We start from the raw sequence: 57,671 nt of genomic DNA, 5'->3' as shown, positions 1-57,671 counted from the left end.
TAACTAAAGCTGCAGCAAGTTTGACCAGTTGCAGTTGGCCTCTAGAGAGCAGTTTTATCTCTTTATCCAGGTCAATACCTTCTTTTCTAATAATGTTTAATGCTTTATCTGGATCAATATCTGTATTATATAAACTAGCTGCCAGCTCAATCGTCTCCCTGACAGTTAAATTAGGATAAAGATTATAATCTCCACTTAAATATGATATTTTTTCTTTTACTGCCGGGTGCTTTGTTGGGTTCTGGCCAAATAACTTGATATTGCCTGAAGTTGGCTGATAGAGGCCTATCAGCAGTTTTATTAATGTTGTCTTACCGGAACCATTTTTACCTAGAATAGCCACTGTTTCATTCAGGGACTGACTAAAGCTTATGTTATCAATCACAGTCTGCCCATCAAACTTTTTGCTTAAGTTTTTCATTAGAACAGCTGGTTTGCGATTAACTAAATCCATTACTATCACCTGATTCCTTTTATTTTCTCGTTATTAATACATTATTCAATATAAAAAGAAATATCCCTGCCTGAAAACGGCAGGGAGAGGCAGACAGTTAACCAGACTGATGTCTGATTAAGGTTGACAGCTATTTATTAAATTTATTTGGTGGATAATTATATGATTATATATATTAGACCATGTGTTGATAGGCATCTTCTTTAAATTTCTGCTCAAAGGTGTCGAGATGGTCAAAACTATAACTTAGACCCAGCTTTTTAGCCAGCAGATTGGCAGTGATTCTGCCTGATTCATAGATCGTTGGCAGGCCGCTGCCTGGATTTGTTCCGCCACCAACAAGCCAGATATTCTCAAATTCTTCAAAGTCATTATGGGGCCTAAAGATGAGCATCTGCCTGAGATTATGGCCCAGGTTAAAGGTTGCTCCATAACCGACATTCATCTGGGTTTCCCAGTCCTTTGGAGTTATCATCTTTTCGACTTTGATATGATTTCTAATGTCAGTGATCCCTGCTCTTTTTTCCAGGAGATCCAGCATCTGTTCTTTAAAGGATTCTGCTTGATTATTCCAGTCAATTTTACCCTTTAAATTTGCTGTTGGAACCAGCAGATACATGGCTGAATGACCTGGAGGTGCCAGGGTATCATCTGTAGCTGTCGGGTTCTGGAGATAAAATGATGGATCTTTAGAGAGCACTTTATCTGACTCGATCTCAAGGAAGTTTTTCTTGTAATCTTCAGCTATAAAGACGTTATGGTGATTTAAGTGATCATAGCTTTCATCCAGCCCTAGATATAGCATAAAGGTGGAGCAGGAATAATTCTTTTTATCGAGTCTGCTATCTGAATACTTGTTGCGCTTTTCATTTGGGATGAGGTTCTGCATGGCCCAGGAGAAATCTGCATTTAGCACGATCTCATCGTATTTATGGGTCTTACCATCTATTATAAGACCGGTTGCTTTCTGGCCATTTATTTTTATTTCATCCACTTCTGACTCTAAAGCTATCTCACCGCCGAGTTCTTTAAAGAGTTCGGCCATGGCTGTTGCCAGCTGGTTTAGGCCACCTGTAACATGATAGACACCCCATTTGTATTCGGTATAGGGTAAAATACTGAACATTGAAGGACAGTTAAATGGCGACATTCCAAGGTATTTAGACTGGAATGTAAAGCCGACCTTCACCCTATCATCGTCAAAATATTTTCCTAAATCATCCCAGAGGCTCCGCTGGGGATTTAAGACTTTTAGCAATCTAAAGATATCTTTATTTAAGAGATCGGTAAAGGAATTATAGGGACGCTGCAATACTGGCAGGGTATAGCGCATCTTTTTTTCGTTATCTTCCATATAGCGGTCATAGCCAGCGGCATCTTCAGGATTTATGCTGGCGATAGATTCCCTGACTTTATCTCTGTGGAATGATGGTGTCATTGTTTTGCCATCTGCAAACCAGAGTTTATAGTATGGGTCCATCATCTTTAATTCTACATAATCATGGAGGTTTCTGCCTGTAGCTGCAAAGATCTCTTCCAGAATAAAGGGCATCATGAAAAAGGTTGGGCCAATATCAAATTTATAACCACCTTTTTCCAGGTAGCTATTTCTGCCGCCAACTCTATCCATTCTTTCATGGATCGTTACGTTAACTCCTTTATCTGCTAATAGTATTCCTGCTGCCAGACCTCCTGGCCCGGCTCCTACTATTCCAACTTCTGTCATCAAATATCACTCCTTATCCTTGATCATATCTCTTACCTGCTGGCCAGATAGAACTACCATTGGCATTCCTCCGCCTGGGTTGACTGAACCGCCGGTAAAGTAAAGGTTTTTATATTTATGGCTTTTTTTAGGGGCTTTAAAGCCTTTATTCTTTGATTTATCAGAAACTACACCGTATATAGCTCCATAATTTGAATAATAATTGAGCTGAATATCCTCTGGTAGCCATTCATCTTCAACTATAATATGTTCTCTGAGATTATCAAGCCCATTCCGCTCCAGCTTATCAAGGACCCTCTCTTTTAAGCTGTCATACTCCTCTCTGCTAAAGCTGCCTCTGCCTAGATGGGGAATATGAGGCAGAATCTTTATATTCTCGCAACCTTCAGGGGCCTGAGCTGTGTCAGTCTGGCTTGATGCTACCAGATAAATTGTTGGGTCTTCTGGCAGTTTATATTCCTGAAAGACTGAGGCAAAGTGCTCTTTAGGGTCTTTAGAGAAAAAGAAATTATGATGGGCAAGATTATTATAACGGCGATCAACTCCTAAATGGAGAACATAGCCGGAACAGGCCGGCTCAAATTTCTGATATTTATTTTCTATCTCTGGTTCGACCAGCAGATCCCTGTAAAAAGGAATAACTTCCATATTAGAAACTATATAATCGCTTTTAATTAGCTGGCCATTTTCAAGAATAACTCCATCTATTTTATCTCCAGTTTTTTCAATGCCAACGACCTCGCTGCCGGTGTTAAGTTCAAGGTTGTCAATACCGGCAGCTAACTGCTGGAGGGCTTCTGAAATTCTAAAGAGGCCGCCAGGCACATACCAGAGTCCGTATTTGTATTGGATATAGGGCAGCATATTTAAAACTGCCGGAGCTTGATAGGGCGATGAACCAACATATTTTATAAAAAAATTATAGATATGCTGCAGATAAGGATTATTAATTCTTTTTGCAACGCCATCTGCCATTGTTGAAAAATAATCAAGACCACGAAAGGCTTTTATCGGTCCATAATATTTTAGAACCTGGCCCAGGGTATCAAGGCCTTCAGCAAAATAGCCTTCTTCTACTAAATCACTGATGCCACCTGCATAATCGAGATAATTTTTGATTTCTTCAATATCTTTAGAGTCTAAATCTTTGTTTTCTTCAAGCATCTCTCCAAGATCTGAATAAAGGTCAATAACTGTTCCATCTTCAAAAAATGAGCGCCATTCTAAATCTAATCTCTGGATTTCTAAAAAATCACCCATATCCTGGTTGTGGAGCTCAAATAATTTCTTGAAGATATGGGGCATTGTCAGGATTGAGGGGCCCAGGTCAAATGTGAAACCATCAATAGTATCCTGGTTGAGCTTGCCTCCTAAATGCTGGTTTTTCTCAAATAATCTGACCTGATGCCCATCTGCAGCCAGGGATATGGCTGCTGAAAGGCCTCCAAGTCCACCACCTACAACTGTGATAGTTTTTGCCATAAAGGTTACCCCTTCCTGAAATTTAAATAGCTACTATTATATAATCTTTACCATAATGGTGTATTAATTGTATAAATATATACGTTATAATAATATATTCTTTATATATTGATAAACTCCTGCATAAATAGAAGATTAATATTAGTAATTTTTATGATTAGCACTAAAATGCTGCCACAGTACCGTCTGTCCTTGGTTCTGTTGCACCTGCCAGTACTCCAGTATCTTCATCTTTCCAGATGATCTGGCCTCTGCCAAAGCTGCCTGATGATAATGAGACCTGGATTTCATGGCCTTTATCTGCCAGCAAAGTTGCTTCTCTGGTTGGAAAGTTGCTTTCAACTTTTATTTTTTTGCCTTCTGTCCATTGCCAGCGGGGGGCGTCCAGGGCTGCCTGGGGATTAAAGCCTCTATCTATGGTATTCATGATAACCTGAAGGTGACCCTGGGGCTGCATGAAGCCACCCATAACTCCAAATGGGCCGATAGGTTTATTATCTTTAGTCATAAAGCCAGGAATAATTGTGTGATAGGTCCGTTTGCCAGGCTCCAGGCTATTGTCATGTTCTGGATCAAGGCTAAAGGTATGGCCACGGTTCTGCAATGCTATTCCTGTGCCAGGTACAACTATTCCTGAGCCGAAGCCCATATAGTTGCTCTGGATGAATGATACCATCTGGCCATCTCTATCTGCCGCGGCGAGATAGACAGTTCCTCCCTTTGGTGGCTGGCCTGGTTCTGGTGTTAGAGCTTCCTGGCCGATTAATTGACTTCTCTTTTCTGCATATTCCTGGCTGAGGAGCTCTTCTGGTTTTAGTGACATCTTGTCTGGATCAGTTATATATTTATGGCCATCTGCAAAGGCAAGCTTTAGGGCTTCAATTGATTTATGATATTTTTCTAACTGGCTTAATCCTTCCAATTTGAATTCCTTTAGGATATTTAAAGCTATTAAAGCTATGATACCCTGGCCATTAGGGGGGAGTTCCCAGATGTCATAACCTCGATAATTTACAGATAGAGGTTCTACCCATTCTGGCTTGAAACTGGCCATGTCATCTCCTCGTATAAATCCATTATGCTGCTGGGAAAATTCATCAATCTTCTCTGCAATTTCTCCATTATAAAAGCTTTCTGCACCTGTGTGGGCTATTGATTTTAGAGTCGCTGCATGATCAAAGGAGCGCCAGGTTTCTCCAGCCCCGGGGGCATTGCCATTTTTATCAGTAAATGTTTTAAACCAGCTCTCAAATTCATCCCCATCAAGCTTCTTTTTATAAACTTTGGCTGCCCGCTGCCAGGCTGCTGCTGTTACTGGTGATACCGGGAATCCGTTTTCTGCGTATCTGATAGCTTCACTTAGAACTTCTATTAATGGCAATTTGCCGAATCGATAGCTTAAAGCTGCCCAGGCTGCTGGAGCCCCTGGGACTGTTACCGGAGTTAGGCCATATTTAGGCATCTTATCATGGCCGAGTTCTTTGACCTTTTCTCTGGAAATAGCTGCCGGGGCCTGTCCGCTACTATTTAAGCCATGGAGCTTGCCATCTACCCAGACTATTGCAAAGGCATCAGAACCAATACCATTTGAGGTTGGCTCTAAAACTGTCAGAGCCGCTGCTGTGGCTACTGCTGCATCAACTGCATTCCCGCCACGACGAAGAACTGACAAGCCGGCCTGGGCTGCCAGCGGCTGAGAAGTTGCCACCATACCGTTAGTGCCAAAAACTGTCATTCTCTGTGATTTATAAGGGTTATCAAGATAATTAAATTCATCTAATTTCATTTTATCTGCCTCCTGTGGCTGATATTTTTTCCTGTATTATATTAATTCAGTAAATCAATGGATTCTCCTGCTTTTTGGTAACCACTTAATTATATATTTTTATTGCTTTCTTTATTTCAAGCAAAAAATCCAGCAGGTATTTCACAACTGGATTTTTTAATTAACCTATATTTTATTATATTAATTATTAAGGGACAAGAACTAAATCAATTACATGGATTACACCATTTAATGTCTGGATATCTGTTCTTGTTACTTTAGGTTGTCCTAGAAATACCTCGCCACCATCTATTGTTATTTCAATTGTTTCACCTAAAAGGGTTTCAACTTCCTGGCCATCTAAACCAACAACAGTTTCTGCCATAACCTGGCCTGAAACCACATGGAATAATAAAACATCGGCTAAGTCTTCTGGATTATCTAAAAGTTCTTCTAATACTCCTGATGGTAATGCCTCAAAGGCTTCATCAATTGGAGCAAAAACTGTAAAGAGACCTGGACCTTTTAGGGCTTCAACTAAACCTGCTCTTTCTACAGCTGTAACAAGAGTATCAAATCCGGCAGCCACTGCTGTCTCAACAATATCAGCTGGCCATAAAACTCCATCAATTACATGAATTACTCCATTACTTGCTTCAATGTCCGGGGCTATAACCTGAATATTATCATTTAAAAATACTCCATCATTAATGGAGATATCTATTTCCTGTGGGCTTAAAAGTGTCTCAGCTGATATACCATCTTCAAGGTCTGTAGACATTACTTTGCCTGGAACAACATGGAACTTAAGGATATTACCTAATCTTGGATCACCAAGAAGCTCTTCAGCTGTTAAACCAGCTTCTTCTAAAAACTGATTAAATGCTTCATCATTAGGTGCAAAAACAGTTAAAGGACCTTCACCTTTTAATGCATCAACTAATCCTGCCTCCTCTGCAGCTGCAAGAAGTGTTGTGAAACCACCAGCATCTTGAGCAGTCTCTACTATATCCATCTGATGAGAATGGGCATCTACAGTTAAATTTAAAGCTGGACTAAATAAAAATAATACAAGAGCAAAAACTAAACCTATTTGACCGATTTTGTTTAACCTACTTAATTTTTTCATTTTAAATACCCCCTGTTTATTATCTTGATTTTTTTATTATATACTTTAATAATTAACAATAAAAGTTACTAGTTAACAATTTTATCTATTTAAATAAATATTTTTTCAAAAATAAAACCACCCTGTTTAAGGGTGGTGGGAAAATATTAATCAATTTTATCTCCTGCACTTGATTGATATCGATGTTTTTCAAAGTCATCCTTTGAGTAATAAAGTTCTAAGATTGCCTTGCACTCAGCACATGATTCTTCTTCACTGGAGTTAATCGTTGCTGCGGTATAATATTCTGCACCACATTCAGGGCACCTAAACCAGGTAGGCATTATCATCAACTCCTTACTTTATGGAATAAATTCTATAAAATAATGATTAAATTAGATCATACTGCCAGGATCAACATTTTTTTCGAACTCTTCTTCAGTCAGATAACCATCCCCAACAGCTACCTCTTTTAAAGTTTTACTTTCTCTGTGTGCCTTGTTTGCAATCTCTGCAGCTTTCTCATAACCAATTAATGGAGTTAGAGCTGTCACCAGCATTAATGAGCGGTTGAGATATTTACTTAAATTTTTTGAAAGAGGTTTAACTCCTTTAAGACATCTTTTCTCAAAGGATTTTACGGCATCTGCCAGGAGATTAATGCTCTGCAATAAATTATAAATCATAACTGGTTTGGCAACATTAAGCTCAAAATTGCCACTGGAACCTGCCAGATTTATTACTGTATCATTTCCAACTACCTGATAAGAAACCTGGAGCAGGGCTTCTGCCTGGGTTGGATTTATCTTACCTGGCATAATTGAACTCCCTGGTTCATTAGCCGGGATTTCTATTTCTGCCAGACCACAACGGGGACCAGATGCCAGCCAGCGAATATCATTGGCAATTTTAATAAGGCTGGTTGCAATTGTTTTTAAAGCCCCGCTACAATTAACAATGCTATCATGGGCAGCGATGGCTTCAAATTTATTTGGGGCTGCTTTAAAGTTAAATCCTGTCAGTTGATTAAGATTGGATACAACTTCATTGTCAAAACCTTCCGGAGTATTTAACCCGGTGCCGACTGCTGTACCTCCAATAGCCAATTCCTTTAGATGAGCAAGACTATCTTCAAGATGACCAAGTCCGTGTTGTACCTGGCTGGCATAACCTGAAAATTCCTGGCCCAGGCTGACCGGGGTTGCATCCATTAGATGGGTTCTACCAGTTTTAATCTGGTCTGAAAATTCTTCAGACTTCTCTTCTAAGGTTTCATGAAAATTTTCTAAGGCCGGTTTTAATTTTTTTCCAATAGCTAGGGTAGCGGCGACAGACATTGCTGTCGGGAAAGTATCATTGGATGATTGAGACATGTTCACATCATCATTAGGATGAAGGGGATCATGAGATCCTTGTTCATTGCCTGCAATCTCTGAAGCCCGATTACTGATAACTTCATTGACATTCATATTGGTCTGGGTTCCAGAACCTGTCTGCCAGACAACTAATGGAAAATGGTCATCCAGCCTGCCAGTAATTATTTCTTCTGTAACTCTTTCAATAAGTTCTAATTTCTCCTCTGAAAGTTTACCTAATTGATGGTTGGCCCTGGCTGCAGCCAGTTTGACCATGCCATAAGCTTTTATTACCTCCTCTGGTATCTTTTCTTTACCAATTGGAAAATTATTTCTTGAGCGTTCTGTCTGAGCACCATAATAAACTTTTTTGGGAACCTTAACTTCTCCTAGTGAATCCTGTTCTAAACGAAACTCTGAATCCATGAATTTATTTCCCCCTGTAATTATGACTAACTGAATATAAGCATTATTAACTCTTATACTTTAATTATATACTAATTTTTAGTAATTTAGCAAGTTAAAAATTTAAAAATAACTTTATTTTATTCCTCTAGCTGTATATTTTGTATGAAGTAAATCATGTGCTTTATGACTTCCAGGCTCTCCTAAATAATCAGCATATAATTTTTTGATCATTGGATTATCATGGGAACGGCGAATCTTTTTAGTATGATCTATTTGGTATAAAGCTTTCTGCCTCTTTTCTCGGACTTCCTGTCTGGTAGTATTTCCAGTCGGCAGCGGCTGGCCACCTCCACCAATACAGCCACCTGGGCAGGCCATGAATTCTATAAAATGATATTCTTTACCCTCTTTAAGCATCTCCATAACTCTATGGGCATTAGCCAGTCCATTAGCAACAGCTACATTCACTGTAAGATCATCAGTAATCTTAATACTGGCCTCTTTAATCCCCTCTAAACCTCTAACAGCATTGATTTCAATATCTTCAAGTTCTTCACCTGTTATAATATGATAGGCTGTTCTTAAAGCAGCTTCCATTACTCCACCGGTATTTCCAAAAATATCTGCAGCGCCGCTGGAAAAGCCCAGTAGTTCGTCATAGTCTGATTCATCCTGCTCACAGAGGTTAAGTCCTGCTGACTTAAACATCATTGCTGCCTCTCTGGTTGTCAGAACATAATCTACATCATCACCCATTTCAGGCCGCTGAGCCTCAAATTTCTTGGCAGTACAGGGCATTATTGAAACAGAAACAATATCTTCCCTCGGTATCCCTGATTCTTCAGCATAATAGCTTTTTGCAATTGCTCCAAACATCTGTTGTGGAGATTTAGCTGTTGAAAGATGCCCTAAATATTCAGGATAAAAATGTTCTATAAATTTAATCCAGCCCGGGCTACAGGATGTAAAAACTGGTAGATCTTGATTTTCAGTTATTCTTTTAACGACTTCAGTTGCTTCTTCCATAATTGTCAGATCAGCTGTAAAATTAGTATCAAAAACTCTGTCAAAACCGAGTCTTCTTAAACCTGCAACCAGTTGACCTGTTGCAACTGTACCAGGCTCTGCCCCAAAGGATTCAGCAATAGCTACCCTGACTGAAGGGGCAGTCTGGACAATAACATGTTTGCTCTCATCATATAGAGCTTCCCAGACCTTATCATAATGATAAACTTCATGAAGCGCACCCGTCGGGCAGGAGATAATGCACTGGCCACAGTTTGTACATTCCACATTTCCAATGCCTCTATCTTCAAAGGTTGTAACTATTGTCTCAGGACCCCGGCCTGCATTTGCAAAGATCCCGATCCCCTGAATCTCCTGACATTTTCTGATGCATCGGTCACAGGTTATACATTTATTAGGTTCTCTGGCAATAGCATAGCTGGAAAAATCTTTGCTATGACCTCTAATAATTGGATCCAGTCTCATCCTTGTAACTCCAATGTCTTCAGCTACCTCTCTCAATTCACAACTAGAAGCTCTGGAACAGGTCAAACAGTTGAGCTCACAGCTAATATCATGTGAAGCTATAATCATCTCAAAAATGGTTTGTCTAATATCTCTGACTTTAGGAGTGTGGGTTCTAATAACCATGCCATCCTCAGCTTCAGTGGCACAGGCAGGCATTAAGCTATCTTTATTATCGACTTCAACGATGCAGAGACGGCAGCCACCAAAGACAGAAAGTTCTTCCTCATAACAGAGTGTTGGAATCTTAACTTTAGCTGCTCTAGCAGCTTCCAAAATAGTTGTTCCAGGTTCAACGCTGATTTCTTGATTATCAATAATCAACTTGATCATCTCTGACCACCTCCAATAATCAACTCTTCAGGAAATTTATAAAATAATGATCTAGCCAGAGATAATGAAGTCTGTCCCAGGCCACAGCGGGCAGCCCCTGAAATTGCCTTGCCAATATCAGCTAAAATATCTACATCTTCCTGATAAAATTTGCCATTATGATGCTTTTTGAAAATATAATCTATATGGCGATTCCCCTCCCGGCAGGGAAAACAGGTTCCACAGGTTTCATCCATATAAAAACGCCCAACTCTCTGCAGGATTTCTAATAGCTGGTGCTTCTGACCGATTGCTATAATTGCCCCTGAACCAAGACTGGAACCGGCAGCTTCAATGCCCTCATAACTATACTGACAATCTAATTCTTCAATAGTTAAGGCTGCAGTTGAAAGTCCTCCAGGAATAATGAATTTAAAGCTATCATCCTTTAACGGTCCTCCTCCAAGTTCATATAGAATATCTCTGAGAGTTGTTGAACCAAACTCAACTTCATAAACTCCAGGTTTTTCAATATCTCCACTGAGGCAGATTAATTTAGTTCCCCGACTATTTTTTGTTCCAAGCCCAGTATAATAATCTGCACCCTGATTAATTATTTCAGCTGCAGCTGCCAGACTCTCAACATTATTAACAACTGTTGGCCTGTCAAATAAGCCTGCTTGAATAGGATATGGTGGTTTTATTCTGGAAATACCTCGCTTACCCTCAATCGAATTAATCAAGGAAGTTTCATCACCACAGACATATGCTCCACCGCCCCGAACTAAAGTTAATTTAAAATTAAAATCTGAGCCAAAGATGTTATCTCCTAAAACTCCTTGCTTCTCTGCTTCTTCTATAGTTTTTTTAAAAATTTTTATTGGCTCAGTATACTCTCCTCTAATATAAATAAAACCCTCATTTGCTCCAATCGCTCTGGCAGCAATTAAAATACCCTCTAAAACCTTGAGTGGTCTTTCTTCTAAAAGATACCTGTCCTTAAATGTGCCTGGTTCACCTTCATCTGCATTACAGATAATATATTTTTTCTCTCCAGTTTCTGCTAATGCCAGCTCCCATTTTACTCCAGTTGGAAATCCTGCTCCACCCCGGCCCTTTAAACCTGACTTCTTAATCTCATCAATAATCCCTTCAGGCCTCAGCTTTAAAGCTTTTTGTAAACCTTTAAAATCATATTCTTCTGCTTTTAATAGCGGAGGGCCCATTAATAATTTATGCTCAGTAACCAATGAAATCCCCTCCTGAATTTAATTGACTTTCTTTAAAATCTTTAATGCCTGACCAGGTGTAAGATGGGTATAGATTTCATCATTAACCATCATCACCGGGCCTTCACCACAATAGCCGAGACATTCAACAATCTCCAGGGTAAATAGTCTATCTTCACTTGTCTCTCCATTCTCCAGGCCAAGGTACTCTGAGACCGATTCTACAAGTTGATGAGAATCGTGCAAATAACAGGATAAGCTATCACAGATTCTAACAATATATTTGCCTGTCGGTTCAGTATGAAATAGAGAGTAAAACTTTATCACGCCATACAGTTCAGCTCGGGGACGATTGTATTTCTCTGCCAGTTTGTCAATCTCCACTTCTGGAATATAACCATAGGTCTCCTGGATATTATGCAGAAGTTCTAAAAGAATCTCCTGGGTTTTCATCTTTTCACCTCCTCAAGTTAATTATACCACAAAAGAATTTAGTATTATATACACTTTTTCATGTATATTTATACTTTGTGTGGATTAAAATTGCCCCTGCAAGATCTCTACAGGGGCAAAGTTTTTTAGATATAAAATTATTATTTTTACTCAGGAACCTCATGACCATAGCGATTATAATGGATTTTATTATATGGTAGATCGTCAAGATCATACTTTTCTTTTTCTTCATCCGGGTAACCCAGGGCAATAATCGAATCAACTCTTAATTTATTTGGTAAATTCAATACATCCTTAACATACTCTTCTGAATCACTGCCGTCCTGCCGCTGCCTTTTTCTAATCTGAATCCAGCAGGAGCCAAGATCTAAATCAACAGCTTCCATCTGAATATTGGTAGCTGCAATCGAACAGTCTTCAACCCAGACATCGCTAATTTCAGGGTCTGCAGCTATTACAATTGCTAGCGTTGCCCCGGCTAAAAATGATGAACCTCCTGCTTTAGCTTCAGATAACTCCTGGAGGAGGTCTTTATCATCAACCTGAACAAACTGCCAGGGCTGACTTCCCCGGGATGTAGGCGAAAGCAAGGCTGCCTGGAGCAGAGATTGAATCTTTTCACCTTCAATCTCCTGATTCTTATATTTACGAATACTTCTCCGCTCTTCTAATAATTTCATATACATAATTATTCCCTCCTTGACAGATAGTATTGAATTTCCGCTACTGTTGGCATCTGTAAAACTTTCTGAATTAATTCTGTTTTGTCTCGATTGAGCCACTTATTTATTGTCTCTTTGGCTGGAAGAATAGAGACCGGGCTCATACTTAATTGATCTATACCAATTCCAAGCCAGAATGGAATTAGTAACTTATCACCAGCTGCCTCTCCACACATGGCCACAGGTATATCAAACTCTCTACCAGCAGCAGCTACTCTGGTAATCATTCTTAGAATCGCCGGATGATAAGGAGTAAACTGATCTTTAATCTTCTCATTAGTTCTATCTACCGCCAGAGTATACTGGACTAAATCATTGGTACCTATACTTAAAAAATCAACTTCTTCAGCCAGTTCTCTGACCATTGCAACAGCAGAGGGCACTTCAATCATGATCCCTATTTCTGGATCTCCAATCTCAACATCCTCTTCTAATAATTCCAGCCTGGATTGACGGAGTACACTATTGGCATTGCGGACCTCTTCAATAGCTGAAATCATCGGATACATTATCTTAACATTTCCAAATTTAGATGCCCTTAAAATTGCTCTAAGCTGAGTTTTAAAGAAATCTTTATTATTAAGAGAAATTCTAATCCCCCGATAACCCATCGCTGGATTTATCTCTTCTGGAAATTCAAGGTATTCAGGTTTTTTATCTGAACCGATATCCACTGTCCTGATTACAACTGGACGATCTCCCACTTTTTCAACTACTTCTTTATAAATCTGAAACTGCTCTTCTTCACCTGGGAGGTCATCTCTATCTAAAAAGAGAAACTCAGTGCGAAAAAGTCCTATTCCATCAGCACCTCTGGCCAGCATCGGCCCGAGATCGACTGTACCGCCTATATTGGCATTTACATAAACTCTCCTGCCATCTTTTCTCTCCAGTTTCATATCTTTATATTTCTCTAACTCTTTTTCCCGGAGTTCCAGTTCCTGATATCTTTTTTTATAGTTAGAAATTGTCTTTTCATCTGGGGAGATAAAAATCAAACCATCATCGCCATCAACGATTAATTCATCTCCCTGGCCTATCTGGCTGATAACCTCAGCTCCAAGGCCCACAACCGTTGGGATCTCGAGAGATCTGGCAAGAATTGCTGTATGGGAGGTTCTTGAACCCTCAGCCAGAACAATCCCCATAACACGATTTGTATCTAACCTGGCGATCTCTGAGGGAGTAAGTTCATAGGAAACTAAAATGACTTCATCTTCAATCAAGCTCTGATCAAGTTCCATTCCCTGGAGCAATCTTAAAATTCTATCTCCAATATCCTTTATATCTGTCTCCCTGGCATTAATATAACTTTCTTCCATTTCAGCAAATTGAGCAGCAAAATTTCTAATAACCCTTTGAACGGCAACTTCAGCAGTTACCTGTTCCTCTCTAATAATTTTTTCAACTAAATTATGAAATTCTGGGTCATTCATTATCTGAATATGGGTTGTAAATATCTCTGACTCCTGGGCGCCCACTTCTTTTTTAACCTTATGCCTCAAATCCTTTACATCCTCTTTACCTTCAGCAATTGCCTGATAAAATCTTTTAATCTCAAGTTCAGATTCTGCCTCTTCTATATCTTTTTGAACAAACTGAAATTCATGTCTTTCCTGGATAAGAGCCTGGCCAATGGCAATTCCAGGAGAAGCAGCAGTTCCCTGATTTCCTTCCATGATATCTCTCCTTTTATATACTTAATCAAACTTTTTACCTAAGATTAGATTAATTATAACATATATCTAGATGATAAAAAGCATCTATTCAAAGTCAGCGGTATCACCAGGTGTCAGATCTCCTGTAATCACAGGGTTTTTTGCCCCGGTAACAGAAGGAAGATTTCCCTGTCTTTTCATGATAGATTCCCGGGCTAAAAGTGCAAAGGCCACAGCCTCTTTCTGATCGGCATCTATTGCCGGAATATCATATTGACTATAATCTTTATCTGCAAGAGAAATCAAGTCAGTTCGGTAATTATGGAATCTTTCAGATATCTCTTTTTCAATTAACTCAAGGAGAGTTGTATTATGACTCCCACCGCCACTTATAATAACCTCAAGACAGTCAGACTTTTTTAAAGTTATCATTTCTTCTGAAGCAAGTTCCTCCTGAAAACTTTCTACCAGAGAACTGGCAGTAAACTCTGTTAAAGTCCTTATAATATCAATATCTTTTACACCTCTAGCATAAGCCTCTTTTACCATTTTCTCAGTATATTGTCTGCCAAAATCATACCGTCCTGTTGATCGTGGGTATGCTCTATCAAAAAATTCATGCTTAAAAAGACGGTCATATAAAATCTGATCGAGCTCACCCTGGCTGGCTATAGCTCCATCTTTATCGTAATTCGACTTACCATCAGTTAGTAACTGAACTCCAGCATCTATCATCATATTACCTGGACCAGTATCACTCCCTCTAACATCCCTGCGATTGCAATCAGCTGGCAGCCAGGTATAGTTGGCAATTCCGCCTATATTTACTAAAAAGCGATGGCTGTGGCTGCTTCGATATAATAAAAAATCAATTAATGGCACAAGGGGAGCTCCTTCCCCACCGGCAGCGATGTCTTTAAGCCTAAAATTAGTAATTGTATCAACACCGGTCCGCTCAGCTATAACAGATCCAGAACCAAGCTGGAGGCTTACAGTCTTGCTGCCACCAGGTTTATGAAAAACAGTCTGGCCATGACAGCCAATTAAATCAAGTTCTGATAATTGAAGTCCAGCCTTAGAACTGGCTGTCCTGACTGCCTCAGCATAGAGTTCTCCAAGCTTCAGGTTCAAACTGGCTACTTCTTCTAAAACCATCCCTGCATCCAGGTGACGATTATTTATCATCTTATCAATTCTTTCTCTTATTTCTGCAGGATATTCTTTTTGAAAATAATCTATAATTTCTACTTTAGAGCTCTCGAACCTATCAGTTTCAATTATTGCCACATCAATCCCATCTAAAGATGTACCTGACATTATTCCAGCAATCTTTAACATCTTATCTCTCCTTTAATCCTGAAGAAAAATCATTATTGTCATTATCTCTAGCTATCTGGAATCCAATCGGCTCAGTATTATGGTTGTCCTCACTCAGTAAGCTATAAATCAAATTGTGCAATCTAGGCCTTAGTTTAATAATCTCCTGGTTCTCTCTGCCACCATTAACTCTGTTTGAAAGCAGAATCACAGTCAATCCACTCTCTGGCAATGTCCAGATTGATGTTCCAGTAAAGCCAGTATGACCAGAGGCTTTACTGCCAAAGTATATTCCAGATGAAGACCTAATATTGCCTCCTTTATCCCAGCCTAACCCTCGTCTTTCACCATTCTTTCTGGTATAAGTCCTGGCCAGGATTCTACTGCTGGCCGGTGATAAAAGATTAATTTCCTTTTCATCCTGGTTAAAGATCATTGCCACCAGTTTAACTAAATCATTAACATTTGAAAATAAACCGGCCTGGCCACTAACACCGTCAAGAAAAGCACAATTCTCATCATGAACCTCACCGTGAATCTGTTTCTCCCGCCAGTCACAATATTCAGTTGGAGCAATATTTTCCTTTGTCAGATCTTCAATATTATCTAATGGATTAAAGCCAGTCTTTTTAAGGCCAGCAGGACCAATTATATATTCTCTGGCATATTCATCAAGGCTTAAACCTAAAATTTTCTCTATAATAAAACCTAAAAGTAAGAAATTAGGATCACTATAAACAATCTGTTGACCTGGCTCAGCTTCTGGTTCTAAATTCAATAGATATTCCAGAACTGCTTCTTTATCTCCAGGCTCTTTCCATAACTGAACTATTGCTGGCAGACCAGAGGTATGGGTCATTAACTGATCAACCCTTATATCTTCAAGCTCTTTACTTATCTCAGGAAAAAAGTCTTTTAAATAATCATGGAGATTTAGCCTCCCTGTTTCATTTAATTGCATAATCCCGGTTGTAGTTATTAAAACCTTTGTCAACGAGGCTAGATCATACACTGTATCAAGTTTAACCCTGGAATCGTCATCATATGATTTCCTGCCAAATGCCTGACTATAAATCAATTTATCTCCCTGGGCAATACCTAAAACAGCACCAGGAAAAACACCTGACTCGACTGCAGTTTCCATAAATTGATTAATTTCATTACAGGCAACTTTATCTAGTTTTAAATTATAATCCCTGGCTTTTTTGGAGCTGGAAATCTTTGAAGCTTTGCCCTTACGAGAAACCTGCTTTTTAAAGTAATTTCTCATTTTTAATTCAACTCCTTCTGGAGAGGAATATATTGATGAACAACTTCATAACCAAATCTTTTATAATATTCTACAAGAGTAGTCCAGTCGATTGTTATCTCTTTATATCCATCATTATACAATTGTTTTAAAATCTGCTGTAAAAAAGGAGTGCTTAAACCCTGACCTCGCCAGTTTTCAGCAATACCTAGAGGGCCTAATCCTGCAAATGTCTCTCCAGAAACACCTCCAAAATTAACATTAGGGCCTCTATAAAACCCATCCTGGCGATTAGTTCTGGCAAAACCTATAATGGCCTTTTTCTTTAATAGTAAATAATAATCCTGAATACCCCCAGGCCAGCAACTAATATTTTCAGCTTCATACTGCCAGCGGCCTGGAAACTCTTCTTTTAAAAATTCTAATAAATTTCTCCTGTCAGTCACTTCTGACTGACGAACCAGATAACTATCATCGGAAAAGTCTCTAGCATCAGGCTCTGATTTATAAACTCTTCTTAGATCAGATTCCAGACCAGCATCCTGAAAACCTGCTTCTAACCAGGCAGTCTTTTCAGATTCATAATCTACTGGCAATCCAGGCAGGAAGTTCTGGGGATCCTGGCCATAACTAATAAATCTAGCTCCAAAATTTTTAAGTTCTTTAGTGACATAAGCTAGCAGTTCTTTCCAGTCAGTAGAACCAGCTCCACTTTCAGCAACAAGCAGAGAAATCCAGCCTCTTTCTGGGCCAACATAATTAGTTAGCTCCTCAACTGGCTGCTTGATAGCTGCAAAAGCTATTAGCCTGTTATTCTCAAAACCTCCAAATAATCTAATCTGAAGGCCTGAATATGGAGCCAGCAAATTCTGACGATATAAATCTCTTTCAAGGCTGTATTTAGTATAATTCTTGTTCCATAGTTTAATTCCTGCATCTAAATCTTCAACTTTTTTTAGTTCTTTTATTATCATTTTATGTTATATCCTCCAGTCTCTACTCTTTGCTGATCTGCATTGCTTCTCTAGTCTTTTGCAAAGCTGCAGTTGTTTCATCATGATTTGCAAGTGCTGTCGCCAGAAATAAAATATCGATCACTGCAAGCTGGGCTATTCTTGAGGCTATTGCGCTCCCTCTATAAGGAGTCTCCCTTGAAGAAGTCAGCAGGGTTATCTCAGACCTTTCACTGACAGGTGAACCAACCTGGGAGGTGATTGCAACCCGCTGACAATCAATTTCATCTAGAATATCGAGAACCTCAATTAATTCCCTTGTCCGTCCAGAGTCAGAGATAGCCACTACTAAATCATCTGGTTTTAATAGTGAAGCCACTGTTTTTTGATTGTGACTGTCAGTCATAGCAATGGCTGGCAGGCCAATTCTAACAAACTTTAATTCAGCATCCCTTGCAACTATTCCAGATGCCCCATAACCAAAGAAATAAAGTCTTCTAGCCGATAAAATCTTTTCCACTACTTTCTGATATAAACCATCATCAATTAACTTATGTGTACTCTCGAGCGATTCATCATAGATCTGAAATAGTTTATCTTTAAGCTGACCAATTGAATCTCCAGGCTCAATTGCCCCATAAATTATCTCCTGGTCATCAGATTCTCGATCAGATCTGGCCAGCATAATTTTTAGTTCCTGATAACCAGAATACCCCACTCGCTGACAGAATTTAACTATCGTCGCTTCTGAGACGCCAATTTCATTTGCCAGATTTGTAATCGAAGAATAAACTACCTCATCAGCATGTTCCATTACATACTCAGCAACTCGCTTTTCTGCTGGTTTCAATGAGTCCATATGTGATTTTATCTGTAATATCTCTCTTGATAACCGATTTGAGTTTCCCAAAAATAAAAACCTCCTTTGTATATTAGAAACCTTTTAATCATTAACCAACTAATATAATCCATATTAATAGTATTCTCTTTAAAATATAAAATACCTTCATAAAATCTTATTTATTAATAAAAAAATATTATTGCTCTATAATAAAAACGTGCAATAAAAAATCCCGACTGTCAGCTTACTCCCAGTCGAGATCTCTAAATCATATATATCTTAGAAAATATTAGCCTGGTCAATCTAATAAACAAAAACTTGAAAACTATTCCCGCATCTTTGGATCAAGTATATCCCTGAGTCCATCACCAAGCAGATTAAAACCTAGAACAACTGTCATAAGGGATAAACCTGGAAATGTTACCCCCCACCAGGCAGTTCTCATATATTGACGCTCAAGTGACATTTGGAAACCCCAGGTTGCCTGTTGTGGTGTTGCTCCCAGGCCTAAAAAGCTTAAGCCGGCCTCTGCTATTATTGGATAAGCTATACCTAGAGTTGCATAAACAATAATAGTAGAAAGACAATTTGGCAGAATATGATTCATCATTATCTTTATGTCATTTAAGCCTATCCCTTTAGCTGCCCAGACATATTCTCTTTCCTTTAATGAAATGACCTCACTTCTAACAAGTCTGGCAAAGGTTGGCCAACCGACAACTGTTAGAGCAATAATTACATTTTCTATCCCCTGACCTCTAATTGCCATTATAGCCATAGCCAGAATTATTCCAGGAAATGCTATAAAGGCGTCAACTATTCTCATTAAGATATTCTCAATCCAGCCACCATAATAACCGGCAATCAAGCCAACAATAATTCCTATGGCTGCCCGAAGCATTACAACGCTTAAACCTACCATCAAAGAAATTCTTGCCCCATAAATAATTCTACTTAAAATATCTCTACCAAAAAAATCAGTGCCTAACCAGAATTCAGCAGAGGGTCCCTGATGGGCATTAATTATATTCTGTTCAAAGGGATTATGAGGGGTTATATATGGTCCTAAAACAGCAATACCAATAAATATAATAACAATTATTAGACCTACAATAGCTGTTGGACTCTTTTTAAATCTTCTAAAAGCATCTTTACGAAAACTCATGCTCCTTTTCTCATTTTTATCTTTTCCTGATTTATTATCTTTTAATTTTTCAGTCGATTGCATTAGCTATTCCTCCAATCATCAAATTATTCATAGCGAATCCTGGGTTCAATAAAACCATAAAGAATATCAGTTAAAAGATTAATTAGTATGAAAATAAAAGCAAAAATAAGTAAATTACCCATAATCATGGGATAATCTCTAGCCAATAATCTGAGGTAAGCAAATCGACCAATTCCAGGATAAGCAAAAACACTTTCAATTATAACAGAACCTCCAAGCCGGGAGCCTAGCTGTATGCCTATTACAGTAATTACTGGCAGCATAGCATTTTTGAGAGCATGTTTATAAATAACAGTCTGATTTTTTAATCCCTTTGACTGGGCAGTTCTGATATAATCTTCTTTGAGAACTTCTAACATGCTGGACCTGGTTAACCTTGTAATAACTCCTGCCGCAGGTAAACCCAAAGCTATTGCTGGCATTATCAAATGGAGCATTGAACCTGAACCACTGGCAGGCAAAAGCCTTAACCTGTATGATAATAAAAGCATTAACATTAAACCTATCCAAAAATTAGGCATAGATAAACCTAAAAGCGCAAATATCCTGGCAAATGAATCAGCAAAGGTATTCTGTTTAACTGCAGAAAGAATACCTATTGGTATCCCAATTCCAATAGAGACAATAAAAGATGCTATAACTAGCTGGATGGTAGCAGGCAATCTTCTAATCAGGGTAATAAAAACCGGTCTACCATCCTGGAGAGAATATCCTAAATCTCCACGAAAAAGCCCTCCAATCCAGTTTAAATACTGCATATGTACTGGCCGGTTTAAACCCATTGATTCTCTTATGGACTCCACCTGTTCAGCTGTAGCATCCTCACCTGCTCTCATAATAGCAGGATCTCCAGGAGTTAAATGTACCAATGAAAAAGTAATCAATGTGACTAACAGAAGTACAGGAATCACCTGAATTATCCTTTTTAAAATATAAATATGCATCCAGCAACATCTCCTCAAAAAATCTTTATTGATTGTAAAAAGAGCAGACAGATCATACTGCCTGCCCTTTATTATATTAACAAATTATCTATTTCAGTTATTCTGACCAGTAGGCATCGATAAGATTTCGACTTCTCTCAACATAGTTATAATCAAAATTGAAATCACTGTCCCAGGCCATCCACATCTGGCTATTTCTTAAAGGAACATTATATGCGTCTTCAGTCATAATCCTCTGTGCTTCTGAATACAATTCTCTTCTGGCGTCCTGATCATCGATTATCCTAACTGCCTGATCAACTAATTCATTGAACTCAGGATTATTATAACCAGTAACACCTTCACCATGTGTAAATCTATTCATGAAATCATGGGGATCATACATGCCAGTTGAGCCCATATGATATAACTCAAAATCACCATCGAGAATTTTTGATAAGGCTGCACTAAATTCCATAGTATCAGCTACAAGCTCTATACCTACGGCCTCATAATAACTTCTGGCAATTTCTCCAAACTGAACATTCTCAGTGCTATTGGACATTGTGATTGTTATTTCCAGACCATCTTCATATCCAGCTTCTGCTAACAATTCTTTAGCTTTTTCAGGATTATATTCATATTTATAAGTTGCCTCTTCATCATAGGCCCAGGTTCCAGCAATAATAGGGTTATGCATAACTGAAGCTGTTGGCCAGACATGACTAACTATAGCCTCTTTATCAAGTGCATAATTCAATGCTTTTCTAACTCTAACATCATTTAAAATATCATGATCTGGATGGGCATGATTTATAGCCACAGGGAAATAATTTAAAGTCCCTGACATCTGCAGAGTAAAATCTGGATCTTCATCAATCATATCTATATCTCTTTCTGGAGGCTGTGTAAAATCAATGCTCCCTGCTAATAATTCTGCAAGTCTGGTTTCTCCCTCTGGGATATCACGGCGAATAATTGTCTCTAAATTAGCAGGTCCATCAAAATAATCATCATATCTTTCCAGTCTTATAAAATCATTAGGATTCCATTCAGCTAATGTATATGGTCCTGTTCCAACTGGATTAAAAGCAAAGGTGCCTTCACCCTCATCATAAGGGTCAGCAGGGGCTAAATGTTCTGGAACAATAAAGCGGCGGAAACCAGTCCAGGCTGCTGCATTTGGCTCAGCAGTTGTTATTTTAACTGTATAATCATCTAAAGCCTCAATAGTATCCATATCGATTCTAGTTCTATGAGGTGAACCAAAATCTTCATTCATCATAGTCTCATAGGTAAAGACAACATCATGGGCGGTAAAAGGCTCACCATCATGCCAGGTTACATCTTCTCTTAATGAAAAAATATAGGTAGTATCGTCAGGAGTTTCTAAATCAGTTGCCAGGTCAAATTCCATTTCCAAATCAGCATTAGGATAGATTAATGAATTAAAGACTAATTCCAATACCTCTTCTGAATAAGCAGAAGTTGTCAGTCTCGGGTCCAGTGAATCTGGATCCTGAGGACCACCCCAGATTAGATCTGTTCTGGCCTCAGCTGCTGCAGGTGCAGGAGCCATAAAACCTAGAACCAATAAAAATGTCATAACTACTATAATACTCTTTTTTAACACATCAATTCCTCCTCATGTTTGTTTTAATTCCATTACCTTCTCAATCTACTCTCCAATATTGACCTTCCCCAATTAAAGCTTTGTATTTATAATATTCACCATCACGGTGTAAATACCTTTTTCCTCAACTAATTTTTTAATAGTTTTCCAGGTCTTTTTTTAGATAGCTTACCATCTTTTAGAACAGAACTTCCTGCTACCCAGACTTCTTTTATGCCATCTGGATAATGGAAGGGATCTATAAACTCTGCCCTATCAATAATCTCATCTTCATCAAAGAGTACCAGATCAGCCTTTAAACCAGGTTTTATAAGTCCTCGATCATTAAAGCCGAACCTTGCAGCCGACTTTCCTGTCATCTTATGAATTGCAGTTTCAAGATCAATCAGGCCTTTTTCGCGGACATATTTTCCAAGAACCCGGGGAAAAGTCCCAAAATTACGGGGATGAGGCTTGCCCTTAGCCAGTTTGCCCTCAATGGCCAGAGAACTGCCATCAGAGCCGATCATACTTAACCTGCTGGTCAACACAGTCTCCATATCATTTTCACACATGGCAAAGCCAATCATTCCAGCTCTTAATTCCTGTTCCTTTAAGATCCTCAATAAAGCCTCAGCTTCTGGCATCTGCCAGCTCTCGCCTAATTCTTTTAGAGTGGCACCCTCGAATTCAGGATATCTACCGCCTGGGAGATCAGAAATCATAACATTCTTCCACCCTCTTCTGGCAACTTTGTCATTAAGAAAATCCAGAATTTGTTTCCTATCATCTCCGGATTCAAGTCGTTTAAGAAGCTTATCCCGGCCACCTTCATGGGCCCAATCAGGCAATAATGATGAAAGACTGGTGCTGGTTGCCAGATAAGGATATAGCTCACAGGTAACATCTATCCCTTCTCTTCTAGCCGATTCCATTATCTCCAGAGTCCCGGAAACAAGCCCCCAGCACTCTTTATCTACAACTTTATGATGGGATATATGAACAGGAATCCTGGCCTGCCTGCCTATCTCAATTGCTTCCTTTACTGCTGAAACCATGTCACAGCCTTCATCCCTTAAATGGGTCGTATAAATGCCTCCATAACTGGCTGCAACTTTTGCCAGTTCAATTAATTCTTCAGTTGTACCATAAGAAGATGGCGGATAAATTAAGCCAGATGAAAAGCCAACTGCCCCGGCTTCCATAGCTTCGGCCAGTATATCTTTAGCTTCATCAATTTCTACTGATGTTAGCGCCCTATCATCATAACCAGCCACTGCTTTTCTGATTGCGCCATGGCCAATCAATGATGCGACATTAATAGTTTTCTCTTTATTTGATAGTCTCTCTAAAAACTCAGGATAGCTGCTCCAATCCAGCTCCATTCCATAATCAGCCAGCTCATCCTCAAGCATTGAGCGGCCAGCTTCTCTAATTGGAGCAGGAGAAGAACCGCAATTACCAATAACTTCAGTAGTTACACCCTGCTGTAATTTGCTCTCAGCCAGTCCAGAAATTAAAAAATTAAGATCTGAATGGGTATGAATATCTATAAAACCTGGAGCCAGCACATAGCCTCCACCATCAACAATCTTTTCAGCCTGATTTTCCTCTAAAAATTTCTCATGATCTCCTCTAGAGATATTTTCAATTTTGCCATCATTTACAACCAGGCTACCTTTATAGGCTGTAGCCCCTGTGCCATCAACAATCTTTGCATCTTTAATTAAAAGATCTATCTGGTTCATCTATTTATCACACCTATATCCAGACCTGGGCCTTCCGGCAATACCAGTCTATTATTATTATAATTTAATCCGCCTTCAACACCATCATCGCCTATTAAAATCGGTGCATCTAAATCAAGTCTTGTGATATTCTCAGCGGCAGCGGCAACAACGGCAGCTGCAGTTACAGAGATTCTGCTTTCTAGCATACTTCCTAACATACACTCTATGCCGTAACTTTGAGCAAGATTTGCAATCGCAAGAGCAGTCGAGATTCCTCCAGTTTTCATTAGCTTTATATTTAGATAATCGCAGGCCTGCATCTCCAGTAACTTAACTGCATCTTTTAGAGAAAATAGACTCTCATCAGCCATAATCGGTATTAAAACATTCTCTTTAACTTCCTTTAAACCTTTAAAATCATAGGCAGGGACTGGCTGTTCTACTAGCTCAATATCAAGTTCAGCAGCCTCAAGTTTTTTAATTGTATTTATTGCTTGATTTGCTGTCCAGCCCTGATTGGCATCCAGTCTGAGCTTAATCTCCTCGCCAACAGCTTCTCTGACAGCTTTAACCCTGGCCAGATCAACATCTGGGCCAACTCCTACTTTCAACTTGAGCGTTGCAAAACCTTTAGCAACAGCCTTTTTAGCATCTTCGGCCATTATCTCAGGCCTGTCAACACTGATAGTCATATCTGTCACTAAATCTCTCTTTCTTCCGCCTAAAAACTTCCAGAGAGGAGTCTGATTAAGCCTGGCAACCAGATCAAATAATGCAATCTCAGCTGCCGCTTTAGCACTGGTGTTATTAACTGCAGAAGAAGAAATTTTATTTAATAAGTAATTTAAATCTTCAGCTTCCTGTCCCTTTAAGACTGGCCAGACCTGATTTTCTAAAGTTGCCTGAATTCCAGGGAGATTGTCACCGGTAATAACTTCTGTCGGGGGAGCAGCTCCGATCCCAACAGCAGCTTCTGTCTTCAGTTCAAAGACCAGCTCCTTTGCTCTATCTACCGACCTTAAGGCCGTCTTAAAAGGACGATCAAGTTTTATTACTCTCTGATAAATATCATAATCAATTATCTTCAAAGGATTAACCACCTTTCATTTTTAAGTATTGATAAATTTTCTTGCCGATCTTTGCCTGAAGCAGCTTGCCAGCAGCCTGACTTTCAAGCTCTGATGACATTATAACTGCCACAAAGGGCTCAGGTTCTAAAAAAAGACTGGCATCATGTTCAATCCCCTTTAACATACCTGTCTTACTGGCCACAGAGCTCCACAAATTCTCAGGTATTAAATACGATATCTTATCTCTAAGTTGCTGCCTGCAGAGAGTTGCCCTAGCTCCAGATAAACTCTCATTAAGATATGCCAGCTCCATCATCTGTCCCATCTCTCTGGCAGTTGTAATATTCTCCCTGCCAGCTCTTCTGGCTTCAGTATCCATCATCTTTCTTTCCAGGCAGGTCAACTTCAATTCATTCTCCTTAAGATAATTATTGACTGGCTCAAAGCCAATCTTATCAATTAAAATATTAGTAGCTGTATTATCACTTATAACTATCATTAATTCTGCCAGATCCATTAAAGTAAGTTCAGGTCTCGATTTAAACCAGCTTAAAACCCCGGCACCACCAACAATATTATCACCTTCTGGCCTTAGAGTCTCATCCAGATCTATTTCTCCTCTGGCTGCCAGGTCATACAGGACATACAAAATAGGCACTTTGATTAAACTGGCTGCTGCCATCTTTTCATCTGCTGCCATGGCCAGGACCTCCCCAGTCTCAACATCCTTTAAATATACTGAGTGCTTGCCTGGAACATCAGTAATTAGCTGGTCTACCTCCTGTTTAAGTCTATCCATCTAAATCAGCCCTGAATTTCCTGCCTACTGTTAAGGCCTCAAGAAAGGTCTTATCCTTATTTTTTAAATAAGTTTCAATTTCCATCACAAAGGTACTATGCACCGTTACCGGTTCAATTTCTCCAGCAACTAACCTGCCATACCCGGCCCCTGAGTGAATTACATAGTGACCGGCCTGATCTGTGCCAGGCTTTTTAGCTTTACCTAGATAAATCATAACATGACCAGGTAGATAAACCGGATCACCAGCTTCTAATTTTTCTAACTGGTTCAGCCTAGCTTCTCTATCACCTTCAAAATAGATAGTTTCACCAAAAGCCCCTTCTTCCTGGGGTTCACCGGCATCTCTTGGCAGGATTAAGCCTGCCTGCCTGTAAATATCGAAGACAAGTCTAGAACAGTCACGGCGTTTGAATAAACCACCCCAGCCATACCTTTCTCCCAGGCATTTAAAGGCGGCTTCTATTAAATTAGCCTTAGTTAAATCCCTGTAACCAGTCTCCACTGGCTGGGAATACGGTATCAGGGCAGGTGCAAATTTTAAGTCTCCAGGCCTATCGACTCTTGCCCCATGGGCCAGGGGAACTTTAACAACATGGCAACCTGCAGGAGACTGCCCATTCCTGGCCCCTGCAGGAATCTCTTCAGGAACTAAATCTTCATCATAAATAGGCAGGCTATCTCCTAGTTGAAGAAAGATATTGCTTATTCCATAGAAAAAAGGATTTGGCTCTGTCTCAGTTCTGCTTCCAGTAACTACCATCTTCTCTTCCTGATTATGATAGTCTAGAATAGTCTCTAAATCTGCTGCAACTGCCAGATATTGAGTCGGAACCCAGCCAGAATAAATCTGACTCTGAATAAATGACCATTCCCCTGAAAGACTCTGATGCCAGATCATAACAGGACTGGCAGCCTGAATTGCTGTTAACTGAAAGCGATCAACATCAATGGCTTCTGGATCTTTAACAGCAGTTTCTCCAGTCGGGAATGCTCTAATCGATAAGCGCCTGACAGTTAAAGCAGGTTTCCCCTGGATTATTTTATTATCATCTGCTAAAAGCTCTAAATTAATCTCTTCGATTAACTTATCCTGCCAGATCTGATCATACCTGCTGCCATCGGCAGAATACAGATCATAATCTGGTAAAGAATCTGGTAGAGAATATGACTTCATCAAATCCCTGACACCGCCCACTGACATTTCTTCCTGGAAATCATCTGGCAGGGTATATTCACCGGCCAGGCCTAATTCAGCCATCTTTTCAGCAGTCCTTGCCTCAATATAATTAATTTCATCAGCGTTTGCTAAAACCCTATCACCATCAGCTAGCTTTTCAAGCCAGAAGTCAGCTTCCAGCATCTCCTCACTTACATTTGGTGGCAAAAATGACATATAAATTAAACACCCTCTCTAGATTTCTAGCTTACAATCGTTTTTATAGAGGTCCTCTTCCTGTTCTCTTTCAATCAGCACCTGAACATTCTCCTGATATACCAGCAAAACAGCCGGCCTCAATAAACCATTATAATTACTGGATAGTGAATAGGTATAAGCACCGGTTGCAGGGATAGCAAGAATATCTCCTGGTTCAGGGTCTGCCAGCAGTTCATCCTCAATTAGAACATCCCCTGATTCGCAGCATTTACCCACTATTGTAACCTCTGTATCCTCTTCATCCAGGCAACGATTGGCTATAAAGGCCTCATATTCAGCACCATAGAGGGCAGGCCTGATATTATCAGCCATCCCACCATCAACAGCTAAATAGGTCTTTAACTCCCCAATCTCCTTGATTGAGCCCACAGTATAAAGACTGGTCCCGGCAGACCCAACAATAGATCTCCCTGGCTCTAATAATAGGGCTGGCAGTGGATAATCCTCCCGGTCACAGCTTTCAACAAGCTCCTGGGCAATTTCTCCAACCAGTTTAACCACATCAACTTCAGGATCTTCAGATTTTTCCGGGACGCCAAACCCACCGCCTAAATTCAATTTTTCAACCAGGATATTATCTTCCCTTCTAAGTTCTATCATAAACTTTATTAAGACCCAGATCAACTCTTTAAATGCAGTCACATCATATATCTGGGACCCAATATGGGCATGAATACCTTTAAAATTAAGGTTATCCCTCCCAACAAGCCATTTTATAAGTTCTCTGGCCTGGCCTGTCTTAATACTGACACCAAATTTTGAATCTGCCTGGCCAGTTCTAATAAATTCATGGGTATGGGCTGAAATCCCTGGTATTAAGCGAACTATACAATCTACAACAGAATTTTCTTCTCTGGCCAGCCTATTTATAAGCTCCGCCTCATAAAAATTATCCACTATTATAGTATTAACACCTTCAGTAATAGCAGTCCTTAACTCAGCCTCACTCTTATTATTTCCATGCATATATATTCTATCTGCAGTCAGCTCTCCAGATAGAGCCCTGGCCATTTCACCTCCAGAGACAACGTCTATATAAATATCATTTTTAGCAATAATATCTGCAATCCCTCTACATAAAAAGGCCTTACTGGCATAAATAATCTCTGCCTCACCTGGATAACTGGCAACAGCCTCTTTAAATTTATTTATATTATTTATAATCTCTTGATAATCATATACTAATAAAGGGCTCCCAAAACTATCCCTTAACTCTTTAACAGAAACTCCACCTATTTCCAGTACTCCCTGCTCATTAACCTCTGTCGTTCCTTGCATTAACACAATTTTCAGCTCCTTTATAAATCAAATAGACCTCATAAACAAAACATCTATACCAGCATAGTTGCTCATCAGTGATGAGCCAGTGTTGCTATTATACTGAATCATTAATGAAATGTCAACCAGACTACTCAAAATCAGTCTCCCAGTAAACCTTTATATCATTGATAATATTCTCAATATGCTCAACCATGGCTTCTTCAGCCCTATCAGGGTCACCTGATTCAATAGCCTTTAAAATCTGATTATGGTCCCAGACTATCTTGCTCCCTACAATTGTCCGCATCTGCTCAAGGGCAGGAGAATAATCTTCATTATTTCTGATCATTTTTAGAGAGGCCTCTAAAAAGCTATTACCTGCAATTTCAGCAAGCATCAAATGAAAATTCTTATCTCCCTGACCATAACTTTCACCTTTTTCAAAATCAGTATGATGCCTTTTAATTATTTCTCTAAGTTTCTCAAATTCAGCATCAGAAATCTTTTCAGTTACCAGTCTAACAACTTCCCGTTCTATAGCTCGCCTGGCAACTAACATATCCAGTAATTCCTGCCTTCTCTCTACTTTTGTTAAATCTAAAAATTTATCAATCTCATTCTTCATTCTTCTATCCAGTCGATATTCCTTTAATGTTACTTTCCCTTTTTCTGATAATAACCGGCCCCGATAAGGCTCTTTTTCGGTTAAGCCTTTCTTATCCAGCCTCCTTAAAATCCTGCCAATAGTAGCCTCACTAAATGAATCATAATCCCTGGAGATTTTCTGGCTTATTATGCCTGAGCCTACCGGGCCTTCAATAGATTCAATTATACTTAAAATCTCATATTCCTTATCTGAAATTTCGATCTCTGACATTTCTCAACCTCCTCTTAACCCTGGAAATACTAAGCCTAACAGGGTCTATAGTCCATCTGGTATTGTAGCCATCAGCGACTACCAACCAGTCTTTTTCATCTACAATCCCTTTCTGTTTAATACCTGCTGGTATTCTGTCCAGAAAATCAACATGGTGCATCCTTTCTGAATTCCAGCCACTCCTGGAAGCTGAAAAATATGGTCCGATCAATCTTTCCTTATAGCTATCGGTACTAATCTCTTCAATCTCATGGAGCATAACCCTGCTGCCATAGCCTGGCAAAGGATCCTGAGCTGGTCGATAAAACCTGCCATTATAATTTAAAATCCGGCCTGCCGGCCTGGCAAACCTGCCTCTAGCAACTGGTGAGGCCGGATGGCTCTGCCAGCTACCAGATAATAAATCTTCACTGTAATAAAGATGAAGTCTGGTATCATCCCAGGTAGTAAATAGCCACCAGAGACTATCATATTTCAATAAACTACTATCTCGATATCTCTTTCCAGATAACAACTCAGCTACAGACTCCCATTCATATGGAAAATTCACAGCCTGAAATAATTTAACCGTCTTTCCCTGGTTCATCTCAGGTAGCATAAAATAATTGCCCCTATGCTCAAAAACCCAGGGATAAGAGAGATGATAACGACTAACTAGCACAAGTCCCTGATATGACCAGTTTACTCCATCCTCACTAATAGAGAGTCCAATATCGCCCTGGCCACTATCAAGGTTCATTATTTCAAAGAAGAGATAATAAATATTATTAACCTCAATAATAAATGGGTCAGCAACAAAACCAGCCCTGCAATCAGTAATATCTTCTGCAGCAATAATCGGATTACCAGGAAGTTCAACCAATTCACCTAAAGGATCTCCGGCATAGAGCCCAATGCTCCACTTTCTTCCTCGATTAATATTTTTAGGCTTAGTAACCTGCTTATTTCTTATTAAACCTAACATAAACAAATCGCCTCCAAAAAATTTTAAAAAAATAAAGGATAATTCCTGCTAGAGCATGAATATAATATATAGCAAGGAGGTTACAAATGAATTTATTAACTTATATTCCAGTTGCACTAATAATCTTAAATATTATATTTATCATTCTTTTAATTTTCTTTGAAAGACGGGACCCAACTTCTACCTGGGCCTGGCTTCTTATTCTGACCCTGCTTCCAGTTTTAGGCTTTATTCTCTATTTATTTTTAGGATTAACCCCTAGAAAGAAGCAGGTCTTCCAGAGAAAACAGGAACAGGACAATGTTAAAAATATGGTTTATGTTGACCAGTCAAAATCTTTAAAGATACCAGAATCAGATTTTGATCATCTTGAAGAAAGCATCATCCGTTTAGGCTTAAGAGCTAAAAATCCAGCTCTAGTCGGTTACAATCAGATCAAAATATATACCAGCGGAACAGATAAATTTGCCGATCTCTTTAAAGATATTGAAAAGGCAAAAGATTTTGTCCATGTCAATTACTATATAATCAATGATGATGAATTAGGCAATGAGCTTATGGAGCTACTAACTAAAAAAGCCAGGGAAGGCATTGAGGTCAGGCTCCTATATGATAGAATGGGCTGCAGAAACCTCTCTAAATACACAATCAACAAATTAGTCGATGCCGGCGGTAAAGCTGTGCCCTTTGCCCCCTTTATCCTTGATATCAACTATCGAAACCACCGGAAAAATGTAATCATCGATGGGCAGATAGGTTATCTCGGTGGTATTAATGTCGGCGATGAATATGTCGGCCGTTCCAAAAGATTCGGCGACTGGCGAGATACCCATCTAAGGCTTAAAGGAGAAAGCGTAAATAGTATGCAGCATCGCTTCCTATTGGACTGGGCCTTTGCCTCCGGTGAAGATTTCCTTGATGACAAAAAGTATTTTCCTAAAAAGCAGGTCACAGGTAAATCTCCTGTCCAGGTTGTCAGCAGTGGTCCAGACTCCAAAGAAGAAGAAATTAAATCACTTTTCTTAAAGATGATCTATGGTGCCGAAAATAGCATCTACATTCAGACACCTTATTTTATCCCGGATCCTGCGATGCTGGAAGCCCTGCAGGTAGCTTCCCGCTCAGGAGTTGATGTCAGAGTCATGATCCCTGATAGAGGTGACCACCCCTTTGTCTATGCAGCTAACAACTCATTTGTAGGGCAAATGCTAGAAGCAGGAGCCCGCTGTTATCGTTATACCAGAGGCTTCCTCCATAGCAAAACTATCTGTATCGACGGCCGAATTCTTTCAGTTGGTACAACAAACATGGATGTTAGAAGCTTTAAGCTCAATTTTGAGATAAATGCCTTTATTTATGATGAAGATATAGCCCAGCTCCATGACGAAATCTTTAGAGAAGATCTCAAAGAATCAAGGGAGATCACAGTCAAAGAATACGATAATAGAAGCTGGACCATGAAAGTCAGAGAATCTATCTCCCGGCTACTTTCACCTATCCTTTAATTATATATTAACATATTCAGTCTCAAAACTATACTCCTGGCCAAGCTCTTCGGCCAGGATTTCTTTATACTCATCGAGCTGATCATCAGATTCAATCCCACCACTCTTAAAATCAATAATCTTAACCAGCTTATTTTCTCTATCGACCAGTAATCTATCTACCCGCTTCATACTGCCATCATCAAGCCAGAGACTATACTCAGTCAGAATATCATATTCCTTTGAAAAATATTCAGGGTTATCAGCCACAAAAGCTTCAGCCCTGGCAATTAGTTTTTCAGTATCTGTTCTGCCCAGGATATTCCCATATCTGGACATCACCAGTCTGGCAGCATGCTCCTTTTCCGCCTTACCACCATAAAGAACCTGTTCCATGTAAAAATGCAGCCCCAGTCCAACTACCTGGGCCCTCTCTTTATCCAGATTGAAATCAAAATCCTTGGCTTCCCTGGCTCTAATCCTGGCAGACTCTTCAGGCCAATCTCCTTTAAAGAAAGCTGCCAGGTTTTCAGTTTCTGCAAGGATTTGAGCTTCTTCCTTAAAACTATCAACAACCAGCTCCCCATAACTCCAGGGTTCAATCAGATCAGCAAGGGAGTCCTGGCCAGTCGCCTTTAAAATCGCTGGCTCATAAAAGTTGTAACTATCATTGCTCTCCCAGAAGTCATTTCCACCTGGCATTATCTTTCTTGGTGTATCAATATATAGGAACAAATTATCAACAGGTCTGGTCAGAGCAACATAAAGATTATTTATCTCTTCTGCCAGCTCGTCAGCATCAGCCTTGTCCTGAAAATCATAGTCTAACCACTGCAGCAGGTTATTATAATTTGAAGTAAGCAACAAATAATTTTCCACTTTCTGATAAAGCCTATCAAACTCAAGGAATAGTTCGATAGTATTCCCCTGGTTACCACCTCCGTTACCCCCAGGTGACCAGTAGAAAAATTCAGTATCAAAAGATAATCCTTTAGCCCTATGTACTGTCAGTAATTCGACAGCATTTTCACTCTTAACTGCCTCCTGCTCTAACTCTGAAGCCCCTTCTTTATCATCCAGATACTCTATTAACTCACCTAAACTGGCAACAGATTTCAGCAGACCAGAAAACTTATATAAGTTCTTCAAAGCTGAACGATTATCTTTATAATATGTGGCAACCCCTGACTCTTTAAGTAAATTTTCAACTAATTGAGGATATGGCAGTTCTCTTAACCTTTTAATCCAGCCAAATAATTCAGCTAGCTTCGGCTCTACTGCCAGGATACCTCCAACTTCAAAGGAAAGCTGGCCTTTATCCTTCAAATATATTTGAAAATCCTCACTATATTTTATCAATTTCTGGCAGAGTTCATGGCCTATAGCTAGAGGTTCACTTCTTAAAAAAGCAATCAATTGATAAAAATCATCTCTACTTAAATATAATAATAGCTGATAGAGAGGCCTGACCGCCTTATGTTCCAGTAATGAACCGCCTTTTTCCAGAATATAAGGGATCTCAAGTTCTTCAAGTTCCCTGCCGATCTCTTCTAATTCACTATTTTTCCTGGCCAGTACAGCTATTCCACTATAATCTTCAAACTCCTGATCAATCCTTCTGGCTATAGCCGCCGGTAAATTTTCTGTTACTTTTTCATTATATCTAATTAATTGATTCTGCTTCTCCTCTGAATAACCTGCAAACTTCTTGGTATCCGTATTTATCAATGCAGAGCTACCTCCAACTAAAACCTCCAGGTAACCCCCTTCTTTCTCAGATAAAAAGTCAACATTCTCATATTCCCAGTCATCACGAAGGTCATTAAAAAAGCCATTAACAAATTCTACAATATTTTCTCTGCTCCTGTAACAGACACCGAGGGTCTCTTCAACTCCGGCAGTAATTTCAGGCAATCTGATAAAAAGCTCCTTTTCGCCATCACGCCAGCCATAGATCGACTGCTTGGCATCGCCAACAGCTATCAGTGACCGCTCCCCTGTAAGTAAATTATTTAATATCTGCCACTGAAGCACACTGGTATCCTGAAACTCATCAATAAATATTGTACTAATCCTGCCACCGACCAGCTCTCCTAAATAGTCAATTAACTGACCGGAAGGTAAGTCAATTCCCTCCTCTATCAAATAATTATATGTGAAATTAGATATATCCTGATGGGTAAACCGCTTCTGTTTTAATTTCAGGCGATCATATTCAGCAAATATCTCATTAACCAGTTCAAATATACAGTCCTGTTGAGGCAATACCTCTGCCTCCATTATTTTCCCGGCAAGCCGCTCCTGAAATACCTGATAAGCCTCTTTAAGTTCAGCCTTATATGGCTTCAGCTCTTTTTTGCGAAACTTATTGCCATTCCAGCAGGTATCATCCTTTAAGAACTGACTATAATGCTTGTAAATACAATCTTCAAGCAGATTTTTATCTGCATTACTGGCTTTAAGCTCAAGGTAATAGGTCATTATATCTCTATAAGCCTTGGTAAACCAGCCACCATCAACCTCATCACCGGTAATACTGGCAGATTCATCCATAAGTTCAAGCACTTCATCCAGAGGCTTAATAAAATCAAGGTTATACCGGTCAGACCCACTGGTATCATCGCTATGATCGATCAGTAAATATTTCCAGCGATTATGAATAACCTCATTTAAAAAGTCAACTGGAACTTGGAAGTCCCTGCTGATCTGCTTACCGATCAACTTCTCCACCATGTTCACCTTTTCAGGTGAGGATATAAACCGCCTGAAAAGCTCATCGATTATCCTCTGATTCTCTTTATCAGAGATTATCTCATATTTAAAGATGCCAAGATAAGGGGCAACAATCTCCTCAAATAAAAGGTTCAAAAAGCTATCTATAGTATATATATTAATCAAATCTTTCTCCATTAACATCTCTCTATAGGTATCTTCTAAAGACCCTAAATCCAAATCAAGCTCTGGATAGATATCCTTCAGACTTTTCCAGACTCCAGATTCCTCTTTCTTTTTGAGAATATCAGCAATCTGTTCAAAAACCCGTTCCCTGACTTCAGCTGTTGCCTTTCTGGTAAAGGTTAAAATTACTATCTCACTGAATTCTTTCCCCTGCATAATTGCTGCAATATATTCAATAGAAAGGCGATAGGTCTTGCCGGTACCGGCACTGGCCTTTAAGATCTTGCTATCTATAGTTCCCATTATTTCACCACCTGACAGATTGATAAATACGGACATCTCTCGCAACGGGACTTATATATCCTTTTATAATATTCTGCACCAGTCAAATCCTCTAGCTCTAATCTTATCTTTTCAGCCATTTCATTTCCAGTATCACTGTTTGCAGATTGAAATAATTCATCCATTATATTATAAATATATTTTTTCTTATTAATATCTCCATTATCTAAAAGTAAAGAATAAAAATCCAGCTGCTCGACTGATCCTGAACCTGTTTTAAAGTCTACTAAAACCTGGTCCTGTCCAGTATCAATTAAAAGATCAATCCGGCCGCTTAAATAAAATTCCATCCCGTCTCCTTGATAAAAGCCTGCGCCTTTATTTTCAGGAGTATATTCAAGTTTCCAGTCCCAATCAGATAAATTATCTACCGAAGAAGCCGGAAGCCGCCTGAATAATCCCTCAATAAAGCTAAATACCGAAGCAACCAGTTTCGGTTTGATAATCTCTTTATAATATCCTTTAAACCTCTGATCATAAAAGAGATAATATTTATCAATTATCCTCTCAACAAGCTCCTCCACCCTATCACTATGCGCCTCTAAATCAGCTGTATTTGCCATTATTTCCGGTTTTAATTCAGTGATAGCCCTATCCATTAGATTATGGACCATAATCCCAAAAACCATCGGATTCATAGCTTTATCCGGCAATTCCATTCCGGCATCAAAGCCAATAATATGCTCAAGGTAATACCTGTGATAGCAGTCCTTGATTCTATTATATTTATAATAGGTTAAACTGGTTCTGCCGCCAGTCTCCTCAACAAGGTTCTGCCTTAAATCAGTCGTATACTCCTCCCTTTCACAGGAGCCAAAATTATAACCAGTTTTATCTTCAAAAATATTATTAAAAAACCTTAAATAATCACTCCGCTTTACAGGGCTTTCCCTGTACTCCAGCCCATACTTGAATTTAAGCTCTTCCATTAAAGAGCCTGGCGCTAAATTTTCATCCTGGTTATTCAGGGCAAAAATTACAGCTTTATCAGCAGTAAAAATATGTCTGAAAAAATAATACCTCTGCCAGTTCTGTTCATCCCTGGCAGTTGGTAGCCCGAGGGCCTCTCGCTGTTCAGGGTTCAATAGGAATGACCTGCTGCTGCCGGCAGGCAGTTCGCCCTGGCTGGCATTTAAAATCACTAAATTATCCCGTCTATCAGCTGGAGCTAATTGGAAATCCTGTAAAGTTAGCCTCTCTTTTTCAGCATCAATATTAGTCGTTATTTTCTTATAACTGAGATAATTTAAAATTAAATCCATTAATCCCTGCGCCGAGCGATTAAAAAATCCCTTCCAGTTACCTGCCAGACCCATTTTCTCTATTGCAGTTAACTCAATTAACCCATCATAGAATTGATCGATCTCATCTTTATACAATGGATCAGCTAAACTTTCAAGCTCTAAACTATCCAGGTAATCAATCATTTCAGTCAAATCAGCCATCTCAGAAAAATCATTAACTATTAGAAAAAGGGGCTTGATAGCAGCAATTTTATCTGTAACAAGTCTGCCATTTATATAAAAATAACCCTGACCTATCAGCTCATTTAACTCACTTCTAACCTCTTTAATATCAAAATCAAAGTACCTGGATATGACAGGCTGATTAATAGCCTTCAATAACTGATTAACAGGTAATAACCCTAGCCCATTACCCTCTAGCTCATAATTTAATAATAAATTATAGCAGCAATTAAGAAATCGGTAGAGAGATGATTCTGTCAGGCTTATAGCTGACTGCACTTCAATTTCTTTCTCAGATAAAAGCTGCCTGTAATTTCTCTTATCCAGATTAGGAGAGATCATTTCTGCATTATTTTCTACAGCAACTTTTAAAGCTGAGGCCAGCTGACCAATTTCCTCATCAGCAGTATATAATTTCAAATCAACTTCTAGTTTCTCTGGCAACTGAAATTTTTCAAGTCTTAACTCCTCTTCAGAATAATGAGATTTCTCAAGCTGTAAAAATATCTCCACTTTAAAATCTCTGTCCAATCTTTTTAATATCTCTTTTTCTAAGGGGCTAGTTTCAACAGGATTTATTACAACTATTCTCTCAAAAGATTTAATACCAGTAGGGTCAAAATTATTGATATCATAAACTAAAGACCTATCAGAGTAATTATTTTCCTTAAGCCAGTTAAGATATCTGGATCTTAATTTTTCAATTAATTCAAGCCTCTCTTTCTGCCAGCCTTCAAGAACTGGCCAGCTCTCAACTAAATATTCAGCCCTTTCAAGATAATAATTATGAAAGAGGCCGGAAAACTCCAGCACATCGCTATATTCATTTATATTTAAAAACCTCTTCTCATCAGTATTTAGCAAAGAAAATAAAGCAATAGATAGCTTTTCCTCTTTTAAAACTAACTGATCAACAGGAAAGATCATCTCTTTAAAACTATTCCAGTCTAGAAATTTACTCTCCACAGTTAGAGGTTCCCGGTTATATGTAGTTCTTGCTGCTTTAATATCACCACTATTAGGGAATATATAAATAGCCGGCTCACCTGTAATTGCCTCTTCAAATAAGTTCTGGCTAAAATCAATATACCTGAAATCCATCATAAACAGCCCCCTATCAAAATCTATAAGCCACCCCTCAGGGTGGCTCTAATAGACCTAATTTTCATAACTTCCTACAACGCCGTCATATTCTCTTTCTCCCCGGTCACCTTCAATACTAATAACCATCTGGACCGGTAAAGCAACAATCATCTGGCCTGGCCTTTGAATCCAGCCCATCTGTTCATGAATATCAAGGGGCACAACTTCCTTTGAAAGCCTGTGCAATCTGACCCGGTTATTTTCAAATTCCAGCCTGGCCTGATATTCATCTCCCTCCCAGCGGAAGCTGAATTCTTCTATACCATCTTCCCTGGGAAAATCTTTTCTAAATAATTCCTGTCCAGCCTGTTCAACAACCAATTGATATTCACCATGCTCAGGCTGAAATAATATAGGTAGAAAAATACCTACTATTGAAAATACTAGAATAACCAGCACCAGAATAATATCTGCCCTGGTCATTCTGGTAATTAATCTTTTAATTCCTTCCATCTAATCTACTCCTGACTGACAAACTTATTTAATCTTTCTTCAAGAGACTCCCATTCTTCTTTAAAGCGTTCCTCAATCTCCTGGCGAGCCTGCTGTAATTGCCTTTGAGTATTCTCATCAAGGTTACCTAATAACTCCATAACATCCTGGGGTTGCTGACCATTTGCACCGGCAGCCTGACGGAGCATACTCTCCAGTTTCCTCTGCAGCTGTTCCTGTTCCTGATTATATTGCTGAACGGTCTGACTAACTTTGGCCATCAATTGATCTAATTCAGAAGGATTCGGGTCCTCCTTAAGATCCTCAATTGCCATCAGACCTTCTTTTCTCAATTTAATCTCCTGTTGATTGGAGTTTAAACCCAGTGAAGATACAATCATCCTTTGAGCTTCTGCCAGTCTTTCTGCTTCACTATCCTTAAACTCCTCCCAGAGACCATCTGCATCTATCTTATCCTGGAAAAACTTACTTAAAATCGGTCTTATCTCAGAACGAAGATCAAGCTTTTCAGTATCTGCATCGACATCAATCTTTTCTGCCCTCTCCATAGCTATCTCATATGAACTTTTAATTCTATCACCCATATAATCAACCTCCTAATGAAAGCATAAAGTTAATTTTGTGATTCCATTACTATTTTATCAGACATTAAGGTAATAATACAAGTTTAATTTCCATATTTTACTCATAGCTTAAAGAATCAACAGGGTCAAGTCTTGCCGCTTTAACTGCCGGATAAATCCCAAAGAAGAGACCAATTGCAAGTGAAAAGCCAAAGGCTAACATAACTGCCACTGGAGATAAGACTAAAGGCCAGTTTCCAATCCTGGTAACAAGATAAGTCCCGGCATAACCGAGGCCAATCCCTATAAACCCACCAATACTACTTAAAGCAAGGGATTCCAGCAAAAACTGCCCCAGTATATTCCGCTTTTTAGCTCCTAGAGCCTTCCTGATTCCAATTTCCCTGGTCCTTTCAGTAACAGATACCAGCATTATATTCATAATCCCGATTCCACCAACTAAGAGCGAGATCCCGGCAATCCCTCCAAGCATTAAACTCAAAGTTCCGGTGACCTGATCAAGCACCCCTAATATCTGGTCCTGGCTCATAATATTATAAAGGTTCTCATCACCTAAATGCTGGAAAAAGAAATAATCGATCTGGTTTCTGGCTTCCTGGGAGCTAAATCCAGGAGAAAACTGGGCATAATACAGATCAACAAAATTCTGCCTCGATAACTTATTAGTAAAGGTTGTAACTGGGATATATACTCTCCGATCAAGATTACCCATAACTCCCTGGCCCTTTTGTTCCATAACTCCAACTACAGTAAAATTTATATTCCGGCCCTGATAATTCAATCTAATTCTCTGACCAATAGGGTCCGTATCAGAAAATAATTCAGTAGCTACATTACTTCCTAGCACAATTGAATTCCTTGACTGATCCAGGTCATCCTGGTCAATAAAACGGCCTCTCTCTGGATAATAAATATTTACAACTGTAAAGTTTTGACTGGTACCAACGGCAGTGCTATTAAGAGTATTGTCCCCTCTCCTTAACTGCACCGAGCCTGAAACCTCAGGCACAACATTGGTTACCCCAGGAGAATAATCATCGATATATTGAATTATATCCAGAGTAAAATTCTCTCTAGGATCAGATTCCATCCTGGTAGCCCTACCAGCTGTAAACCCTGGAGTCACCCATAATAAGTCAGAACCTAAGCTTGAAATCTGGGCTGTAACTTCCTCCCTGGCCGAACTTCCAATAGAAACTATGGCAATTACTGCTCCAACGCCAATTATAATACCGAGCATCGATAAAAAAGTCCTTAATTTATTGGTCCTTAAACCATTAAGTGCAATCCTAAAAGTTTCAAAGATCATGCTATCACCTCATCAGATGAAATCAATCCATCTCTGAGGTTTATGATCCGCTTGGCCTGCTCTGCAATTGGAGGCTCGTGGGTTACGATAATTATTGTATGGCCCTGATCATTTAACTCCTGAAAAAGTTCCATTATCTCATCGCCAGTTTTAGTATCAAGATTACCTGTTGGCTCATCGGCTAAAATCAAATCAGGATTGTTAACCAGAGCCCTGGCAATCGCAACCCTCTGTTTCTGCCCTCCAGATATCTCATTCGGGTTATGATCCATTCTGTGTTCAAGGCCAACCTTTGTCAGCATCTCTTCAGCCCTTCTTTTCCTCTCTTTTCTAGAGACACCTTTATAGATCATTGGCACTTCAACGTTTTTGCTTATTGAAGTTCTGGCCAGAAGATTAAACTGCTGGAAAACAAAACCGACTTTTTCATTTCTTATGATGGCCAGTTGATTATCATCAAGCTCACCAACATCAGTACCTGCCAGAAAATATTTGCCTGATGTTGCCTGGTCAAGGCAGCCAAGCAAATGCATCATAGTCGATTTACCAGAACCTGAGGGTCCCATAATTGCAACAAACTCCCCATCTTCAATTGTATAACTTACACCTTTAAGAGCCTCAACCTCAATCTCACCATTCTTAAATACTTTTCTTAAATCCTTAACCTCAATCATTCTTATCTTCCTCCAGGAGGCCCAAATTGCACACCTAAGCTATCATCCCGGCCGGCCCGCTGGGAATACTGAAAGGCATTAACTAAAATCCTATCGTCTTTTTCCAGTCCTGAGATGATCTCAACCTGCAAACCATCACTTAGCCCTGCTTCTACAGGCACAGGCTCTGCCCTGCCCTCATCATCAACAAGGACAGCAAAAGATTCTTCTCCATCTGAATAAATAGCCGTGACTGGAACCCTGATTGCATCAGCAACAGATTCAACGATTATTTCAACATCAACTGAGTAACCAGGCCTGAAATCTGAGCTATTGCCATTGATTCTGACTTCGGCAGGCACCACAACAACATTATTTACAACCTCTGTAACTCTCTTAACCTGGGTAACAACACCTTCATAAATTCTATCAGGTATAGCAGGGATCTCTATTTCAGCTATCTGATCAACAGCCACAAGTCTGCTATCACCTTCATCAATATTGAGATCAACTAAATACCCGGTCTCATCAAGTATCCTGACAGCCGTCTCCCCGGAACGGGCTTCATCTCCAGCTTCCAGTTCCAGTTGAACAACTTCTCCGGATATTCCAGCTTTCATAGTCCTATCCTCTAATTCTTCCTCGGCAATCTCAAGCTGGGTCCTTCTCTCATTTATTTCAGTCTCAGTCCCATTAATTCTGGCTGACTGATAGGCAGTTCTGGCCTGGATTAAATTTAATTCCTGCTGACTGGACTTTAATTTTATCAGCTCATCTCCAGCAGAAACACTGTCACCAATCTCAACAAAAACTTCTTCAACAGTACCTCCCTGGCTAAATGACTGGCTTCTATCTCTAAGAGGAGCCAGAGTTCCGCTGGCTGTTATAGTCCTATTGATATCGCCTCTGCTGACCAGGATAGTCTCAGCCTCTACATGGTTAACCCCTTCCATTCTATTCTCAAATCTATTTCTAACAACAAAAAATCCACCAGCAAATAATAGAATAATTATTAGAATTATTCCGACTTTCTTTTTACTCATTTATGATCTCCTCCATGCTCCAGTAACCAGGTTTCTGCTCAAACTCAAGTAAATCCAGAGCAAGCTCAAGCCTGGCTTCTTCATAATCAATTATTGCAGCTTCGTAATTCAATTCAGCTTCAAGCAGTTCTAATTCATCGATTGCACCAAGTTCTCTGGCCTCTTCTTCCTGCAGGAATGATAAACGACTCATCTCTTTTTCTATTTCTTTATCCTCTAACTCATCCTGCTTTATAATTAATCCATCTAATTCAGCTTCCAATCCCTGTTCCAGATTAAAGATAAACTCCTCAATATTTAGACTAACAGTCTCAATTTCTCCAACTATATCTTCCCGGTCATAACCACTTACTCCACCGTCATAAAGGGGATAACTGATATTAAATCCAGCCTGCCAGCTGCCCTCATTTAGCTCAGTTCTACCGGATAAATCTATCTCAAAGGAGTCTTCCTTATCATGCCATTCAAGTTCCTGCTCAGCTTCAGCTAAAGACTGCATCAGCCTGCTATATTGGAGAGAATTCTTCTGGCTATCCCTTATAACTTCAGAAAAATTAGCAAGATAATCACTGATTCTCTCGTCAATAGGGCCCTGTTCATTAACCAGTAATCCTTCAACCTGATCAGAAAGGCCATAGTCAATTTCATTATTGAGAGCCGCTTTCTTTTCAAAATCTTCCTTTAATCTGGCAAGATTTCTTTCAGTAGATTGATAAGCTCTATCTGCCTGCCTTAAAGCAAGCCTGGTTTCAGCTAATTCTAATTCTCCAGCTTCACCGATTTCTTTTCTCTTTTCAACTCTCGATAATCTTCGCTCAGCAATATTTAAATTCTCCAGATTATTTTCCTGTCTCATCTCTAAAAACATTATCTCTATATAATCTCCAGCCAGTTCTAGAAAAAGTTCATCCCTGGCCTCCATTAGCTCCAGCCTGGCCAGAGCAAGATTGTTTTCAAGACTATCTAGAGTCCTGGCAAGCTCAGATGGTGTTCTTGGCCACAACCTCAAATTAAGACCTATATCAAACTGCCAGTCATCAGTAACTGCATCAAAATCTAAATCAGTTGAATCAAGAATAGTTAAATCAGTTGTTAGATTAAAACCAGCTAAAAAACTCCGACCACCATCAATGCTAATGTTATAGCGTTCCTGGGTTCCTGATAATTCCGATGGACCTGGCTCATCACCTGATAACTGCACCTGTTCTCCTCTATTATATGACATATTCAGATCATATTGCCAGCCAGCATTAGCTCTAAGCCTGGCAAGCTCTCGTTCAAGGTCGCTAACATTTTTCCTCTCATCAGCGAGTTCATTCGATTCTTCAACTGCTTCTAACAACAACTGCTGTAAACTAAGATTATCACTGGCATTTACCCTTACCTGGCCACCACTAAATAATGCAAAAATCATAAATAAAATTAAAATATAAGTGCCTGAACTAAAAACCCTTTTAGCCTGAGATGACTGCAATAATTTCACCTAACAACACCTCCAGCTCTACACCAATCATATTCTGTAAATCAAAATAATTAATTAAATAAGCAAATCTCGAGAGATCCAGATTCAACTCTGCCTGAAGATGCTCCAATTCAGCTTCTTCTAATGCACTTGCTGATACCAGGCCTGCTTCCCTCTGCTCTCTTGTAATTCTCCAGTGTTCAGCTGCCTGCTCAAGATTATCAACAGCCAGCTCAATCTGACGGTAGGACTGCTCAACCTGATGATATTGATCCAGAGCCTCCTCTTCAACTCTTTCTTCAACCTGGATAATTTCCAGCCCGGCCAGTTTAAGTTGATTCCTATGCTCCTGCAATTCTAAGTCAGGAGTCTGAACAGCTTCAGCCCTGCGTAAATCTATCTCTGATAATTCTCGATTAATTCTAGCTGCCTCAAGCTGAAAACTCTCCTCTATTGCTTCTTCCACAATGTCTGATCTTGGAGGCAGATCCAGTCTCCCGACTGGCTGTATCCTTGAAGACAATTCTGGCAAATGATCTAAGTCCAAACGGGTTCTAAATTGCCTTTCAGCCTGATCCAATTCTGCCTCAAGGCTGATAAGATCAAACTCTGTATTATTAAAAGCAATTTGCTGCTGTAATAATTCTATCCTTGAACTCAATCCCTGCTCAACTTCAAGCTCTTTATCTTCTAATCTCTTTCTAGCCAGTTCCTTTTCTTTAACAGCAATATCCAGCTCTTTATTTAGTTCAACAATATTATGATAGTCATTAATCAACCCAATATATATACCAGTTCTCGTCTGACGATTTTCTTCCTGGGCCTGATTATAAGCCAATTCAGCTGACAGTTCCTGATATCGAGATTCAGTTCTCAAATTTCTAGCTCTACTCATCTCATAATTTAACCGGGCATTATCTAATTCTAATCCAGAAATTTCTAAATCAATATCATTCTCATTTGCAAGCTCTATTACCTCTTCTAAAGCTAAACCACTTTCAGCATAAGAACTCCCTGATATCATCAACACAAAAAATAATATTATAATAACTCCAGAAAAATACTTCAATCTATCCAGTTTAAACATAGTTAATTCCTCCCCCTTATATATAAATGCAATTAATAATACTTATTTATAATCATACAATAATTATATAACTACATTTAAATGCTGTCAAATAATTTGCTATGATTTAATTAGTGTTATATAATGTTTTTATACGATACAATTAATGGGGTGAAAGTTTTGGAAAATAGAGATTTAAACATGGTGGTAAGAAATCTTTTAGAAATATTCCCGCCGCTCATGAAAAGAATTAAAAGAGTAGATTATATGAAGGAGTCAAATATTACACCTAATTCTTTTAGGATTCTACATCTGCTTTATTATCATGATAACCTGACTCTTTCAGATATAAGTCAACTAAACACAATGTCAAGCTCAAACTGTAGCCGGGCTGTAGATGAGCTTTCTGAAATGGGTTATACCTCTAGAACAAGAGATAGTGAAGATCGGCGTAAAACAAGAATATCTTTAACAGATTCTGGAATAAAATATGTTGAAGATGTGAAAGAAAAAATTGAAGAAAAGCTTTCAGAGCATTTGTCAGTCTTAAGTGATGAGGATCTTAAAATATTGCAGGATTCTTCAAAAAATATTTATAATGTACTCTCAAAATTAAATTGCATAGAAGAAAATTCTTCTAATTGCTAATTCAATAAAGGCAAAGAACCCCTGCCACAGGCAGGGGATTTCTTATATCAAATTATAAATCAAGACTTACAGCAGCCTGGATACTACTTCTATTTCCTCCAGGGGCAAATCCAGCGCCTAAATCAGCACTACCTCCGGCAAAATTCAAGCCAAAACCAGCTGTAAATACTCTTTCACCATCAGGCTCACTATAGGTTCCACCTCTAACTGTTACAAGCCGAAATAACATATCATTTTCAAACCCCAGATAAAGTACTGGATCTCCTGCTTTATCTTCAGTTAAAATCGGAAAATTGTCAATATCTGCAGCAAGGGTAGTCCCAATTACCGGAACCCTGGCAGAAACACCAATCCTGGAGCTTCTTGCTGGACTGTATTTTTCCTGGCGAGGAATTCTCTCATCCAATTCCCAGCCATTATTATAGGAATAAACTCTTTCATCAGCTGCCAGCTCAAGATCAGCAGCCCATAAATTTTCAATCATAACTCCCAGTTTAACCATCGGGGTCATCTGCAACATTAAACCGCCATCAAGAGCAAGGCCTGAATCAGTTGCCTGCCATTGACTTTGTGAAGGATCATTCCCATTTATCTCTAATTCATATTCACCTCTAGTTAAACGCTGATACCGAATATTGACACCATAAGAAGCTATCCCCACTTCCGCAGGTATAGTAAATATATCGCCTGAAAGGCCTAAACGGCCATCCTGAAGAAGCTGATAATCATAACTGGCTCCTGAATCGTTTTTCTCTCCTTTAACCCTGGCCTGAAAATTTCCGCCAGCTCCTGCAGAACCGAGTTTAAAGCCCAGTAATCCCTGGCCTGTCAGGTTTACCTCATCAGGTAAACTATCCAGAAAATCCTCAGGGCTATCAGCATCTTCAGAAAAGTTATCGATAGTTTCAGCTAACTCTCCATACTGAAATACATCATCTGCAACCAGACCTCCACTGGCTAAAAATCCAACTCTGCCAGATTGATATAACCCGGCTGGATTAAAAACCAGTGCAGAGGGATCATCACTTACTGCTGTAAATGCTCCCCCCATACCATATGGTCTGGCCAGTGCTTCTGCAGACATTAAAGGTTCAAGAGTAGTTTCAGCCTCAACCTCATATGAAATTAATAATACCAAGCTTAATACAATTATAAAAAAACCAATTTTTTTCAACATAAAACCTGCCCCTTCCTAATACTCCAGATTATTTAGATATTCTCTAAATTCTTCACCTAGATCATCTCGTAATAAAGCAAATTCCACAGAGGCCTTTAAAAATCCTAATTTATTGCCAACATCATAGCGATCGCCCTCAAAATCATAGGCTTCTAACCTTCTTTTTTTAGCAAGAGTTTTTAATGCATCTGTCAGCTGAATTTCTCCACCTTTACCAGGTTTAGTTTCAGCTATAATAGGAAAAATATCAGGTGTTAAAACATATCTTCCTAAAACTGCAAGATTTGAAGGAGCCTTTTCAGGATCAGGTTTTTCAACCATATCACTAACTTTTGCTCTTCTACCTGATCTTTCACTAAATTCTACCGCTCCATAAAGACAGATATCTTTTTTAGAAACTTCCTGACAGCCAATAACTGGTGAATCAGTCTCTTCAGCATGCTCAATTAATTGCCTGGTTACTGGTTTATCATTTACGATAATATCATCGCCTAATAAAACAGCAAAAGGCTCATCACCAACAAAACTTTCAGCACAGGCAACAGCATGGCCCAGTCCTAACTGTTCTTTCTGCCTGACTGTATGTATTGTAATCAAATCAGATATCTTTTCAACTGTTTCCAGCAGATCATATTTCTCTTTTCTTTCTAAAACCAGTTCCAGTTCAAGATCATGATCAAAATGATTCTCAATGCTTTCTTTGCCTTTACTGGTAATTAATAATATTTCTTCAATTCCAGATTCTACAGCTTCCTCAACAACATACTGAATTGTCGGTTTATCAACAATTGGCAACATCTCTTTTGGAATAGATTTTGAAGCAGGTAATAATCTAGTTCCATAGCCAGCTGCTGGTATTACTGCTTTTTTTACTCTCATCAATATCTGCCCCCTAAGTATTTTATTAAAACAAAAACCGACCGGCAAAATACAACCGGCCGGAATTATTTCCAACAACTTACCTTCTAAACTTTATCAATCATTACTAAAAACTTCTCTTTTAAATTTTCTAGCCTGGATTTTGCATTCTCTTCTGAATTAGCTCTAACCGCAAAATAAAACTTCAACTTAGGCTCTGTTCCGGAAGGTCTAATTGTAATTTTACTTTCATCAGCTAAAATAAACTGAAGCACATTAGATTCTGGTAAATTAATCTCTCTTTCTTCTCCACTTTTTAAATCCCTTGAAATCCTGCTTAAATAATCCTTAAAAACTACAAGATCCTCTCCTGCAATTTCAGCAGGGCACTCTTCTCTTAATGAAGCAATAATTCTTTCTATCTCTTCCTGGCCTTCTTTACCTTCAAGGCGCATAGACTCTAGATCTTCAAGAAAGAAACCATGTTCTTCCCTTAATTCAGATAATCTCTGAAGCAGATTAATCTCTCGTTCTTCCTGATAATAAAGAGCCATCATAGCAAGTAAAGCCGCTGCATTAACCGCATCTTTATCTCTTACATAAGTACCAGTTAAATAACCAAAACTTTCCTCAAACCCCAGGATGAACTCTTCATCAGTAGTTTCCATCTTTTTAATCTCTTCACCGATATATTTAAAACCAGTTAAAACATCTTTTACAATAGTATTATATTTATCAGCTATAGGTCTAATCATTTCTGTAGAAACGATAGTTTTAATAATTACAGGATTATCTGGCAATAGATTTTCCTCTTTCTTCCTGCTCAAAAGATAATCTGCCATCAAAACACCAATCTCATTCCCGTTTAAAGCAGTATAGCCCTCGCCATCCTTAACTAAAGCTCCTAACCTATCTGCATCAGGATCTGTAGCCATAATTAAATCTGGATTATAACTTTCAGCCAGTTCTAGAGCCAGAGTATAGGCATCTCTATCTTCTGGATTAGGACTAGTAACAGTTGAGAAATCTGGATCTGGCTCAGCCTGTCTCTGTACAACCATCATCTCTTTAAATCCCAGGGTACTCAAAATATCTCTGACCGGTTTATTACCGGTACCATGAAGCGGAGTATAAATAATCTTTAGATTATTACCTGCTTTATTTGCAAGCTCAACATCTGGCAAAACATCAATTACTGCTTCTTGATATTTTTCATCCATATCAGACCCTAAAATTTTAAAAAGACCTTCTTCTTCTGCTTCTGATTTATCCATTCTCTTTATTAAAGAAAAATCATCAAGTTCATTAATTTCTGCTATAACTTTCCTGGCTTTATCAGGAACTAACTGACAACCATCGCTCCCATAAACTTTATAACCATTATATTCAGGAGGGTTATGACTTGCTGTTACAACTACCCCTGCTTCTGCATTTAATTCTCTAACAGCAAAAGATAGTTCTGGAGTAGGTCTTAATTCACTAAAAAGATAAGCTTTTATACCATTCCCAGCCAGTACAAGAGCTGTCTCTTCAGCAAACTCTCTAGATTTATGTCTCGAATCATAAGCAATTACAACACCATTTTCTTTCCCATCTTCACTGTAATTGATAATATAATTGGCAAGCCCCTGAGTAGCTTTCCTTACTATATACTTATTCATTCTGTTAGTGCCGGCACCCATTTTCCCACGCATACCACCGGTTCCAAACTCTAAATTTTTATAAAACCTATCTTCTATCTCTTGCTCATTATCTTGAATTGATTCTAATTCTTCTTTGGTCTCCTCATCAAAATAATCATTCAATAACCAATCACGGTATTTTGACTTATAACTCAAGGTTAATCCCCCTTTATCAAACTTATCAAACTATCTAAATAAATACGAAGTTGTATTTTTCCCATAAAAATATTATATCATGATTTTCTATTAATTTCATTTTCCTGGTTTGAAGGCACGAAGGACTCTTATAACCTCATTAATATTCTCATCACTTAAAGCCGGATGAACAGGTAACGAAAGAACCTGTCTCGAAGCTTTTTCAGCTTCAGGACAATCAAAACTATCATAACCAAGTTTTTTATAAATTGGCTGCTGATAGGCAAGTCTAGGATAATGAATTCCATAGCCTATACCGTTCTCCTCAAGATGCTCAACTAAATCATCCCTGAAGCCGTTAATAACCCTTATTGTATACTGATGAAAAACATGAGATCTTTTTTCAGCTACCTTTGGAGTAACTAACCAATTTAAATCAGATATCCCTTCAGTAAGTTTCATAGCATTCTCTCTCCGGGATTTATTAAAATCATCTAACTTCTTTAACTGCTCAAGACCAATAGCTGCTGCAATATCAGTCATTCTATAATTAAAGCCTAACTCTTCATGATAATAGCGATCAGTCAAACCATGATTAATCAAGAGCTTTGCATTATCTGCGACTTCTTTATCAGATGTAACAACAATTCCACCTTCACCAGTTGTCATATTTTTTGTAGGATAAAAACTAAAAATTCCTGCAGTTCCTATTCCACCAACTGGCTCACCGGCAAACTCAGCTCCATGAGCCTGGGCAGCATCTTCTATTACTATTAAATCATATTTTCTAGCAAGCCTCATAATTGTATCCATATCAGCTGGTTGTCCAAATAGATGTACCGGCATAATCCCTTTAATATCAGGATCTTCCTCCAATTTTTCTAAAACCTTATAGGAATCAATATTATAGGTTAATGGATCAATATCAACAAAAACTGGTTCAATTCCGCTATAGAGCAATGAATTACAACTTGCAATAAATGTAAAAGGTGTTGTAATCACCTTATCTCCTTCTTCTAATCCAGTAGCCTTTACAGCCACATCTAAAGCTGTTGTCCCACTGGTTGTGGCAATACCATAATCCGCTCCAACATATTCAGCAAACTTATCATTAAATTCCTTTACCCTTGGCCCAGAAGCAAGCATGCCGCTATCCATGACCTTCATAACACTTTCTTTTTCTAAATCTGTAATTTCTGGATTTGCAATTGGAATCATATTTTCAAAATCCTTCCTAATTAGATCTTGCTATATTGATTTGTTTATCTTTATTATATACCTGATGTTGAATTACCTTAGTTAATTTTAAAGCTTCTAAACCATCTGACCCATTAATTAACGGCCTGGTGCCATTATTAATACAGTTAATAAAATGAGCTAACTGTGACTTTAATGGTTCCTCATCATTACTATAAGTCTCTTCATATTCATTATTTCTTTTATATTCAGAACTATCGGCCATAATATCCTGGCGGCCTGTTACAACTATTTTCCGCTGCAAATAATCAAGCTCAATATAGGAATTAGTTGTAGTTATTGACAGTGCTCTTACTTTTTTCTTTGTCGCCCTGCTGGCAGTTAAAGTAGCAATAGCTCCATTTCCTAAACTTAAATTAGCTACAGCATAATCCATATGTTTTTCTGAATCAACTTTTCTAGCAGTAGCAGAGACATTTGTAATATCTCCTGGAACTAAAGAGCTAACTACATCTATATCATGAATCATCAAATCCTGTATCACATCAGTATCATCAATCCTTGGATCATATGGCCCCATTCTCTCAACATGGAGAGCAACTATTTCTTCATCCTTTAAAATATCTGGCAGAGCCTGTATGGCAGGATTAAACCGTTCTATATGCCCTACCTGAACAATAAGATCCTTCTTTTTAGCAGCATTCAAAATAGCCTGAGCTTCCTCAACTGAATTAGTAATAGGTTTCTCAATTAAAATATGTAATCCCTTATCAATAGCTTTCATTGCAAGTTTAAAATGAGTGGTTGTAGGTGTAGCAATATTTACAGCATCAACCTCACTCATTAAATCGTCTACAGAATTATAAGCTTCAACTCCATAGCTTTCTGCAATCCCTATATTTCTTTCTCCATCAAGATCAAATACTCCTTTTAAATCACATAGATGCTTTAAGGCTGCATATGACCTTACATGATTCTTGCCCATGCTACCAACACCAATAACACCAATCTTCACTTTACTCATAACTTATTCATATCCTCCTAATTTAGCGACAGATTCCCCGTGAACTATTCTCAATAAAAGCAATAAGTTCTGTGATCTCTGCTGCTTTAAATTCGTTTTTAATTTTTTCTATCGATTGACTAATATTTAAACCTGAATAACAAATATATTCATATACTCTGGCCATAATTAATTTAAACTCTTCTCCCCGACATTTACCTAACCCTGATAATTTAGCTGGATGACCTTCAGCCTTAAAAAATGGAGGCAAATCTTTAATTACCTTAGAAGAACTCTTTAAAATAGAGGCCCTTCCTATTCTAACAAATTGATGAATACCTACCTGATTCCCAATTTCAGCTTCAGAACCTATTTCTACATGTCCAGCAACCTGAGTATTGTTACCAATTCTAATCCTATCACCTAACTGACAATCATGGGCAATGTGAGCAAAGGCCGATAAATAATTACCTGAACCAATTCTAGTCTCACCAGTATCTTTAGTTCCCCTATGAACAGTAACTCCTGGCCCAAAATAATTATCACTACCAATCACCAATTGGGTTGGCTCTCCCTGATAACCGGTATGCTGAGGAGGATATCCCAATAAAACCCCTCGGCCAATATGGTTGCCGCTGCCAATATAGGTCTTACCGACAATCTCTACATCTGCCTCCAGCACAGTATTCTTCTCGATCACAACATCTGGACCTATAATAACCCTGGGGCCAATCTTTACCCCATCGCTGATACTTGCCTCAGAAGATATTCTGGCAGATTCAGCTACATCTAAATCTAACTCCTGCTTTCCTATCATAATTAATTTCATCTCCACAATATAAATATTAATTATCTGTCATGTTAACGAACGATTATTCAAGCTTTAAATATACGAGATAATTATACCATAATTTAAAGGTCAAGGTCAAAACTAAAGGAAATTGCTGGTCTATCATTAGATAGTTCAGCTTCTATTCCATAGCTGTAGCAATCCAATCTTCTTGTTAAACCTATATTAATTCTATCCCATTCAGACTTGTCTCGCTCATATTTACCAGAAAACTCAATGCTAACACTGGATTGAGGAGACTCTGTAGGTATCCTAAAATTAATTTCTGGCCAGTATGACTCCTTTTCAGCCTTTTCATCTCGTTCAAGATATGGATCACCACTGGCCCAGACCCGTTCCTGACGCAAACCTCCAGCAACTAAATAACCAGATTCTGTCTCTTGCTCAAATCTTAGACCAATTCCTGTAGTCATATTTGCATAGGAGCGTTGTTCAGGCCTATTTATATAATAATACCAGTTATAATCACCTCTAGCTTCTACAGTCCAGCCATCAGTTATTTCCACAGAACCAGCCCAGCCAGGTTTAATCTCTATATGGCCTGTCTCTCTGCCTTTTTCATTTAATCTCCCCATACCTGCAGCCAGATTAAACCCATGGGGCAGAGATTTTGATATATCCAGATAGGGTAAATATTCCAGGCTATAACCTGAGCGATATCTCATTCTCCAGTTCATATAATTTCTTCCAGAAATTTGATAACTCTGTCTATCCAATTCACCATTTCTATAATCCTGATAAAAACTAATATCAATTCCATCAAGCCTATTCCTTAATAAATATTCCTGGCGATATTCATCAGACATAAAATCAAAGGTATAATCATATTTAAACCTGAATGGCGAAGGATTATAATCAAAAGTTAATTCTAAAGGTTTTGCTATATCCGCCTCATCTCTCGCATCTATTATATACTCAAGTTCTCTGCTCTGTTTACCACTAATAGTAAAATCCTCTGTCAACTGATGATTCCAGCCTGCAAAATAACGTTCAGAAATTTCATCTTCCTCATCATGATATAAAAGGCCTGTTTCAATCTCAAAAAAATCAACAGGTTTATAGGTTAATATCGACTCAAAAATCTCTTCATACTCCAATTCATCATCATCAGGCTCATCAATCTCTTCCCTGGAATAATTTGTGTTAAGATCTAAATTTTCCACTAGACTAAAGTGATTAGTAGCACTAAAAAGTTGCAGACCTCTCTGAGTATTAGTGAAATAAAAGCCACCTGAAGTTCTATCGAATAACTCATAATTGTACTCCAACTCAAGATATAACCCCTCAACAGTATCATATCCTATTTGATATGTCGGAACCGGCCTGGATAATCTCTCCTCGCCAGTCTCTTCATCTTTTTCATAATGTAATACATAACTGCCTAGAGTAAATATCCTGTTATTCCCCCAGTAAAAAGAAACATCTTCAGCTACAGCTCTATCTCCTGGGTATATCTTAATTGTATCTGCCTCTAATCTATAATGAGGATCAGGCTGAATACATGGTGTTAGAACAGCTTCCTCAACTTCAATGGCGTGATCCATTTCACTAACAATAGCTATCCTACCCCCAGTAAAATTAAGACTATCAATCTCACTTTCTGCTGCTAAAATCTGACCTTCACCGATATTATAATTAAAAAATAATTCTTCACCTTTAATACTCTCTTCTTCAGTCCTCAGTTTAACATCGCCGGTAGCCCGGATTTCATTGTTAACTATATAAACAATAATATCATCAGATTCAACCTCTAAACCAGGAATCCGAAAAAAGACATTTCCACTGGCTGTTAACTCCTGTAGATCATAATCATATGTAATAGTATCTGCATCAATAATATATGGCTGATCTTCAGCAGCCACCACAGAAGAAAATAATATTACAAATAAAAAAACCAGAAATACCGATCTACTCAGCCTACTCATCATTATACCACCTTTCAAACAACTTTCAAAAAAAAGACCGGACGGGTTATCGGTACCGACCGGTCAAAAATTTTATATAACTGACATATTTTCAAAAAGTTTATTAAAAACGAATTTCAAAACTTGCCTGAACATTTGATTCTACCTGATCAAATTCTGGCATTTCTCCAGCTGAATTCAAACTATCCAGCATCTGATAACCAATGGATAATCTACTGCTATCAGTAACATTTAAATCCAGGCCAATATCAAGTTCCCAGCCGCCCTGGCTCTCTAAAGTATCCTGAAGATTATTAATATCAAATAATTTATAAGAAGTACTTAAAGTGGCTAAATCAAGCAAGTCAAGTTCAAGACCTGTAATAGTCTGTCTCATTTCTTCATAATTGTCAATCTGATAACTGGCCCTGATATTACCCAAATTATCCTGATATTCAAGCCCAAAAACAGTAGAGCTTCCTCCAGAAGGATTAAAGATATTATCTGAAATATAATCAGCTGAAACAAAAACATTACTTGCCGGCTGATATGATATTCCAAGTTGAGCCATTTCACTTAACTGCTCTATAAACTGAGACTGGATTTCTTCAGCAGCTTGAACAGCCTCAACATCAGATTCAACATTCTGGCTATCATCAAAATTATCTATATTTGCCGCTGTAACAGTATCGCTGGAATTTTCAACAGATTCATCTATTAAATCATCTTCATCAATTTCAAGTTCACTATCTTCCCAGGATGAGCTAGATCTCTGGCCTATTCCAGCTCTAATTGTCATGTTAGGGTTCATATCATATGAAAGGTTAAAACTTGTTAAACTTTCTTCGCCCCTCTCAGTTTCCCCGGATCTCTGATCAGCTGAAATATATGCCTCCCTGCCAAAGGGAAGATCAATTCTATTATTATCAGTATTATTTAATTGCAGAACCTCTCTTAAATCCCTGATTCCCTCAGAATTTTGAACCATTGAGAATAATTCATCTTCCTCATACTGTTCTTCACCAAATTGAGATGCTAGTGCAAAAAGTTTTTCCTGCCCTTCATCAGAAAACTGCTTGAAGTTATCATCAGGAAGTTCAAGACCTGTACTATCAAGAGCAAAGACCTGCCTGACATCATTACCGTTAAATCTCTGCAACCAGGTATCTGGATTACTCAAGCTATCTGCCTCTACTACTCCAGGCATAAATATATTTATCATTATAAGTCCAAAAATCATAACAAAAATTAACCTGGTTTGACGCATGGTCTCCACCCCCTTTTGGTTTATGCATAGTCATTACTTAAATTATAGCAAATTAAGCAACAAAATACCAGCCTTTTTAAAAGAAAAAAGAGAATTTTATTTAAGCAGGAATTCCTAATATAAAATAGAATAAGTCATATAGAGCTTATTAAATTTTTCTCTAATATTTTAGCCATAAAAGGAGGACTTTCTAACCATGAAAACCCTGTCTTATAAAACTAAAGTAATAATTTTTACCATCGTAATAGTTTCTATATTATCTTTTTTAATAATAAATAATTACTCCCAATCTTCAGCTTATTATATGAAGGTCTCTGAGCTTTTAGAAGAGACTCCTGATTCAGATAGATATTTAAGGATTTCTGGAGTACTTCTGCCTGAAACAATAACCTGGAACTCTGAAACAGAAAACCTGGAATTTACCATAAGAGATCCGGAAACAGATGACCTGCTCGATATAAAGTTCAATGATGAAGAACCAGATAATCTTAAAAACAATGACTTAATCCTGGTAGAGGGTTATTATCAGGATAATAGTCTCAAAGCTGAACAGATTCTATTCCAGTGCCCTTCACAGTACGAGGAGCAGGTAAATTGATTGCCGAAAAAAATAGAATAAAGAATTACCAGGCCAGTAATCTTAAATTTTCTAGAGATGGCTATAATATAATAAATGATATCAGTTTTAAATTATCACCAGGCCAGATAACAGCTCTCTTTGGTCCTAATGGAGCAGGTAAATCAACTTTACTCAAGCTTCTTGCCGGTATCTGGAAACCTGATTCAGGCAAAATTAGCTGGTTAAACCATCCTGATCTTAAAGATTTTAATATAGGTTACATAGGTCACGAATTATTTCTCTATAAAGATCTAACTGCCAGGGAAAACCTGGAATTCTTCGGCCAGCTTTATAAAACAAATAACTTAAACAATAAAATAAAAAATTTAATAAAAGCAGCTGGACTGGAACTCTGGTTAAATGAACCAGTCCGTAAATATTCTAGAGGCATGCAGCAGAAACTAACTATTTGCAGGACATTTTTAAATTCACCAGATTTACTTCTACTGGATGAACCCTTTACCGGCCTGGATACTAAATCAGCCAATTTTCTCATAAAATTAATCAACCAGAACAGAAATATTCCTGTCTTATTTACCAGCCATAATATCAGACAGGGCTTTAAGCTTGCTGATAACTGGATGATTCTACAGGCTGGAAAAATAATCAAGCGCTCAAAAAAGCAAAATCAAGATGAGCTTGATACATTTATTAAAAATTATGATAAAATACTTGCAGGTGACATATTAAATGGAGATGCTTAAGACAGCAATCTTACTAATAAAAAAAGATATCCAGTTAGAAAAAAATACCGGACAGCTTTCTGGTGCAATCCTGCTTTTTGCCCTGCTTGCAGGAACAATATTTAGCATGGCCTTTCTCCCGGGACAGAACCAGCTTCAAAACTTTTTCCCTGGAATCTACTGGTTTACCCAGATCTTTGCAGTGATGCTTGTTTTAAATAGATCATTTATCCGGGATACAGAAAATTCCTGCCAGACAGCCATCCTGATGGCCCCAATTTCCAGAGAGATGCTTCTACTGGCCAGAATCTTTGCTAATTATCTGCTTTTTTTATTATTATCAGTAATAATAAGTCCTGTACTTTTTATTCTTTTTGATGCAATCCCGATCTCAGGCCCATTCTGGCTACTACCTATTGTTTTACTGGTCAATTATGGCCTGGCATCAACAGGTTCCTTATTAGCAGCCCTGGCAACATCTACCAGAATCAGCGATATTCTATTACCGGTATTATTATTACCGGTCCTGATTCCCCTTATCCTTGCTGCTATCGAAACAACCCGGGTATTATATTTTAGCCAGTTAGATTACAACCAGCTCTACTTCTGGTTATTATTTATGCTCATTTACAATATTATCTCAACATTAATCAGCTATCTTTTAGCGCCATATTTAATGACCGAATAATATAAATTGTTGGAGGCCAATATTATGCGAGATTTTCTAAATAAAATTGAAAAATATCTATTCTACCTATTAGGAATAATAATCCCTTTATCAATTCTTGCCATCTTCCATTACGCCCCTAAAGAAAGGGTGATGGGCGATGTCCAGAGGATTTTCTATTATCATGTCGGTTCAGCCTGGGTAGGTTTCTTTGCATTCTTTATAGTTTTTATTGCAAGTATCCTTTATCTTCGGAAAAAAGAGACTGGATACAACCGAATTGCCCTGGCTTCAGCAGAAATAGGCGTTATATTTACAACAATAGTTTTAGGTACAGGTATGCTCTGGGGCCGTTCTGCCTGGAATACCTGGTGGACCTGGGATCCCAGGCTAACCACATCCTTAATACTCTGGCTTATGTATCTAGGTTACCTATTTCTCCGACTGGCTCTCCAGGATGAAGAAAACGAAAAACAGCAGCGCCTGGCCGCAGTTTTCGGAATCATAGCCTTTGTCAATGTTCCCCTGGTCTTTTTCTCTATCCGCTGGTGGAGAACAATCCATCCAGTAGTAATAGAAGTCGGCGGAACAGGCTTAAGCCCAAGGATGATCCAG

General features: G+C 38.6%; 49 protein-coding genes (2 of these 49 cut by a window edge). 6 read left to right on the top strand and 43 right to left on the bottom strand.

Annotated features, from left to right (window positions below; genetic code table 11):
* The 26 genes from I0Q91_RS12230 to I0Q91_RS12105 all read right to left on the bottom strand — a co-directional run.
* A protein-coding gene (locus I0Q91_RS12230) for an ABC transporter ATP-binding protein (protein WP_270454875.1) crosses the window boundary here: on the bottom strand, positions 1 to 454 show its 5' portion. The gene continues 473 nt to the left of window position 1, outside the view; the window shows 454 of its 927 coding nt (coding positions 1–454); the start codon lies at positions 452 to 454; its stop codon lies beyond the left edge, outside the window.
* 175 nt (positions 455 to 629) lie between these two features.
* Positions 630 to 2,180: a phytoene desaturase family protein gene (locus tag I0Q91_RS12225; RefSeq protein WP_270454873.1), complete on the bottom strand. Its 1,551-nt coding sequence runs from the start codon at positions 2,178 to 2,180 to the stop codon at positions 630 to 632.
* A gap of 6 nt (positions 2,181 to 2,186) precedes the next feature.
* Entirely contained in the window at positions 2,187 to 3,662 is a 1,476-nt protein-coding gene (locus I0Q91_RS12220) for a phytoene desaturase family protein (RefSeq protein ID WP_270454871.1), read from the bottom strand.
* A 163-nt stretch (positions 3,663 to 3,825) separates the two neighbouring features.
* The gene (locus tag I0Q91_RS12215; RefSeq protein ID WP_270454870.1) at positions 3,826 to 5,448 is read right to left on the bottom strand and encodes a gamma-glutamyltransferase family protein; all 1,623 of its coding nucleotides are present in this window, start codon (positions 5,446 to 5,448) and stop codon (positions 3,826 to 3,828) included.
* 187 nt (positions 5,449 to 5,635) lie between these two features.
* Positions 5,636 to 6,556 (bottom strand): fasciclin domain-containing protein, encoded by a 921-nt coding sequence (locus I0Q91_RS12210; RefSeq protein WP_270454868.1) that lies wholly within the window; start codon positions 6,554 to 6,556, stop codon positions 5,636 to 5,638.
* A 146-nt stretch (positions 6,557 to 6,702) separates the two neighbouring features.
* The gene (locus I0Q91_RS12205) at positions 6,703 to 6,879 is read right to left on the bottom strand and encodes a hypothetical protein (RefSeq protein WP_270454866.1); all 177 of its coding nucleotides are present in this window, start codon (positions 6,877 to 6,879) and stop codon (positions 6,703 to 6,705) included.
* 51 nt (positions 6,880 to 6,930) lie between these two features.
* Positions 6,931 to 8,316, bottom strand: coding sequence for a class II fumarate hydratase (fumC, locus tag I0Q91_RS12200; RefSeq protein ID WP_270454865.1), 1,386 nt, complete (start codon positions 8,314 to 8,316; stop codon positions 6,931 to 6,933).
* 114 nt (positions 8,317 to 8,430) lie between these two features.
* The gene (locus I0Q91_RS12195; protein ID WP_270454864.1) at positions 8,431 to 10,161 is read right to left on the bottom strand and encodes an NADH-dependent [FeFe] hydrogenase, group A6; all 1,731 of its coding nucleotides are present in this window, start codon (positions 10,159 to 10,161) and stop codon (positions 8,431 to 8,433) included.
* Positions 10,158 to 11,390, bottom strand: a complete 1,233-nt coding sequence (locus I0Q91_RS12190) for a complex I 51 kDa subunit family protein (RefSeq protein ID WP_270454863.1) — start codon at positions 11,388 to 11,390, stop codon at positions 10,158 to 10,160. The genes I0Q91_RS12195 and I0Q91_RS12190 overlap by 4 nt, the downstream gene beginning before the upstream one ends.
* Before the next feature lie 18 nt (positions 11,391 to 11,408).
* Positions 11,409 to 11,822: an NADH-quinone oxidoreductase subunit NuoE family protein gene (locus tag I0Q91_RS12185; protein WP_270454862.1), complete on the bottom strand. Its 414-nt coding sequence runs from the start codon at positions 11,820 to 11,822 to the stop codon at positions 11,409 to 11,411.
* 146 nt (positions 11,823 to 11,968) lie between these two features.
* A complete protein-coding gene (locus I0Q91_RS12180) occupies positions 11,969 to 12,508 on the bottom strand; it encodes a nitroreductase family protein (RefSeq protein ID WP_270454861.1) in 540 nt (179 codons plus the stop codon).
* A 2-nt stretch (positions 12,509 to 12,510) separates the two neighbouring features.
* Positions 12,511 to 14,223: a phosphoenolpyruvate--protein phosphotransferase gene (gene ptsP / locus I0Q91_RS12175; RefSeq protein WP_270454860.1), complete on the bottom strand. Its 1,713-nt coding sequence runs from the start codon at positions 14,221 to 14,223 to the stop codon at positions 12,511 to 12,513.
* Between the two features lie 84 nt (positions 14,224 to 14,307).
* Positions 14,308 to 15,540, bottom strand: coding sequence for an anhydro-N-acetylmuramic acid kinase (locus I0Q91_RS12170; RefSeq protein WP_270454859.1), 1,233 nt, complete (start codon positions 15,538 to 15,540; stop codon positions 14,308 to 14,310).
* 1 nt (position 15,541) lies between these two features.
* Positions 15,542 to 16,789 carry a serine hydrolase domain-containing protein gene (locus I0Q91_RS12165; protein ID WP_270454858.1) on the bottom strand — a complete coding sequence of 416 codons (1,248 nt, stop codon included), beginning with the start codon at positions 16,787 to 16,789 and terminating at the stop codon, positions 15,542 to 15,544.
* 2 nt (positions 16,790 to 16,791) lie between these two features.
* Positions 16,792 to 17,742 carry a GNAT family N-acetyltransferase gene (locus tag I0Q91_RS12160; protein ID WP_270454857.1) on the bottom strand — a complete coding sequence of 317 codons (951 nt, stop codon included), beginning with the start codon at positions 17,740 to 17,742 and terminating at the stop codon, positions 16,792 to 16,794.
* A gap of 22 nt (positions 17,743 to 17,764) precedes the next feature.
* Complete coding sequence (locus I0Q91_RS12155) at positions 17,765 to 18,631, bottom strand: MurR/RpiR family transcriptional regulator (protein WP_270454856.1); 867 nt, start codon at positions 18,629 to 18,631, stop codon at positions 17,765 to 17,767.
* A 256-nt stretch (positions 18,632 to 18,887) separates the two neighbouring features.
* Positions 18,888 to 19,790 (bottom strand): ABC transporter permease, encoded by a 903-nt coding sequence (locus tag I0Q91_RS12150; RefSeq protein WP_270454855.1) that lies wholly within the window; start codon positions 19,788 to 19,790, stop codon positions 18,888 to 18,890.
* Positions 19,791 to 19,813: 23 nt separating this feature from the next.
* Complete coding sequence (nikB, locus tag I0Q91_RS12145; RefSeq protein ID WP_270454853.1) at positions 19,814 to 20,734, bottom strand: nickel ABC transporter permease; 921 nt, start codon at positions 20,732 to 20,734, stop codon at positions 19,814 to 19,816.
* A gap of 97 nt (positions 20,735 to 20,831) precedes the next feature.
* Entirely contained in the window at positions 20,832 to 22,346 is a 1,515-nt protein-coding gene (locus tag I0Q91_RS12140; protein ID WP_270454851.1) for an ABC transporter substrate-binding protein, read from the bottom strand.
* Positions 22,347 to 22,474: 128 nt separating this feature from the next.
* A complete protein-coding gene (locus I0Q91_RS12135) occupies positions 22,475 to 24,073 on the bottom strand; it encodes an N-acyl-D-amino-acid deacylase family protein (RefSeq protein ID WP_270454850.1) in 1,599 nt (532 codons plus the stop codon).
* A complete protein-coding gene (locus I0Q91_RS12130; RefSeq protein ID WP_270454848.1) occupies positions 24,070 to 25,143 on the bottom strand; it encodes a dipeptide epimerase in 1,074 nt (357 codons plus the stop codon). Before I0Q91_RS12130 ends, I0Q91_RS12135 begins: the two co-directional genes overlap by 4 nt.
* Positions 25,144 to 25,147: 4 nt before the next feature.
* Complete coding sequence (locus tag I0Q91_RS12125; protein WP_270454847.1) at positions 25,148 to 25,924, bottom strand: serine hydrolase; 777 nt, start codon at positions 25,922 to 25,924, stop codon at positions 25,148 to 25,150.
* On the bottom strand, positions 25,917 to 27,320 hold the full coding sequence (locus tag I0Q91_RS12120; RefSeq protein ID WP_270454844.1) for an SH3 domain-containing protein: 1,404 nt from the start codon (positions 27,318 to 27,320) through the stop codon (positions 25,917 to 25,919). Before I0Q91_RS12120 ends, I0Q91_RS12125 begins: the two co-directional genes overlap by 8 nt.
* 18 nt (positions 27,321 to 27,338) lie before the next feature.
* Positions 27,339 to 28,640 (bottom strand): diaminopimelate decarboxylase, encoded by a 1,302-nt coding sequence (lysA, locus tag I0Q91_RS12115; RefSeq protein WP_270454919.1) that lies wholly within the window; start codon positions 28,638 to 28,640, stop codon positions 27,339 to 27,341.
* Between the two features lie 130 nt (positions 28,641 to 28,770).
* Positions 28,771 to 29,499 carry an FCD domain-containing protein gene (locus I0Q91_RS12110; RefSeq protein ID WP_270454843.1) on the bottom strand — a complete coding sequence of 243 codons (729 nt, stop codon included), beginning with the start codon at positions 29,497 to 29,499 and terminating at the stop codon, positions 28,771 to 28,773.
* A complete protein-coding gene (locus I0Q91_RS12105) occupies positions 29,474 to 30,463 on the bottom strand; it encodes a glucosamine inositolphosphorylceramide transferase family protein (protein WP_270454842.1) in 990 nt (329 codons plus the stop codon). The genes I0Q91_RS12110 and I0Q91_RS12105 overlap by 26 nt, the downstream gene beginning before the upstream one ends.
* An 86-nt stretch (positions 30,464 to 30,549) precedes the next feature.
* On the opposite strand from I0Q91_RS12105, the gene cls reads away from it, so the two are divergent.
* Entirely contained in the window at positions 30,550 to 31,968 is a 1,419-nt protein-coding gene (gene cls / locus I0Q91_RS12100; RefSeq protein ID WP_270454841.1) for a cardiolipin synthase, read from the top strand.
* Here the strand turns inward: cls and I0Q91_RS12095 are convergent, their stop codons facing one another.
* The 9 genes from I0Q91_RS12095 to I0Q91_RS12055 all read right to left on the bottom strand — a co-directional run bounded on the left by I0Q91_RS12095 (position 31,969) and on the right by I0Q91_RS12055 (position 44,387).
* The gene (locus tag I0Q91_RS12095; RefSeq protein WP_270454840.1) at positions 31,969 to 35,148 is read right to left on the bottom strand and encodes a UvrD-helicase domain-containing protein; all 3,180 of its coding nucleotides are present in this window, start codon (positions 35,146 to 35,148) and stop codon (positions 31,969 to 31,971) included. It abuts the gene before it with no gap.
* The gene (locus tag I0Q91_RS12090; RefSeq protein WP_270454839.1) at positions 35,148 to 37,757 is read right to left on the bottom strand and encodes a PD-(D/E)XK nuclease family protein; all 2,610 of its coding nucleotides are present in this window, start codon (positions 37,755 to 37,757) and stop codon (positions 35,148 to 35,150) included. Before I0Q91_RS12090 ends, I0Q91_RS12095 begins: the two co-directional genes overlap by 1 nt.
* 54 nt (positions 37,758 to 37,811) lie before the next feature.
* Positions 37,812 to 38,249: a NusG domain II-containing protein gene (locus I0Q91_RS12085; protein WP_270454838.1), complete on the bottom strand. Its 438-nt coding sequence runs from the start codon at positions 38,247 to 38,249 to the stop codon at positions 37,812 to 37,814.
* A gap of 5 nt (positions 38,250 to 38,254) precedes the next feature.
* On the bottom strand, positions 38,255 to 38,833 hold the full coding sequence (locus I0Q91_RS12080; RefSeq protein WP_270454837.1) for a hypothetical protein: 579 nt from the start codon (positions 38,831 to 38,833) through the stop codon (positions 38,255 to 38,257).
* A gap of 97 nt (positions 38,834 to 38,930) precedes the next feature.
* On the bottom strand, positions 38,931 to 40,142 hold the full coding sequence (locus I0Q91_RS12075; RefSeq protein WP_270454836.1) for an ABC transporter permease: 1,212 nt from the start codon (positions 40,140 to 40,142) through the stop codon (positions 38,931 to 38,933).
* Entirely contained in the window at positions 40,139 to 40,816 is a 678-nt protein-coding gene (locus tag I0Q91_RS12070; RefSeq protein ID WP_270454833.1) for an ABC transporter ATP-binding protein, read from the bottom strand. Before I0Q91_RS12070 ends, I0Q91_RS12075 begins: the two co-directional genes overlap by 4 nt.
* A gap of 2 nt (positions 40,817 to 40,818) precedes the next feature.
* On the bottom strand, positions 40,819 to 41,838 hold the full coding sequence (locus I0Q91_RS12065; protein ID WP_270454832.1) for an efflux RND transporter periplasmic adaptor subunit: 1,020 nt from the start codon (positions 41,836 to 41,838) through the stop codon (positions 40,819 to 40,821).
* Entirely contained in the window at positions 41,831 to 43,321 is a 1,491-nt protein-coding gene (locus I0Q91_RS12060) for a TolC family protein (protein ID WP_270454829.1), read from the bottom strand. Before I0Q91_RS12060 ends, I0Q91_RS12065 begins: the two co-directional genes overlap by 8 nt.
* The gene (locus I0Q91_RS12055; protein ID WP_270454828.1) at positions 43,293 to 44,387 is read right to left on the bottom strand and encodes a TolC family protein; all 1,095 of its coding nucleotides are present in this window, start codon (positions 44,385 to 44,387) and stop codon (positions 43,293 to 43,295) included. The genes I0Q91_RS12060 and I0Q91_RS12055 overlap by 29 nt, the downstream gene beginning before the upstream one ends.
* Positions 44,388 to 44,567: 180 nt before the next feature.
* Here I0Q91_RS12055 and I0Q91_RS12050 point away from each other — a divergent pair, with 180 nt between their 5' ends.
* Complete coding sequence (locus I0Q91_RS12050; protein ID WP_270454827.1) at positions 44,568 to 45,014, top strand: MarR family winged helix-turn-helix transcriptional regulator; 447 nt, start codon at positions 44,568 to 44,570, stop codon at positions 45,012 to 45,014.
* A 52-nt stretch (positions 45,015 to 45,066) separates the two neighbouring features.
* Here the strand turns inward: I0Q91_RS12050 and I0Q91_RS12045 are convergent, their stop codons facing one another.
* From I0Q91_RS12045 to I0Q91_RS12010, 8 genes are all read right to left on the bottom strand, one after another.
* On the bottom strand, positions 45,067 to 46,191 hold the full coding sequence (locus I0Q91_RS12045) for a PorV/PorQ family protein (protein ID WP_270454826.1): 1,125 nt from the start codon (positions 46,189 to 46,191) through the stop codon (positions 45,067 to 45,069).
* Between the two features lie 15 nt (positions 46,192 to 46,206).
* Complete coding sequence (gene galU, locus I0Q91_RS12040) at positions 46,207 to 47,070, bottom strand: UTP--glucose-1-phosphate uridylyltransferase GalU (protein ID WP_270454825.1); 864 nt, start codon at positions 47,068 to 47,070, stop codon at positions 46,207 to 46,209.
* Between the two features lie 86 nt (positions 47,071 to 47,156).
* Positions 47,157 to 48,887, bottom strand: coding sequence for a phospho-sugar mutase (locus tag I0Q91_RS12035; RefSeq protein ID WP_270454824.1), 1,731 nt, complete (start codon positions 48,885 to 48,887; stop codon positions 47,157 to 47,159).
* A gap of 96 nt (positions 48,888 to 48,983) precedes the next feature.
* Complete coding sequence (locus I0Q91_RS12030) at positions 48,984 to 50,084, bottom strand: DegT/DnrJ/EryC1/StrS family aminotransferase (RefSeq protein ID WP_270454823.1); 1,101 nt, start codon at positions 50,082 to 50,084, stop codon at positions 48,984 to 48,986.
* 16 nt (positions 50,085 to 50,100) lie between these two features.
* Positions 50,101 to 51,087: a Gfo/Idh/MocA family protein gene (locus I0Q91_RS12025; RefSeq protein WP_270454821.1), complete on the bottom strand. Its 987-nt coding sequence runs from the start codon at positions 51,085 to 51,087 to the stop codon at positions 50,101 to 50,103.
* Between the two features lie 22 nt (positions 51,088 to 51,109).
* Positions 51,110 to 51,883, bottom strand: coding sequence for an acyl-ACP--UDP-N-acetylglucosamine O-acyltransferase (lpxA, locus tag I0Q91_RS12020; protein ID WP_270454820.1), 774 nt, complete (start codon positions 51,881 to 51,883; stop codon positions 51,110 to 51,112).
* A gap of 95 nt (positions 51,884 to 51,978) precedes the next feature.
* Positions 51,979 to 53,841: an LPS-assembly protein LptD gene (locus I0Q91_RS12015; RefSeq protein WP_270454819.1), complete on the bottom strand. Its 1,863-nt coding sequence runs from the start codon at positions 53,839 to 53,841 to the stop codon at positions 51,979 to 51,981.
* A 103-nt stretch (positions 53,842 to 53,944) separates the two neighbouring features.
* Positions 53,945 to 55,087: a hypothetical protein gene (locus I0Q91_RS12010; protein WP_270454818.1), complete on the bottom strand. Its 1,143-nt coding sequence runs from the start codon at positions 55,085 to 55,087 to the stop codon at positions 53,945 to 53,947.
* Positions 55,088 to 55,283: 196 nt separating this feature from the next.
* On the opposite strand from I0Q91_RS12010, the gene I0Q91_RS12005 reads away from it, so the two are divergent.
* The 4 genes in view from I0Q91_RS12005 to I0Q91_RS11990 are tightly spaced (at most 24 nt apart) and all read left to right on the top strand, a layout consistent with a single transcriptional unit that may run on beyond the window.
* On the top strand, positions 55,284 to 55,685 hold the full coding sequence (locus tag I0Q91_RS12005) for a cytochrome c maturation protein CcmE domain-containing protein (protein ID WP_270454817.1): 402 nt from the start codon (positions 55,284 to 55,286) through the stop codon (positions 55,683 to 55,685).
* Complete coding sequence (locus I0Q91_RS12000; protein WP_270454815.1) at positions 55,682 to 56,410, top strand: ABC transporter ATP-binding protein; 729 nt, start codon at positions 55,682 to 55,684, stop codon at positions 56,408 to 56,410. The genes I0Q91_RS12005 and I0Q91_RS12000 overlap by 4 nt, the downstream gene beginning before the upstream one ends.
* Positions 56,397 to 57,077: a heme exporter protein CcmB gene (locus I0Q91_RS11995; RefSeq protein ID WP_270454814.1), complete on the top strand. Its 681-nt coding sequence runs from the start codon at positions 56,397 to 56,399 to the stop codon at positions 57,075 to 57,077. The genes I0Q91_RS12000 and I0Q91_RS11995 overlap by 14 nt, the downstream gene beginning before the upstream one ends.
* A 24-nt stretch (positions 57,078 to 57,101) precedes the next feature.
* Positions 57,102 to 57,671, top strand: partial view of a cytochrome c biogenesis protein gene (locus tag I0Q91_RS11990; protein ID WP_270454813.1) — the 5' portion only. The gene runs 138 nt beyond the window's last position; the window shows 570 of its 708 coding nt (coding positions 1–570); its start codon is at positions 57,102 to 57,104; its stop codon lies beyond the right edge, outside the window.

This window comes from Halonatronomonas betaini, assembly GCF_015666175.1.
Lineage (GTDB): Bacteria > Bacillota > Halanaerobiia > Halanaerobiales > Halarsenatibacteraceae > Halonatronomonas > Halonatronomonas betaini.
Note: the sequence above shows the minus strand (reverse complement) of the source record. Positions and strands in the feature narration are given on the sequence as shown.

Coding starts and splice junctions, on each gene's coding strand:
- I0Q91_RS12225 (WP_270454873.1), bottom strand. CDS start 2,180: ATGACAGAAGTTGGAATAGTAGGAGCCGGGCCAGGAGGTCTGGCAGCA.
- I0Q91_RS12220 (WP_270454871.1), bottom strand. CDS start 3,662: ATGGCAAAAACTATCACAGTTGTAGGTGGTGGACTTGGAGGCCTTTCA.
- I0Q91_RS12215 (WP_270454870.1), bottom strand. CDS start 5,448: ATGAAATTAGATGAATTTAATTATCTTGATAACCCTTATAAATCACAG.
- I0Q91_RS12210 (WP_270454868.1), bottom strand. CDS start 6,556: ATGAAAAAATTAAGTAGGTTAAACAAAATCGGTCAAATAGGTTTAGTT.
- I0Q91_RS12205 (WP_270454866.1), bottom strand. CDS start 6,879: ATGCCTACCTGGTTTAGGTGCCCTGAATGTGGTGCAGAATATTATACC.
- fumC (WP_270454865.1), bottom strand. CDS start 8,316: ATGGATTCAGAGTTTCGTTTAGAACAGGATTCACTAGGAGAAGTTAAG.
- I0Q91_RS12195 (WP_270454864.1), bottom strand. CDS start 10,161: ATGATCAAGTTGATTATTGATAATCAAGAAATCAGCGTTGAACCTGGA.
- I0Q91_RS12185 (WP_270454862.1), bottom strand. CDS start 11,822: ATGAAAACCCAGGAGATTCTTTTAGAACTTCTGCATAATATCCAGGAG.
- I0Q91_RS12180 (WP_270454861.1), bottom strand. CDS start 12,508: ATGTATATGAAATTATTAGAAGAGCGGAGAAGTATTCGTAAATATAAG.
- ptsP (WP_270454860.1), bottom strand. CDS start 14,223: ATGGAAGGAAATCAGGGAACTGCTGCTTCTCCTGGAATTGCCATTGGC.
- I0Q91_RS12170 (WP_270454859.1), bottom strand. CDS start 15,540: ATGTTAAAGATTGCTGGAATAATGTCAGGTACATCTTTAGATGGGATT.
- I0Q91_RS12165 (WP_270454858.1), bottom strand. CDS start 16,789: ATGAGAAATTACTTTAAAAAGCAGGTTTCTCGTAAGGGCAAAGCTTCA.
- I0Q91_RS12160 (WP_270454857.1), bottom strand. CDS start 17,742: ATGATAATAAAAGAACTAAAAAAAGTTGAAGATTTAGATGCAGGAATT.
- I0Q91_RS12150 (WP_270454855.1), bottom strand. CDS start 19,790: ATGCAATCGACTGAAAAATTAAAAGATAATAAATCAGGAAAAGATAAA.
- nikB (WP_270454853.1), bottom strand. CDS start 20,734: ATGCATATTTATATTTTAAAAAGGATAATTCAGGTGATTCCTGTACTT.
- I0Q91_RS12135 (WP_270454850.1), bottom strand. CDS start 24,073: ATGAACCAGATAGATCTTTTAATTAAAGATGCAAAGATTGTTGATGGC.
- I0Q91_RS12125 (WP_270454847.1), bottom strand. CDS start 25,924: ATGGATAGACTTAAACAGGAGGTAGACCAGCTAATTACTGATGTTCCA.
- I0Q91_RS12120 (WP_270454844.1), bottom strand. CDS start 27,320: ATGTCATTTTTGCCACCAAATGTAAGTGAGGAGATGCTGGAAGCTGAC.
- lysA (WP_270454919.1), bottom strand. CDS start 28,640: ATGCAAGGAACGACAGAGGTTAATGAGCAGGGAGTACTGGAAATAGGT.
- I0Q91_RS12110 (WP_270454843.1), bottom strand. CDS start 29,499: ATGTCAGAGATCGAAATTTCAGATAAGGAATATGAGATTTTAAGTATA.
- I0Q91_RS12105 (WP_270454842.1), bottom strand. CDS start 30,463: ATGTTAGGTTTAATAAGAAATAAGCAGGTTACTAAGCCTAAAAATATT.
- cls (WP_270454841.1), top strand. CDS start 30,550: ATGAATTTATTAACTTATATTCCAGTTGCACTAATAATCTTAAATATT.
- I0Q91_RS12095 (WP_270454840.1), bottom strand. CDS start 35,148: ATGGGAACTATAGATAGCAAGATCTTAAAGGCCAGTGCCGGTACCGGC.
- I0Q91_RS12090 (WP_270454839.1), bottom strand. CDS start 37,757: ATGATGGATTTCAGGTATATTGATTTTAGCCAGAACTTATTTGAAGAG.
- I0Q91_RS12085 (WP_270454838.1), bottom strand. CDS start 38,249: ATGGAAGGAATTAAAAGATTAATTACCAGAATGACCAGGGCAGATATT.
- I0Q91_RS12080 (WP_270454837.1), bottom strand. CDS start 38,833: ATGGGTGATAGAATTAAAAGTTCATATGAGATAGCTATGGAGAGGGCA.
- I0Q91_RS12075 (WP_270454836.1), bottom strand. CDS start 40,142: ATGATCTTTGAAACTTTTAGGATTGCACTTAATGGTTTAAGGACCAAT.
- I0Q91_RS12070 (WP_270454833.1), bottom strand. CDS start 40,816: ATGATTGAGGTTAAGGATTTAAGAAAAGTATTTAAGAATGGTGAGATT.
- I0Q91_RS12065 (WP_270454832.1), bottom strand. CDS start 41,838: ATGAGTAAAAAGAAAGTCGGAATAATTCTAATAATTATTCTATTATTT.
- I0Q91_RS12055 (WP_270454828.1), bottom strand. CDS start 44,387: ATGTTTAAACTGGATAGATTGAAGTATTTTTCTGGAGTTATTATAATA.
- I0Q91_RS12050 (WP_270454827.1), top strand. CDS start 44,568: ATGGTGGTAAGAAATCTTTTAGAAATATTCCCGCCGCTCATGAAAAGA.
- I0Q91_RS12045 (WP_270454826.1), bottom strand. CDS start 46,191: ATGTTGAAAAAAATTGGTTTTTTTATAATTGTATTAAGCTTGGTATTA.
- galU (WP_270454825.1), bottom strand. CDS start 47,070: ATGAGAGTAAAAAAAGCAGTAATACCAGCAGCTGGCTATGGAACTAGA.
- I0Q91_RS12030 (WP_270454823.1), bottom strand. CDS start 50,084: ATGATTCCAATTGCAAATCCAGAAATTACAGATTTAGAAAAAGAAAGT.
- I0Q91_RS12025 (WP_270454821.1), bottom strand. CDS start 51,087: ATGAGTAAAGTGAAGATTGGTGTTATTGGTGTTGGTAGCATGGGCAAG.
- lpxA (WP_270454820.1), bottom strand. CDS start 51,883: ATGATAGGAAAGCAGGAGTTAGATTTAGATGTAGCTGAATCTGCCAGA.
- I0Q91_RS12015 (WP_270454819.1), bottom strand. CDS start 53,841: ATGAGTAGGCTGAGTAGATCGGTATTTCTGGTTTTTTTATTTGTAATA.
- I0Q91_RS12010 (WP_270454818.1), bottom strand. CDS start 55,087: ATGCGTCAAACCAGGTTAATTTTTGTTATGATTTTTGGACTTATAATG.
- I0Q91_RS12005 (WP_270454817.1), top strand. CDS start 55,284: ATGAAAACCCTGTCTTATAAAACTAAAGTAATAATTTTTACCATCGTA.
- I0Q91_RS11995 (WP_270454814.1), top strand. CDS start 56,397: ATGGAGATGCTTAAGACAGCAATCTTACTAATAAAAAAAGATATCCAG.